Source organism: Streptomyces sp. NPDC007971, assembly GCF_042958635.1.
Lineage (GTDB): Bacteria > Actinomycetota > Actinomycetes > Streptomycetales > Streptomycetaceae > Streptomyces.
In genome coordinates this window covers 308,222-364,632 of the sequence record NZ_JBIBJK010000001.1, presented here as the reverse complement: position 1 = coordinate 364,632, position 56,411 = coordinate 308,222, and the positions used below count along the sequence as shown (strand labels likewise).

The window sequence follows — 56,411 nt, the reverse complement described above, 5'->3', positions numbered from 1 at the left end:
CATCCTCAACCAGCCCCTGTCCGGCGAGCTGCCACAGCTCGACACCGGATACCTGGACCAGAACACCACGTTGGTGACGCTCAGCATCGGCGGCAACGACGCCCGCTTCAGCGACGTCATGAAGAAGTGCATCGACCTGCCCGTGCCGTCGCTGACCACCTGCCCGTACTCGGAGCTGGACAACGAGGACCCCGCGACGGGCAAGTCGACGGGCGGCACGACCGGTGACCTCAAGGACTGGGCGCCGAAGTGGCTGCACGACTCCGTGCGGCCGCAGATCGCCCTGGCGCTGAACGCCATTCACGCCGCGGCACCGTATGCGAAGGTCGTCCTCATGGGCTACCCGCGCCTGGTGGAGAAGGACCACAGCTGCTTCCCCGGCGCCTACGAGACCGTCGAGAACGACTGGGTCCGCACGGTGGCCGACAATCTCGCGACCGAGATGAAGGGCGCCGCCGAGGAGGACGGCGGAACGTGGGCGGTCTTCGCCGACCCACGGGACAACTTCGACGGCAAGGCGGCCTGCGGCAGTCCGGAGACCATCAACGCCCTCGTGGAGAACGGGCGGGAGAAGGCGGACAGCGAGAGTCCGAACCCGTCCATGCAGTCCCTCCACCCCAAGATCGCCGGGGCCCGTATCTACGCGGACACCCTGGAACAGAAGCTCAGGAAGCTGTAGCGGACACCTGAACCGGGGGCCTGAGTATCCGTACTCAGGCCCCCGGCCTTTGCGTACGGAAGGCTGCACGGCATGACCACCCCCCGACCGGAAGCACAGCCCGTCCTGCCGCGCGTACTGGGCGCGGCCGTCACGGGTGCGGTTTTGGCCACCGGCGCCCGGGCCTATCTCTCCTGGGCCACACACCGCAGTGACCGGATCTGCCGGACGACCGACGGCCTCTGCTTCACCGGCTGGAACCTGACAGCCGTCCCGCTCGTCTTCGCGGTCGCCCTGGTCGTGTTGCTCGTCGTCTACAAGCGGCTGGGCATCAGACCGCGGATCGCCGTGGTGCCGCCGACGCTGATGCTGGCGCCGATGCCCCTCGCGGCCGCAGACACGGCGGCCGGCTGGTGGGCTGTCGCCCTCGCGGGCGGAGCATGGTCGTACTCGTTGGCGCTCGCCGCGTGGGACCGCTACCGGATTCCCGCGCTCGCGGCCTCGGCCGCACTGCTGCTCGCCTCCATGGCCGTTCTCTACGGCTGAGGCCGTTCTCTACGGCTGAGGGCGCGCTCTACGGCCGAGGGCGCGCTCTACGGCTGAGGGCGCGCCGCCGACGGTGTTGCGCCCTGAGCGGGCTCGTCCGCGGTGGCCGGTTCCGGTTCCCCGGTGGCCGTGGGCGCCGCCTCGGCCTGTGTCGGGGGCGTGGCCCGTTCTCCGGCCACTTCCAGCGAGTACTGCCGCAGATACCCCACCACCGTGTTGGTCACCGCGACCAGCGGTACGGCCACCACCGCGCCGCCGATACCGGCCACCATGCCGCCGGCCGCGACCGTGAGGACGACCGCCAGCGGGTGGACGCGGACGGCGCGGCCCAGGATGAACGGCTGCAGGATGTGGCCCTCGATCTGCTGGACCGCGAGGACGACCACCAAGGTCATGACAGCGGTGAAGACGCCCTGGGTCACCAGCGCCACGATCACCGCGAGCGCGCCGGAGGCGACCGCGCCGACCAGCGGGATGAACGAGAACAGGAAGATGAACACGGCCAGCGGGACGGCCATCGGCACGTTCAGGAAGTAGATGCCGATGCCGATGAAGATGGCGTCGATCAGGGCGACCAGGACCGTGCCGCGGACGTAGGCGGTCAGGGTGCTCCAGGCGCGCGGACCGGCGCCGGCCACACCCGGGCGGGCCGCGGCGGGCACCAGCTTCAGGAACCACTCCCAGATGCGCTTGCCGTCGTAGAGCAGGAACAGCGTCGAGAAGAACACCAGCAGGATGCCGGTGAGGGTCTCGACGATGACCTGAACGCCCTCCAGGCCCGCGGACGTTATCTGGTCGGCGTTGGCGCCGATCGCCTCGCGGAGGTTCTTGGCGATCTGGTTGATCTGCTTGTCGGTGACGTGGAACGGGCTCTTCAGCAGCCAGTTGCGCAGGTCGTCGATGCCGTTCTGGATCTGGCTGGAGAGCGTGTCGATGTTCTCCATGACCTGCCAGGTCACGAACCAGCCCATGAGCCCTATGACGACGAAGCCGCTGATCGCGGTGAGCGCGGTGGCGGGGCCGCGCGGCACCCCGCGGCGGGTGAGCCGGGCGACGGTGGGCTGCAGCAGTGCGGTGACGAGCAGGGCGATGACGAAGGCGAACACCACCAGCTGGACCGCGCTGATGACCCGCATCAGGACCCAGACGGTGCCGGCGAGGACCAGCAGGCGCCAGCCGGCCTCGGCCGCGACGCGCACCCCCCAGGGCACGGCCTCGGCGGGGTCGGGGCGGGGGCCGGTCTTCGGCGCGGGAGGGGGTGCGGCCGGTGGCGTGTCGACGACGACGGCCGGGGCGGGCGGCTCGGGCGCGGTCTCCTTCTCGACTTCCGCGCGACGCTCGTCCAGGCGCTCGCCCATCTCGGTGAGGCCGGCGCCGACCCGGCCGAGCCACCCTGGCACTCGCGACATGATCCGTCCTCTTCCCCCGCGTCCCCGCGTGCTCGCCACCACTCCCCCCCTGGAGTCGTCCGGGTACGACCGTACAGGGCGAAAGCCCCTCCCCTTAGGACGGGGAGGGGCTGCGCAAGGTTGAGCGGGGACCGGGCGGCCTAGTACCAGTGGTTGGCCTGCCAGAACGACCACGCCTGGCAGGGGCTGTGGTACCGGTCGTTCATGTAGTTGAGGCCCCACTTGATCTGCGTGGCCGGGTTGGTCTGCCAGTCGGCGCCCGCGGAGGCGTACTTACCGGCGGGCAGGGCCTGGAAGAGGCCGTAGGCACCGGAGGACGCGTTGGTCGCCTGGTAGTTCCAGCTGGACTCGTGGTCCACGATGTTGCTGAAGCACTGGAACTGGTCGCCGGCCACCATCTGCCGCGCCATCGCCTGGATCTGCGCGACGCTGTAGCTGGTCTGGACGGGGAAGCTGGAGGAGTCGCGGGTCGAGTCGCGGCTGGCCGCGGACTTCGCCTCGATGCGGTCCTTGGCCTCCTTGGCGGCGGCCTTGGCCGCCTTCTCCGCGGCGGCCTTCTTCGCGACCGCGGTCTCGGCGGCGGCCTTGCGGGCCGCTTCCTCGGCGTCCTTCTTGGCGCTCGAGTCCGCAGCGATGGCCTGTGCGTCGGCCTGCTGCGTCAGGGACGCGGTCTGCACCTGGGCCTGCTGACCCGCGGGTATGTCCGCGAGGAGCGTGGTGTCGGCAGCCGTCGCCTCGGCGTCGTTGTTCTGCGCGGTGCTGCCCGAGGCAACGCCGACGACGCTTCCGACAGCGGTGACCGCGGTGGCCGAGGCCACTGCGAATCCCCGGACCGAAATCCGGCTCACACGGTTTCCTTCCAGCATCGCCCGCTTCGGTGACCCTGGCGGACGCAATCGTGCCCCTGACACTGGCCTCCCAACTGCGGGGTCACGGGAGGCGCGGGCCCGGTGGGCAACTCCCGCGAGGGAGAGGCCGTGTGGTGCTCGGGCGGCATACGACGACTCTATGGAGTTGAAGGTGGTGCTTCTGTGGTGCCGTACCGCTGGGGGTACAGGTGTGTCGTATGCGGGGCCTGACAGGACTGAGACTCTGCCGCACCCCGACACCGGGTGGCAATTCTGTGTTGCGTGTGAAAGCTCACACCTCGTTTGCCCCTCGGGAATTCTGGAAACCCCCGCACGCGACGGCGCCGCCCGGCTAAGCTCTTCGCCTTTGCCGGACGGCGCCAACTGGGCTTGCTCAGATATGACCTTCTTCGAGCATTTCGGTCACAAGGGCCGCGATCTGGGACCTCTCGGACCGGGTCAGGGTGACATGCGCGAAGAGCGGATGGCCCTTCAGCTTCTCCACGACGGCGACCACACCGTCGTAGCGGCCTACGCGCAGATTGTCCCGCTGCGCCACGTCATGGGTCAGAACCACCCGCGAGTTGGCGCCGATTCGGGACAGAACGGTCAGCAGGACGTTCCGTTCGAGTGACTGGGCCTCGTCGACGATCACGAACGCGTCGTGCAGGGAGCGGCCCCGGATGTGCGTGAGCGGCAGCACCTCCAGCATCCCGCGCGCAGTGACCTCCTCGATGACCTCCCGGCTGGTGACCGCGGAGAGCGTGTCGAAGACCGCCTGCGCCCAGGGGCTCATCTTCTCCGCCTCGCTGCCCGGCAGATAGCCCAGTTCCTGCCCGCCCACCGCGTACAGCGGCCGGAAGACCATCACCTTCTGGTGCTGCCTGCGCTCCAGCACCGCCTCCAGGCCCGCACACAGTGCGAGCGCCGACTTGCCGGTGCCGGCCCGGCCGCCCATCGAGACGATGCCGACGTCCGGGTCGAGCAGCAGGTCCAGCGCGACGCGCTGCTCGGCGCTGCGGCCCTTGATGCCGAACACCTCCCGGTCGCCGCGCACCAGACGGACGTTGCCCTCGGCGCTGACGCGGCCGAGCGCCTTGCCGCGCTCGGACTGGATGGTCAGACCGGTGTGCACGGGGAGGCCGGTGACCTCCGGGACGTACACGTGTCCTTCCTCGAAGAGGATGTCCACCTGCTCGCCGGAGAGTGTCAGTTCGGACATTCCGGTCCAGCCGGAGTTCTCCGTGATGGCGAGTTCGGCGCGGTACTCCTCGGCCAGCAGGCCGACGGAGGAGGCCTTGATCCTGAGCGGCAGATCCTTCGAGACGACGGTGACGTCGAACCCCTCGGCCTGCAGATTGCGTGCCACCGCGAGGATGCGGGAGTCGTTGTCCCCCAGGCGGTAGCCGCTGGGCAGCACGCTGGGGTCCGAGTGGTTGAGCTCGACACGGACGGTCCCGCCCAGCTCCCCGATCGGGATGGGGGCATCGAGGCGGCCATGCTTCACCCGGTAGTCGTCCAGCAGACGCAGGGCCTGACGGGCGAAGTAGCCGAGTTCGGGATGGTGCCGCTTGGCCTCCAGTTCCGTGACCACGACGACGGGGAGCACGACCTCGTGCTCGTCGAAGCGGGTCAGGGCGTTCGGGTCGGCCAGCAGGACGCTGGTGTCGAGAACATAAGTGCGCCGGTCTGGCTTGTGGCGCTTTGTGCTGGTCACCACGGAAGGACGTACCCCCTCGGATGAGGTCGGGGAGCGACGAAGTGGAAGCCGGGCCGGGAGGGTGGGAGCAGTGCGACCGGTCCCGGGCCACCGCATACGGCGGGCCGGACACCGGACCTCCGCGGCTGCTTCCGTGCAGTGACGGCACGGTCGGGCTGGTGCAAAGGGCCTCCCGGGCGGACGGCCCCGTGCCGTCCGCTGAGATGCGACGCCCGTGGTTCGGGCGTCGACCTGTTTGGCTTATGCCCTCGAACATGCGCCGCCATGCAGAAGCAGCCAACAGCGCGCCGGTGAACACCTTGTTACATCCGCCCCAACAGGGGTATACGGAGCATCCCGTCGCGGGGGTGGCCGGCGGGGCGTCCGGGGTGGCTCAGCCGCCGTAACGACGGTGGCGTGCGGCGTAGTCGCGCAGTGCACGCAGGAAGTCGACCTTGCGGAAGGCCGGCCAGAAGACCTCGCAGAAGTAGTACTCGGAGTGGGCTGTCTGCCACAGCATGAATCCGGACAACCTCTGCTCGCCGCTGGTGCGGATCACCAGGTCCGGGTCGGGCTGGTCGCCGGTGTAGAGATGACGGCCGATCATGTCGATGTCGACGGACTCGGCGAGGTCCTCCATCGACACACCCCTGCTCTGGGCGTCGAGCAGCATGGAGCGCACGGCGTCGGCGATCTCCTGGCGGCCGCCGTAGCCGATGGCCACGTTGACGACTATGCCGTCGACGTGGGCGGTGGCCTCCTCGGCCTCCTTGAGGGTGCCCTGCATCCCGGACGGCAGCAGATCGGGGGTGCCGACGTGATGCACCCGCCAGCGGCCGTCGGCGGCCAGGGTGCGCACGACGTCCTCGATGATGCCGAGGAGCGGGACCAGCTCCTCCTGCGGGCGGTCGAAGTTGTCCGTGGACAGAAGCCACAGGGTGACGACGCCGACATCGGTCTCGCTGCACCAGCCGAGGAACTCCTCGATCTTCTCGGCGCCGACCCGGTGACCGTGGACCGTGGTGGAGCCGGCGGCCTTCGCCCAGCGGCGGTTGCCGTCCATGATGACGCCGATGTGCTTGGGCACCTGAGCGTGGTCCAGGTGACCTTCCACCCGGCGTGCGTAGAGCCTGACGAGCAGGCTGCGCAGCGTGTCGCGCAGGTTCACGGGACCCTCCGGGGGTTGGGCGGGGGTTTGAGGGTACCCCTGGTGTCGGGGTCGTCGGGGCGTGGGGGTTTGGGGTTCGGACCGGGTGCGGTTTCGGCCCCGGGTGCGGGCACAGGGGGCCGGACCGGCGGTTCCCCGCGTCCCTACCGGTGGGGACGCCCACCCCTTGCTTCGAAGTTCCCGAAGCCCCCCGACAAAAAAACGGGCCGGTCCGTGGGGGGGAGACGGACCGGCCCGAGGGGGGGTTTCCACCATAACCCTTCGTAAGGGCTGATGCGTGCATCGGCGTGCCACAACTACTCTCCGGAGTCATCCGGCGACGCCCCGGTGGGCACGGAACGCTGGATTCAGGGGTGTCTCATGGCCGATTCACAGCGGATTCCCAGGGAATCGGGCCCGATACGGAGAGATCAAGAGGGTTTGGGCCATCCTGGGGACCGGTCGGCGAGTTGTCCGGGGTCCCCCCGACGGGCTACTCCGTCAGCGAACGGTGACTTGACGGTTCCGGTTCGGACCCGCGGAGCATCGCAGCACCGCGCAGCCCCCTCCACTGCGCGGTGCCACCCGCACAGCTTTGCTGGCGTGAATTACCTTGGTCTGAACTTACGGGGCGGATGAGGCTGATGTGAACCGCTCCCGATAACGATGTGGAAACCCTGGGCGAACGACGGGTGAACCAAAGGGCGATTCACCCCGGTTCATCCGATTCGTCAGCGGGTCGGCTTTCGGACGTCGAAGAGCTGCCGGGCGCTGTGCGCGACGAACGGCCCCTCCTTCTCGATCCGCTCGTGCAGGGCACGCAGTTGGGGCTCGTACGCCTCCACGGTGAAGCCCGGGACCATCCAGACCACCTTGCGCAGGAAGTGGACGACGGCGGCGATGTCGCGGAACTCCATCCGCAGCCGCTCCGCCCGCAGGTCCACGACCTCCAGGCCGGCCGCCTCCGCGTCGGCCCGCTCGCCCTCGGGATCCCGGCCGCCGCGCACGGCCTCGGGCTGGGGTCCGAGGAAGTACTCGACCAGCTCGAAGACGCTCGCGGGCCCGACGTGCTGGGCGAAGTAGGTGCCGCCGGACCGCAGCACCCGCGCGATCTCCTCCCAGTGGGGCTTCACCGGATGCCGGCTGAGGACCAGGTCGAAGGCCCCGTCGGCGAACGGCAGCGGCGCGTCGTCCGGCGCGGAGACGACCACGACTCCGCGCTGCCGCAGCAGCCCGGTCGCCCTGGCGACGTTCGGCGGCCACCCCTCCGTGGCCGCGACCAGCAGCGGGCGGTCCGGCTCGGCCCCGCCCAGCGCGAAGTCGAGCACCTCCCCGCCCCCGGTCTGGATGTCCAGCGCGGCCCCGGCCCGGGCCAGCCGCTCCCCCGCCGAGCGGGCATACCCCCACGAGGGCCGTGCCTCGGTCGCCCGTCCCTCGAACCAGGAGAAGTCCCACCCCTCGGTGGGCACGGCGGCGCCCTCGGCCACGAGGTCTTCGAAGGACCGGTTCTCTGCCATGAACGCCATGATCGCAGGACGCCGCCGGCAAGGCCTGCTAGTTTCCGCGCGCATGACGACCTCTGCCGCCGGCCGCAGCGCCGGAGAGAAGGACATCCTGCGATCGAGCCTGGACCGGCACCGGGACGCCGTGATCTGGAAGCTGGAGGGACTGGACGACGAACAGCTGCGCCGGCCGATGACACCGACCGGGACGACCCTGCTCGGCCTGGTCAAGCATCTGGCCTCGGTCGAGTACGGCTGGTTCGTGGAGACGTTCGGGGGCGAGGGGGAAACCCTGTGGTTCGACCCGTACAAGAACGAGGACATGCGGATCGCCCCCGGCGAGACGACGGAACAGATCGTCGCCTTCTACGGCCGTGCCCGCGCCGCCGCCGACCGGATGATCACCGAGCTGCCCCTGGCCGCCCAGGGCCGCCCGGCCTGGCGTGAGCACTCCGTCCCGCTGCGCTGGGTCCTCGTCCACATGATCGAGGAGACGGCACGGCACGCCGGCCACATGGACATCCTGCGCGAGCTGATCGACGGGGCGACCGGCGACCACCGCCCGGCCACCCCAGTACAGAGGAACTGAGCGGCCCGTCCGCCTCCCGGTGCCGACGGGGCGCGAGGAGGACACCCGCCGCCTCCCGGACACCCGAGGCATCGAGCTGCCCCGCGCCCGGGAGGCACCGGGCTACCCGGGCGGCTGCGCAGGGCGGCTGCTCACCGGGCGGTGTCCTCGGGGCGGGCGAGGGCGAAGAGGATGTGCTCGTCCTCGCCGTGCCGGATCGTGCCGGTGCGGGCGAAGCCGTGTCCGGCCAGCAGGCGCACGGAGGCGGCGTTGCCCGAGAACGGGTCGGCGTACAGGGGCCGGACCCGCTCCACGTCCAGGTAGAGGGACAGGGCCCGGGTGCCGACGCCGCGGGCCCAGTACGGCCGCCCGAGCCAGTAGCCGACGAACCGCCGGCCGTCCTGCGTCCAGGAACCGAAGTTGCCGGCCACCTCGCCGTCGGCGATGACCGTCCGCACCAGGCAGTCGGGATCGCCGAGCACGCGCTCCCGCCAGTGCCGCAGGAAGGCCTCCCGCGGCCGGGGCGTGAACCTCGACCGCCGGACGGCTTCCGGATCATGCTCGTAGGAGAGGAAGAACTCCAGGTCCTCCTCGCGGACCGGCCTCAGACTCACATCGCTGTACACGTCCGTCATGGTGGCGAGTGTGACAGGGCCCACTGACAACGCCGGCTGAGCCGGAGCCGACCCCTAGGGCACCAGAGGCCGTACCTCCTGCGCGACGAAGCGCACGAAGCCCTCCGGGTCGGGCTCGTCCGCCGTCGGCTGGAGGACGACGGTGTCGGCGCCGGCCCCGGCCATCCGCCGCACGGCCTCGGCCACGGCCACGGCGTCGCCCGCGACCCCGACGTCCACGGCCTTCTCCAGCCCCTCGGCGGCGAGTTCGGCGCGCACCCGGGCGGCGGCACCGGCCCCGGTGGCGGCCAGGAGATAGACGACGACCTTGTGCGGTGCGGTCCGCCCCGCCTCCCTGCGGCCCTCGTCGATGAGCCGCCGGGCCTGCCGTACGCCGTCCGGCGAGGTGGACGCGGTGAGCAGTGTGCCGTCGGCCTTGGCGCCCGTCAGACGCAGCGTTCGGGGCCCGGTGGCGCCGGCGAACACGTCGAGGGCCCGCTGCGGCGGCCAGTCGAGGCCGACATCGTCCAGCTGGACGTACCGCCCCCGCACACTCAGCCGCTCCCCGCGCAGCAGGGCACGCAGCGCGTCGAGTTGCTCGCCCAGGAGGGTGAGGGGGGAGGCGGCCCGCGTGCCGACCTGTCCCATCCAGTCCTGTACCCCGTGCCCCACCGTCAGGACGGCCCGGCCGGGGAACATGCGCTCCAGCGAGGCGGCCTCCATCGCGGTGACGGCGACGTTCCGCAGCGCCACGGGCAGCAGCCCGATGCCGACCCGCACCCGCTCGGTCCAGGCGAGAGCGGCCGCGGCGGTGGAGACACCACCTTCCAGGAAACAGTCCTCCCACAGCCAGAGCTCCTCCAGCCCCACCTGGTCCGCGACCCGCGCCACTTCGCGAAGCCGCTCGGGCGGGAGCTGAGGTCGGAATACCGCGCCTAGTCCAGTCATGGGGCCTTCCTAGTGCGCGGCGGTGAGCGGGACAACTCCTTTACGCCGAGGGCGGGTCAGGGGTGGGGGCTGTGGGTGCGGTGGTGGGGTGCCGTGGTGGGGTGCCGTGGTGGGTGCGGCCGGCGCGGCGGTGGGTGCGGTAGTGAGTGCGGCCGGCACGTCGGAGTACGCGGCGGTGGGTACCCGTCGGCGCGGCGGAGTGTGCGGCGGAGGGTACGGGGGGCGCGTCGGTGGGTACGGTCGGCTGGTCGGAGTGCGCTGCTGCGCGGAGGGCGAGGTGGGCCGGGCATGGGGCGACGCTGGCAGGACGGGCCGGGGAGGCTGGTCGTGGACCGGGGGGACGGGACACCGCTCGCGCTGCCCCTGGAGATAGCGACCTCGTATCGCGCCCGCACGAAGGGGCTGCTGGGACGGGACTCGGTCGACGGGGCGATGCTGCTCTCCCCGGCGAGCGGGGTGCACACCTTCCGGATGCGGATGCCGATCGACGTCGCCTACCTCGACCGGCGGCTCCGCGTCGTCGCCGTACGGACCATGCTGCCGGGCCGGCTCGGCCGGCCGAGGCTGCGGGCACGGCATGTGCTGGAGGCCCGGGCCGGGGTGATGGCGGGGTGGGGGCTGGTGGCCGGGGTGACCGTCCGCGTCGATCCGGACGCCGACGCCGCGGTGCGCTGAGAGCCGCCGAGCGCGGCCAAGAGTGGCCGAGAGCGACTGGGAGCCGCCGGTTCGGGGGCCTTGTCAGTGCGGCGGCCTAGCATCCGGGGCATGCGAGCATCAGGGACATTCACAGTCGAGGACTTCACCCCCACATCGGTGGAGGTGCCCGGGCCGGTGGTCGAGACGGCGGTGCCCGTCGGGGTGGCGACGATGCGCAAGCGGTACGAGGGGGAGGTCGTCGGGGTGTCGGCGACGCTGTTCACCGCGGCGTACGACCAGTCCACGGCGACCGGCACGTATGTCGCGATGGAGTCCTTCGAGGGGACCCTGCACGACCTGAGCGGCACCTTCAACTTCGCCCACTCGGCCACGACGCTGGGGCAGGGCCGCGAGGCCGAGTTCTTCGTGATCGTGCCGGGCAGCGGGACGGGCGCACTGGCCGGGATCCGGGGGACCGGCGGCCTGGCGATCGACGCGGACGGCACCCATCGGATCCGGTTCGACTACGAGGTGGGTGAGTAGGGGGCCTTCTGCTCACTCCTCACTGCTGCTGGGTGCGCGGGAAGGAGACCTCCACCCGGCGGTTCTTCTTCCTGCCCTCCTCAGTGGAGTTGTCGGCGATCGGGTACTGCTCGCCGTAGCCGCGCACGTCGAAGGTGACGTTCGGATCGTTCAGGTCCTGGTCGAGAACGGCCTGGACGGCGTTGGCGCGCTGCCTGGACAGGATGTCGCCGTGGGCGGAGGAGCCGAGGTTGTCGGTGAAGCCGAAGACGCGGACCTGGGTCGCGTTCTGCTTCTTGACCTCCTCGGCGATCGTCTCGATACGGGCCTTGGCGTCGTCGCCGAGTTTGGCGCTGTCCTTGCTGAACAGCACCTCGGCCTGGAGCGCGAAGGTCACGTCCGCGTTGGTGTCCTCACGACGCTCGTCCCCGCTCTGGTCCTCGACGACCGACTTGATGTCCAGCACCTTGGGCTGCGCCAGGGTGGCGCCTTCGGGCAGCTTCAGATCCGGGTCGGTGGGGTCGATCTTCACCGGGGCACTGGCGGAGGGCGCGGTGCCCGGGGGTTCGCTGGGGTCCGTGTCGTCGGCGTGGGCCAAGGTCAGATTGGCGGCGGCGAGGAGGACGGCGGCCGTGAGGGTGAGACGGGGTGTGGTGGTCACTTTGGCCTCACCCGGAGATTTTGACGGTGGCGGCCGAGAACGTCGGCAGCTGGAATTCCACCTCGGAGACGTTGGCCGGAGGTGCCGGGAACTGCATGAAGACCGCCAGGTTCTCTCCCGCCTTGAGCGTCGAGAACCCCGTGGTGGTCAAGGGGCGTCCATCGGTGTCACGCAGGACGTAGTAGCGCTTCTTCCCCTGCGGATCGACCAACGTGGCACCTCCAAGAGACCTGCCATTTCTGATGATTTCGGTCTCGTTGCCACTCAACGCCGACGGGATGACGATGCTCTTGGCGCCGTCATTCTTCAACATGGCGTTCACGGTGACGAATCCACCGGAGTCGCGTTGAGCGGAGGTGATCTGAAGGAGCAGTCCGTCCGAGCCCTTCACCTCGGCCAGCGGATCGTCCGATTGACCTTCCTGGGTACTCGGGTTCGATCCACGGGACGCGGTGGCGGACGTCTTGCGGTCCGGCTTCTTGCCATCGTCGCCTCCGCCGCTACTGCAGCCGGCCACGCCGAGGGCCAGACCAGCCGCTACGGCCAACGCGACCATCCCCCTGGTGGCCTTCCCAGTGACCCGAATGCTCATCGCTCTGTTTCCTTCTTGACTCGTGGTTCGCTTGTCAGTCGGCCAGATGGACGTCGAAGAGATCTTCGGGTCTCGGGAGGTCCGCGAGGTGGTCGGGGTCCAGATCCCAGTTCCGGTCCTTGCAGATCAGCCGCGGCAGCTTTCCGTGCCCGGCGTCGCCATCCGAGGGCTTGCAGAGCGGCTCGATCACAGCCGCGGCAGAGGCCCTCGCGTACTTGTCCTCGGTACCGGGAACGATGGAGTCTCCGACGGGCTTGTCGGTCTTAACGTCTACCGTGTAGCGGAATACCCCATCCCATTGGCACCCTTTCGCGTCCAGATGGGCTTCATTCTGGGCGGCGAGCTCATTTGCACGCCAGCACGAGTCGAGGCCGCCTTTGCCCTCGAAGATGTCTTGCCACTTCTTCGGATCGAGTACGTCGTCCACCCATTGGCCTGCCAGCTGATCCCTGGTCTTCTGCGCCGCCGCCAGCGCCGCAGCGTCCGCCGCTGTCTGAGCGCCGCTCCGGTTCACCGCCGCCTGCCCGACCGCCAGATAGGCGAGCGCAAGAAAAAGCAGGCCCGCCACCACCGTGATGTAGATGGGGAAGGCCTGCCCAGCGTCGCGATACCGATGAGGGCGGATCAGCCGCCCGTGACTTCGGAGATCTTCTGGGTGATCGCGTCGTAGATCGATTGGCCGATGCTCGTACCCGTGATCGCCAACACGATCGCCACAACCACAGCGATGATCCCTAGATACTCGACCGCGGTCTGCCCTCGGTCGCCGGCGCGGCGGCGTACGGCGTCGACTGTCGTGTTCTTCCAGCCACTCACGCGAACCTTGGCCGCAACGGCCGTCTTCAGCATCAGGTCGCTCACAACGGTCCCCTCCAGATGCGCTTCCGAAGTCGGAAACGTATGCCGGGGCAGCCTGCCCCCCAGAGGGCCCCAGGGCCCATTCCCGGACCCAGTGCCGGCGCCGGGTGGGCATTTCACGCCACCCCCAGCCACTTGGCCGCTGCCTGTGACCTGCTGGTGCTGTGGAGCTTGGCGAAGATGCGGTTGATGTGGTTCTTGACGGTCTTCTCGCTGATGAAGCAGGTGGCGGCGATCTGCTGGTTGGTCATGCCGGACGCGATGAGGTCCATGATCTCCGCCTCCCTCGTGCTGAGTTGGAACCGCGACCGGAACGACTGTCCCACATCGGATTGCAATCGCGAAAGGTTTTGAGGGGGAATTTTGGCTAAAGGAGCGGGGAGTTCCGCTCCTGCATGTGCAGGTGCACTTGGCCGAAGATGGGTCAGTAACGCCTTCGCCGCCCCTGGTGTCACATGCGGCCGTCCCTCGCTCACATCCCGCACCGCCCTCACCAACTGCTCCGTCGTGAACTCCCCGTGCACCAGATAGCCCCCCGCCCCCAGCCGCAGCGCCTCCCGCACCGTCTCCGTCTCATGGCTGTAGGTGAGCATCATGACGGGCGCCAGCCGGACCAGGTGGGGCAATGCCGAGATTCCGTCGACTCCGGGCATGCGGACGTCGAGGAGGATCACATCGGGGCGGTGCCGCAGCGCCGCCTCGTAGGCTTCGCGGCCGTCCGCCGCCTCCGCCACCACCGTGGTGTCCTCGCGGTCGGACAGCAGAGCGGTCAGGCCCGCCCTGATCACGGGATTGTCGTCGGCCACCACGAGGCGGAGCGGGGCCGTGGCAGTGGGCGCGGGAAAGTCCCGGCCGGGGTTCAGATGCTGCATCGGGTGCCTCCTCTCAGGCTTCCTGGGATGGAACATCGCAGGACGGGTCGGGTTTCAGGGCACTCAGCGGCAGGTCCACGACCACGCGTGTGCCGTGTTCGTGCTCGCCCTGCCCCATCCGGATGCCGGCTCCTGCCGCGGCCGCCCGTTCGGCCATGCCCAGCAGCCCGAAGTGGCCGCAGTGGCGGAGGTGTTCGATGGCGGTGCCGGGGGGCAGGCCCCGGCCGTCGTCCTGGATCGTCAGGCGGAGGACGTCGCCGTCCACCTCCGCCGTCAGCTCCACGCGGCTCGCCGACGCGTGGCGGTGGGCGTTGTCCAGCGCCTCTGTGACGATGGCCAGGAGGTGACGGGCCAGGGGTGCGGGGACGGGTGGGAGGGGGGCTTCGCCGGTGTGCCGGAAGGCTGCCCGCATCCCGGTGCGGGCCGTGAAGTCGGCCGTGCGTGCCGTCAGTTCCGTCCAGAGGTCGGTCGGCCTCGCCTCGGCCGGGCCGGCCTCCCTGCGCAGGTCCTCCAGCAGTTCCCGGGACTCCGCCGCCGCCCTGCGGGCCGAGCGGGACACCAGGTCCGCCTGGCGGCGGATGCGGTCCGCATCGGGCGCGTCGGCCGACGCCGTCGCGGCCAGACCGTCGGCCGCCAGGGCCACGCCGTAGAGGGTCTTGGCCACCGAGTCGTGCATCTCGCGGGCGAGGCGGGCCCGTTCGGCGTGCACCGCCTCGGTGGCCGCGAGGCGGGCCTGGACCGCCGTCAGGGCCTGGGTGGCCGCGCCGAAGCGGAGCATCAGGTTGCGCAGGGTCGATCCCATCGCCCCGGCGATGACGCACAGGCCGGGCAGGAGAAGGGCTTCCGCCACGCCCGCCTGACGGTCGGTCTTCAGGGTGACGTGGACGAGCAGCAGGATCAGGCCCTGCAAGGAGGCGAAGAAGGCCGCGCCCCGCCAGCTGTAGACCAGACCTGCCAGCAGCGGGGTGCAGACGCCGACGTAGGCGAGGGTGGTGTCCGGGCCCGCCGAGATCAGCAGGAAGGAGCCGAAGAGGGTGTCGGCGGCGAGCAGGCTGGGGTGGCGCAGGAGGAGCGGCCCGAAGCGTTCCCAGTCGCGGAAGAGGACGTACGACACCATGAAGGTGACGACGACCGCCGCGCCGACCAGGCGGACGCCCAGGCCGGGGGCCGCATTGAGGAGGGCCGCGGGGGCCGCCACGACGATCATCGCCAGCCGGAAGCCGAAGACCTGCCGGCACATCGCCTGCAGCGCTCGTATCTGGATCTTCTCGGAGGGTGGGGGGTGGGGTACGGCCTCCGTGGTCGGATCGGACGCCCCGGCAGCCGGACCGGACGTCCCAGGAGTCGGATCGGACGCCACGGCAGTCGGATCGGACGCGGCAACGGACGGGGTGGACGCAGCAGCCGGAGCGGACACCGTTGCGGCCGGATCGGACGCCGCAGCGGTCGGGGCGGACCCGGCAGCGGCCGTCCCGGGCCCCGCAGCAGCCGGGCCGGACTCCATCCCCCTCGACCCGGGCTTCGCCTCCCTCGCCCCCGGCCCCACCCCGGTCGCCCCGGGCTTCGCCTCCCGCACCCCCGGTCCCACCCCGGTCGACCCGGGCTTCGCCTCCCTCGCCCCGGGCATCGCCGCCGTCGGCTCCGGACTCGCCGCCGTCGTCTCGGGCTCCGCCGCCGTCGGCTCCGGTTTGGCGCGGCTCCTGGTGAGCCTTCTCGGGCGGAGGGACTCGAAGAACGTGAGCCGCCCTCGTGCCGTCTCCCGGAGGGACAGGTGCCTGCCCGGTCCCGTCGCCCCCATCGTCGTCATCCGTCCCTCACTTCCCCGTGAGCGAGCCGAAGTCCACGCCCGAGCCGAGCAGCAGGCCCGCGCCGAGCAGGAGCATGGTCGCCGGGACCATGAACGTGGTGATCATCAGCGTGGCCTTGGGGACCGCGCGGGCGGCCTTGCGGCGGGCGTTCTGGGCGTCCGTGCGGCGCATGTCCTTGGCGAGGGCCACCAGCGTGTCCACGATCGGGGCGCCGAGTTCCTCCCCCTGCTGCAGCGCGGTGACGAACATCGCCACCTGCTCCGAGTCGTTGCGGCGCCGCAGCTCCGCGAAGGCCTGGCGGCGGCTCACGCCGAGGTCCATCTGACGCAGGGTGATCCGCAGTTCGTCCGCCCAGGGACCCTCGTAGCGGGAGGCCACCCGGTCGAGGGCCTGGCGGAAGCCCAGTCCCGCGCTCACCACCACCGCGAGGACGTCCAGGAAGTCGGGCAGTGTCCGCTCGATGACGTCCTTGCGGACCCGGATCGCCGACCAGATGCCGACCTCCGTCCAGAACGCCCCGAACAGGAGGAGGATCAGCGCGACGAACCACTGGCCGCGCAGCAGGAAGACCAGGAAGCCGACGCCGCCGAGGGCGCCGTAGACGGCGCGGCGGGCCGCGTAGCGGTCGATGGTCAGGCCGCCGGGGTTGCCGGCGAGGTCGATCCTGCGGCGGTACTTGGCCACCAGGCGGGGGCCCATGAGGCGCAGCACCGCGGGGGCGTAGCGCATGCCCATCCGGTCGATCACCGAGCCGACCGCGCCGGTGCGGGTGGCGCCGACCTCCAGGGCGAGGGCCAGGTCACCGGGGAGTTTCGTGTCCGCGCGGTACATCCGGATGCCGGCGAAGGCGCCCCAGACGCCGAGGCCCATCAGCAGGGCGAGCGCAATGTCCACCATCAGGCCGGCCCCCTCACACGTCGATCCGGCTCATCCGGCGGATGAGCACGAAGCCGACGGCGTACATCCCGAACGCGACGATCACGCAGGCCTGGCCGACCGGTGAGCCGGTCATCCGGTCCAGGGCGCCGCTCTTGACGCCGTTCATCAGGAACAGCGCGCCGATACCGAGGACGGGGACGGCGTACGAGGTCATGGTCACCTGGGAGAGCTGGGTGCGGATCTCGCGCCGGGTCTCCTTGCGTTCCTCCAGGGTCTCGGTGAGGTTCCGCAGGGCCGACACGACCTGGCCGCCCGCCCGGTTGGAGAGGACCAGGGTGGTGACGAGCACGACCAGCTCGCGGGAGGGGAGGCGGTCGGCCAGTTCACCGAGTGCGTCGTCCAGGGAGTGGCCGATCGCCAGCTGGTCGGCGACCTTGGCCAGTTCCTCGCCGGCCGGCGCCTCCAGCTCCTCGGCCGCCATGCCGATCGCGGTGCGCAGGGCGAGTCCGGCCTGGGTGGCGTTGGCCAGGATGCGGGCGAGTTCGGGGAGCTGGTTGATGAACCGCTCGATGCGCTTCTGCCGCTGCCAGTTGAGGAACTGCACCGCCGCCCAGACGCCCAGCAGGCCGGCGATCGGACCGAAGAACGGGGCGAGGGTGGCCTGGCCGATCAGCCAGAGTGCGGCGACCGCGGCGAGCATGTGGACGAAGAACTCGCCCGGGGTGACGTCCAGGCCGGTGGCCGCCAGCCGCAGCTCCAGTCTGCGGCCCAGCGCCGTACGGCGCAGGCGGCGGTCCAGGTTGCGGAAGCGGCGCCGGCGGCCGGAGGCCGAGACGGCACCCGTCTGCGAGAGGCGGTCGATCAGTTCGGCGCGCTGGGCCCGGCCCGAGGCGTAGGTGTGCGCGCCGACGACGGCCAGGACGCAGGTCAGCAGGGCGACACCGGTGGTGAGCCGGACGATCGTGTGGAGTTCCATGGGGTGGCCTACCTACCTGGCTTCTCGGGTGGTGAGCTGGGCCGCGGAGTGGGCGACGCCGAAGGCCTGCGGAAGGGGCTGGCCCGCCATGTAGAGGCGGTCGGCGGTGCGGCGCGGCAGCGGGAAGTGGTCGTAGGCGCCGTACACCCGGCCGTCGGGGGTCAGGGGCTCGGCGGTGAACCGGGCCACGGTCGCCAGCCGGTACGGCTCGCCGCCGTGGCTGTCGAGCAGTGCGACCTCGGTGATGCGGCGGGCGCCGTCGGCGAACCGGGTGAGCTGGACGATGACGTCGACCGCGCTGTTGATCTGGTCGTGCAGCGCCACGAACGGCACCTCCACGTCGGACATGGAGGCGAGGGTCTGCAGGCGGGTGAGCGCGTCCTCGGCGCTGTTGGCGTGGACGGTGGCGAGGGAGCCGTCGTGGCCCGTGGACATCGCCTGGAGCATGTCGAGGGACTCGCCGCCGCGGACCTCGCCGACCACGATCCGGTCGGGCCGCATGCGCAGGGAGTTGCGGACCAGGTCGCGGATGCTGACCTGCCCCTTGCCCTCGACGTTCGGCGGTCGCGACTCCAGCCGGACCACGTGCGACTGCTGGAGCTGGAGTTCGGCCGAGTCCTCGATGGTGATGATGCGTTCGTGCTCCGGGATCAGGCCGGAGAGGGCGTTGAGCAGGGTCGTCTTCCCGGTGCCCGTCGCCCCGGAGACGATGATGTTGAACTTCGCCTGCACCAGGCCCGCCAGCAGGAACACCATGTGCTCGTCGAGCGAGCCGAAGCCGATGAGTTCCTGGAGGGTGAAGGAGCGCGGGAAGCGGCGGATGGTGAGGGTCGGACCGGTCAGCGACAGCGGCGGGATGATCACGTTGACGCGCTCGCCGGAGGGGAGACGGGCGTCCACCATCGGGTTCGACTCGTCCACGCGGCGGTTGACCGTCGACACGATCCGCTCGATGGTCTGCATGAGCTGGTCGGCCGACGCGAAGCGGAGCGGCAGCTGCTCGACGCGTCCGCCGCGTTCCACGAAGATCGCGTCCGGGCCGTTGACCATGATCTCGGTGATCGACGCGTCCTCCAGGAGCGGTTCCAGGATGCCGAGGCCGAGCGCCTCGTCCACCACCCGGCGGATCAGCTGGGAGCGTTCCACCGTCGAGAGCACCGGGCCCTCGCGGCTGATGATGTGCCCGAGCACCCTCTCCAGCCGGGCCCGGCGCTCGGCGGCGGCCAGCGAACTCATCTCCGCGAGGTCGATCTCCTCCAGCAGCTTGGCCCGGTAGGAGGCGACCAGATGGCCGTCCTCGCCCCGGCTGCCGTGCTCCTCGGGAGCGTTGATCCGTGCCCGCAGGCTCATGGTTCGCTTCTCCTCGGTGAGTGGTCGCGGGGCATGGTGGCGGTCTTGTGGACGTCCCCGAAGCTCCACAGGATCTTGGGGATCGTGACGGAGGCGGTGACGGTGACGGAGTCGCCCCCTCCGCCGGGCTCGCCGCACTGCACCGTGAGCCCGCCGCTGACCGCCTGCGCACACGCCTGCTGAGCCGACTGCCCCAGGGACGCCGCCCGCGCCCCCGCCCGCGCCGCCGTACTGGCCTGCTCGGCCGCGTAGGCGACCGCCCCGATCTGGAATCCGGCCAGCCCGACGATCAGCAGGATCGGCACGAACCCGAGGTACTCGATGGCGACTTGGCCCGCGTCGCGTCTGCGGCGGTACGACATCTCAGTGCTTCGCCTCCTCCACCGCGCCGGCATGGCCGTGCACCGTGACGGGGAAGTCGATCGAGCCGGGGAAGAGGACCGGGACCTTGATGGCCACGTCCGCGGTCACGTACCCGGTCCCGCCGCACTGCTCCACGCTGGCACCCCCTCGCCACGCCCCCGACAGATGCTTCAGTGCCGCCTGCTGACACACGCCGAAACGCTCGCCCGGAGGCACCGCCGTCCCCGCCCGCACCCCCTCGTCCGCAGCATTCCCCGCGAGCGTGTAGGCGTACCCCACGAGCACGACCTGCCACATCAGCACCAGGGTCAGGATGATCAGCGGGGTCATCCCGAGGAACTCGATGCTGACCTGTCCCCGGTCGTCCCCTCGCAGGTGTCTCATCGCCCGCTCGCTCCGCAGGTGTCTCATCGCCCCCTCACTCCTTCCGCCGCCGAAGGCTCACCGACCCGCGGTCGCCGCGCAGCCGGCCGCCCCCGCGATGGGTGCCCTCGGGTGCCTTCGCCAGGCCGAGTTCCCCCGCGAGTGCCCACAGGGCCTGCTTGACCGTGCTCCTGCCGTCGAGTTCGTGCAGGCGTCCGGCGTCCACGACGCCCTGCAGCTCCTTGAAGTTGGCGGGCACGGCCGTACGCGCCAGCGCCGTGCCGGTGATGCGCTGGACGAGCGCGGGCTGGATCTCCGTGCCGCGGGTGTGACGGTTGACGACGACGGTCGTCTCCTCGGCCTTGCGGATCTGCAGCCGGTCCCACATGCGCACGGTCCGCTTGGCGGCCCGTACGGCGACCACGTCGGGCGTGGTGACCAGCAGGGAGGTGTCGGCCATCTCCACCGCCGCCGCGCTCGCCCCGCCGAGCTGGGCGCCGCAGTCCAGGACGACGACCTCGTAGCGGGAGCGCAGGGCGCTGACGATCTGGCGGGCGGCGCGGTCGGTGACCTCCTCGCCGCGTTCGCCCTCGGCGGGGGCGAGGAGCATCGCGAGGCCGGTGTCGTGGCGGAAGACGGCGTCGGCGAGGACGCGCGGGGAGATGTCGGTGATGGCGGCGAGGTCCACGACCGAGCGGCGGAACTGGACGTCCAGGTAGGAGGCGATGTCGCCGGTCTGGAGGTCGAGGTCGACCAGCGCGGTGGACCGGCCGGATGCCTGCGCGGCGAGGGCGAGATGGATCGCCGTCAGGGTCGCGCCGACGCCTCCCTTGGCACCGCTGACCGTGACGACGGTTCCGCCGACGCCGCCGAGGGCGTCGGGGCCGCCGTGTCCGAGGTGGCGGCGTACTCCGGTGGACCACAGGGCGACCGCCTGGACGCGGCTGGCGAGTTCCTCGTACGACAGCGGGAGCGGGACCAGGCCGCGGGCGCCGGAGTCCATGGCGGCGGCGAACAGGCCGGGGCTCGCGTCGGTGGTGACGAGGATGACGCCGACGGCCGGGAAGCGCAGGGCGACCTCGCGGATCAGCTCCAGCGCGGGGACCGGCCCGATGCGTTCGTGGACGACGACCACTTCGGGGAGTTCGTCGACCGACTCGGCGGCCAGGCGGGCGAGGGTGTCGACCAGCTGGGTGGAGTCACCGACGGGCGGCTGCGGTTCGGCGTCGGGGAGCTGGCTGAGCAGCGTGACCAGGGAGCGGACGGCATCCGGGTCCGCACCGGCCGGGAGGATCCTGGTGGGCATGCGGGCCGCCTCTCACTTGTCCGTCGCGAGTTCATAGGTGCGGTCCTTGTCGGGGACGCTGGTCTCGCTGCCGGGGGCCACCAGGGCGAGCCGGACCCGCTGGGCGAAGGACTCGGCGTAGGTGATGCGCTGGGCGTCGAGGGTGGACAGCGCGAAGGTGATGGGGACGGCCTCGGTGGGCTGCTGCTGGTTCTTGCCGGAGTCGGGGTCCAGGGCGGTGATCCGGCCGACGTCGAGGACCCGGGCGTTGGTGACGATGATCTTCGACTGGTCGGGGTCGCCCTCCTTCTTCCCCTGGAAGGTGGCGTAGACGTTGACCCGCGCCCCCGGGGTGATCTTGCCCGCCACGCCCGTCGCCGCGTCGATCATGATGGCGACCTCCTGCTGGCCGGGCTGGAGGGCGGGCTGGTCGACGACCATGTCGGTCTGCAGCAGGGAACCGGCGCGCAGGGTGGTGACGGCGATCTTGCCCTGGATCTGCCGGAGGTCGGTGACGGCGTTGCCGGACAGCCACCGCCTGGGCATCTCGATCTTCTCGAACTGGTCCGTGCCGAGCGTGGTGTACGGCTTCACGTCGGACCTGACCCGATAGGCGGCGACCTCGGGTCCGACCTTGGAATTCGCGTCATGGACGACGGACAGCACGCCGGCGAACGCGCCGAGAGCGCACAGGACCGACAGGATCAGGAGTATCACGCCGCGGCGCTGACGGGAGTTCATGAACCGTGCAACCTCATTGGGGGAATCGGTCGATCGGGCAGGTGAGTCGCGTTCGTGCGGGTCAGGCGGGCGTTCGTTGTTCCAGCGCGCGGGGTGCCGAGGGTTCGGGCACGGGCGGGCCGGCGCAGCAGAAGACGCACCGGTCGCCGATGACGTCGATGCCGCACCAGTGGCAGCGGGACTGCCGGACGGAGGTGACCAGTTGGTAGAGGACGGAGAGGTCGCCGAGGTAGCTGCAGAACTCCACCATCCGGCCCGTACCCCACCAGTGCGGGGACTCGGCGGGCAGCGGGGTCTCGCGCAGTCCGTGCGCGTTCCACGCCTCGGCGAGCTGGGCGACCCATTCGGTCTGCAGCTGTCCCTTGGCGACGAGCATCCAGGTGCTGAACTCGGGCCCCTTGAGGGTGGCGCCGGGTGCGAGCTTGACGAGTTGCGGATCGGGATGGGCGAGAACGGCGAACTGGCTGCCCGGCACCCATGACTTGGCGTGCGCCTTGAGGCCGACGGGAACGCGGTCGAGCCGGGCGACCGATCCGAGCACCGCACCGGCGTGGATGTAGTGGGTGAGCAGCCGCCCGGCGGAGGCGAGCACGCCCGGGCTCAGATCGCAGGAGGCGAGCTGGCGCAGCTGCCGGGCGAGGACGGCTGTGGCGAGCGGGGGCAGCTCGGGCCGGAAGAGGGCGATGCGGTCGCTCTCCAGCAGCGACCGCAGGGTGTACAGCCGCCGTACGACGGGCTTCGGAGTGGCCTCGGAGCACACGACGACCACGTACCCGTACTGCTCGGTCAGGGTGTGCAGTTCGGTGAGGGAGTGCTCCAGCGGGCGCCGGTCGAGGTCGCTCAGCACGACGGCGGGCATGGTCCGTTCGTCCTGCGCCGGCAGTGCCATGTCGGCACTGGTCACGGCAATGACTGTTGGCACGCGCAGCTCCCCGCTCTTCACGCCCTTCGGCCCACCGGTGTAACTCCCGTGCGCCAGGACGACTTCATTGCGTGACTACCTGAGCACTGTATCCACGGCCCAATGACCGGAGAACAGCGTTTGTGTAGCTCGTGTGGAACTCTCTGGTCGCAAGTCCCGCCAAAACCGGACAGGTTGAGCGCGCGACTTTCTGCACCGCGCTCCGGGCGCCCTCCAGTGCGACGCTCCGCGCGCCCACCGGCAAGACGTTCCGGGCAATCGCCCTCCAGGGGAGATTGTTTTGGTCTGGACCTCTTGACAGTGAGATTGGTCTGGACCAACTTGTAGGCCAACGGTGGCCACCGTCCCCCTGCACTACTCCCCCCTCTCCCCCCTCTCCCTCCATCCCCCACCCTCCCCCTCGCTCTTCCCCCTCCCCGCAGACTTCCCTTCCCCACCGGAGGCCCCAGTGGACCGTGCACCAGGCATGCCCAGACCACGCAGACGGCGGATCGCGACGTGGTCCGCCGCAACCGCCCTCGCCCTCTCGGTGGCCGGCCTCGCCGCCACTCCCGCGTCCGCGGCGGACGTGAACAACGTCAAGAACGCGGGCTTCGAGTCGGGCCTGACCAACTGGACCTGTACGGCGGGCAGCGGTACGACCGTCTCGTCCCCGGTCCACGGCGGCTCCTCGGCACTCAAGGCGACCCCGGCCGGGCAGGACAACGCCCAGTGCACCGAGTCGGTGGCGGTGAAGCCCAACTCGACGTACACGCTGAGCGCGTGGGTCCAGGGCGGCTACTCCTACCTGGGCGTGACGGGCACGGGGACGACGGACGTCTCCACGTGGACACCCGACTCGTCGTCGTGGAAGCAGCTGTCGACGACGTTCACCACGGGCGCGTCGACGACGTCCGTCACGGTGTACACGCACGGCTGGTACGGCCAGGCCGCCTACTACGCCGACGACGTCTCGGTCTACGGCCCCGACGGCGGGGGCGGCGGCGACCCGGCCCCCACCGTGCCGGCCACCCCGTCGGGCCTGTCGGTCTCGGGCACGACCTCGTCCTCCGTCTCCCTGTCCTGGTCCGCGGTGTCGGGCGCGACGGGCTACAACGTGTACCGCGACGGCACGAAGGTGTCGGCGGTGACGGGCACGTCGGCGACGGTGACCGGCCTGTCCGCGTCGACGTCGTACTCGTTCCAGGTGGCGGCCACCAACTCGGCCGGTGAGTCGGCGAAGTCGGGGGCGGTGACGGGGACGACGTCCTCCTCCGGGAGCGGAGGGGGAGGCGGCGCCCTCCCGAAGCACGCCGTGACGGGCTACTGGCAGAACTTCAACAACGGCGCGACGGTCCAGAAGCTGTCGGACGTCCCGTCCTCGTACGACATCATCGCCGTCGCCTTCGCGGACGCGGCCTCGACGCCGGGCGCGGTCTCCTTCAACCTGGATTCGGCGGGCCTCGGCGGCTACACGGTCGACCAGTTCAAGGCGGACATCAAGGCCAAGCAGGCGGCCGGCAAGAAGGTCGTCGTCTCCATCGGCGGCCAGAACGGCACGGTGTCGATCAACGACTCCTCGTCGGCGACGAATTTCGCGAACTCGGTCTACTCGCTGATGCAGACGTACGGCTTCGACGGGGTCGACATCGACCTGGAGAACGGCCTGAACGCCACGTACATGACCCAGGCACTGCGCGCGCTGTCCGCGAAGGCGGGCGCGTCGCTCGTCATCACGATGGCCCCGCAGACGATCGACATGCAGTCGACGTCGAACTCCTACTTCCAGACGGCCCTGAACATCAAGGACATCCTCACGGTCGTCAACATGCAGTACTACAACAGCGGTTCCATGCTGGGCTGCGACGGCAAGGTCTACAGCCAGGGCTCGGTGGACTTCCTCACCGCCCTCGCCTGCATCCAGCTGGAGGGCGGCCTGTCCCCGTCCCAGGTGGGCCTCGGCCTGCCGGCGTCGACGAGCGCGGCGGGCAGCGGGTACGTGTCGCCGACGGTCGTGAACAACGCCCTGGACTGCCTGACGAAGGGCACGGGCTGCGGCTCCTTCAAGCCGTCCAGGACGTATCCCGATCTGCGGGGCGCGATGACCTGGTCGACGAACTGGGACGCGGCGTCGGGCAATGCGTGGTCGAACTCGGTGGGGGCGCATGTGCACGGGCTGCCGTAACAGGAGCGGCTTCGGCTCTTCCGGCTTGTCGGCGTGAGGACGCCCGGACCCCATGGCGGGTCCGGGCGTCATCTTTTGCGGCGCACGCACCGCCAGGGGACGGATTCGGCCAAAGGGCGTCGACCGGGTCGGGTACCGCGTTGCACCCGTCAATGCGCCGATGTGATGATCCCGGGCATGGCTCAGAGCGGGGGTGCCGCCGACCAGGCGGGGGAAATACGCAGGTCACGGTTGTCGGAGTACGCGGAGATGGCCCGGGCGGGCGTACCGGAAGTACCCGAGGTACACGTCGTACCCGAGGCACCCGCAGCACCCGCAGCACCCGCAGCACCCGCCGAGATCGTTCCGGAGATGTGCGAGGTTCCACCGGACGTAGCTGAGGTGTCTCCGGAAGTACCCGCCGTTGCCGCGCCCGAACCGGATGACGTGCGGCGAAGGCGCCGGGAGTTCGCGGCGCTGCTGGGCGAGTTCCGCCGTACGGCCGTACTCGTCCCACTCGACGCGGACGAGCTCCCCCTGACAGCCGACCAGGGCGGCATCCGCTGGATCCTGGCCTTCTCCAACGAACCGGCGTTGGCGCGCTTCGCGGTCGCGAGGGGTGAGGGCGACCGGGAGTGGGCGTACCAGCGGGTGCTGGGGGCACGGTTGCTGGACGCCGGGGTCCCGGCCGTCGGGGTGCCGTGCGGGGTGGCTCTGGATGCCGCGAGCGGAGACCAAGGGGTGCTGTTTCCGCCAGTGATGGGGATCGTGCCGGACGCGGTGGCCGTCGACCGGGCCGCCGGGACGAGGGAGGACGTGCCGCGGTGAGCGGAACCGGGGGCAAGGACATCAAGGCCGAGGGCCTGGACGAGATAGCGCAGGGCATCACGCTCACCCTGGCCGAGCTGAAGGACCTGGGCGTCGACAGCCTGGCCGGGGCGGGCCGGGGCTTCTCGAACATGGAACTGTCCGGGATGCAGATGGGGCACGAGGGCTTGACGTCGAAGTTCAAGTCGTTCTGCGAGCGCTGGGAGTGGGGCGTGCGCACGCTGGTGCTGGAGGGCAACGCGTTCGCCCAGGACGTAGGTCTCGCGGCAGGCACGCTGTACGAGACGGACCAGTACGTCGGCGGGGCCATGAAGATCGGTGCGAACTCGCTGTGGGGCAACCCGTATGCCTCCGAGGACGACATCCAGAAGCAGAGCTGGCACAAGCTGGCTCGGAACAGCGCCGATGCCTACGCCAACCCGGACGTCAGCCAGAAGTCCTTCGAGGAGGCGTGGCAGCACACGAAGCAGAGCGCCGAGAACGCCGGGCACGACGTGATGACGGCCAAGGTGGGCCCGACGGGATTCGGCCCCGTGGGCGTGAGCGCGGACGACTTCGAGCACACGGTGGAAAACGCTGAGGGCGGCCGGCAGGACGGGAGCGCCGGCTGATGGGACTCGGTGACCTGACCAACTCGGTCGTGGGCGGGACCGAGGGTCTCATCGACGACGGCAAGAAGCTCGTCGGCAAGGGCATCCACAAGGCCACGGACCTCACCGGTGACGTCCTGGACAAGGTCGGTGCCCACAAGTACGCCGACCTCGTCAGGGCCGGGGGCGACTACATCGCCTCGGACCTCGGCGCCACCCCCGGCGAGAAGCAACTCGGCGAAACAGACCTGGCCTTCGAGCTGGTCCACGGCAACCCGAGGGACATCCAGGCCAGCGCCAAACACCTGAAGGACTTCCGCACCGCCTTCGACAAGGTCGGCCAGGGCATGCGGAAGCTGGACTCCTCGTCCTGGCAGGGTGAGGCGGCCGACGCGTTCCGCAAGAAGTTCGCTCCGCACCCGGTCAAATGGCTCTGGGCCGCGGATGCCTGCCACACGGCGGCGGGTGCGCTGGACAACTACGCCGACACGGTCACCTGGGCGCAGAAGCAGGCCCAGGATGCGATCGACCTCTACAAGAAGGGCGTGACGGCGTCCAAGGACGCGACCGAGGCCTACAACAAGAAGGTCGACGCCTACAACGCCAAGGTCGAGGCGAAGGAGGACCCGGGGCCGAAGCCGGATCCTTTCCACGACCCCGGGACGGCCGACATCAAGGCGGCGGCGGAGAAGCTCGCCGCGGCCCGCAAACAACGCAACACGGCTGCCGGAATCGCATCCGATGCGGTCGACAGGGCACTCGCCCACGCGCCTGCCGAGCCGCCCCCGCTCACCCGTCTCCAGGTGGACGGCACGGACGCCCTGGACGCCTTCAACACCGAGTCCGTCCACTTCGCCGGGGGCGTCGTCAAGGGAGGGGCAGGCCTGATCAACTTCGCCCGCGGCCTCAACCCGACGGACCTCTACAACCTCACCCACCCCGCGGCGTTCCTCCAGAACACGAGCATGACCCTCGCGGGCCTCGTTTCCAGCGCCACGCACCCCGAGCGCACCCTGAAGACGACCTGGGACGAATTCCGCAAGGACCCGAGCGAGTTCACCGGCCGCGCCTTTCCCCAGGCGCTGGGCCTGGACGGACTGGGCTTCGAAGCGGGTGCGGCACGGGAGGCGGCGATGGAGGGGGCCGGGGCCCGGCAGTCAGCGGAAGCGGCGGGGCGGCGCGAGGCGGGGGCGGGGGCCGAGGAGGCGGGTGGGAACTCCGCGGCAGAGACCGCCAGGACCCACCCCGGCGAGCATGACAACCCCAGCCCCGGCGACCAGGTCGAGAAGGACCCGACGGATCCGGTCGATCTCACCACTGGCAAGATGTATCTGCCGCAGACGGACGTGGCGCTGCCCGGCGTGCTGCCGCTCGTCTTCACGCGGCGCGTGGAGTCGGGTTACCGCTTCGGCCGCTGGTTCGGCCCGTCGTGGTCGTCGACGATCGACCAGCGCCTGGAGATCGATTCCGAGGGCGTCGTGTTCGTCACCGAGGACGGCATGCTCCTCGCCTACCCGCATCCTGCACCCGGCCTGCCCACGCTCCCCAGCCACGGCCCCCGCCGGCCCCTGGACCGTGTGGACGGCGGCTACACGATCACCGACCCGGGCACCCGCCGCACCTGGCACTTCGCCGACCGCAGCGAAAACCTGGCGGTCCTGGAGCAGATAGACGACCGCAACGGCAACTGGATCACCTTCGAATACGACACCGAGGGCACCCCTGTCGGCATCGTGTCCAGTGCAGGCCACGGCGTGCGCATATCGACGCAGGCGGACCGGGTCACGGCGCTGCACCTGGCGGCCACCGGCCAGGAACTGAAGCGCTACGGCTACACCGAAGGGAACCTGACGGAGGTCGTCAACTCCTCAGGCCTGCCCCTGCGCTTCACCTACGACGAGGCGGGCCGCGTCACCTCGTGGACGGACACGAACGACCGCGGCTACTCCTACGAGTACGACGAGCTGGACCGCTGCACGGCCGAGGGCGGCACGCACGGCCACATGACCCTGCGGCTGTCCTACGACGACACCGACCCCGAGACCGGCCTGCGCGTCACCACCGCGACCACCGCCGAGGGCCACGCCCGCCGCTACGTGGTCAACGACGACTGCCAGGTGGTCACAGAGATCGACCCGCTCGGCGCGGTCACCCGCTTCGAACGAGACCGCTACCGCCGCCTCCTTGCCCACACCGACCCCCTCGGCCACCGGACCACGTTCCGCTACGACGAGTCCGGCAATCCCACGGCGGTGGTACGCCCGGACGGCCGCGAGTCGAGAGCGGAGTACAACGAACTCGGCCTGCCGGTGAAGGTGGTCAACCCCGACGGCACGGTGGTCCGCCAGAGTTACGACGAGCGCGGCAACCGCACCTCGGTGACGGACCCGGCGGGCCGGACCACGCGCTTCACCTACACGGAGGCCGGCCACCTCACCTCCGTGACCGACCCCCTCGGCAACACGACAACCGTCGTGTGCGACCGCGCGGGCCTCCCGCTGGAGATCACGGACCCACTGGGCGCGACGACCCGCTACGAGCGGGACGCCCTCGGCCGCCCGACCGCGGTCACGGACCCCACCGGCGCGACGACGCTGCTGGAATGGTCGACCGAGGGTCACCTGACCCGCCGTACGGCCCCGGACGGCACATCCGAGTCCTGGACGTACGACGGCGAGGGCAACTGCACCAGCCACACCGACCCCATCGGCGGCGTCTCCCGCTTCGAGTACACCCACTTCGACCTGCTGACGGCACGCACAGGGCCGGACGGGGTCCGCTACGAGTTCGACCACGACATGGAACTGCAGCTGACGAAGGTCACCAACCCGCAGGGCCTGACATGGACGTACGAGTACGACGCGGCGGGCCGTCTGCAGACGGAGACCGACTTCGACGACCGCACCCTGACCTACACCTACGACCCGGCAGGACGTCTGACGTCGCGCAGGAACGTCCTCGGCGAGGTGCTGTCCTTCGAGCGCAACGAACTGGGCCAGGTGACCCGCAAGAACGCGGCCGGCCAGCTCACGACGTACGCCTACGACCTGACCGACCAACTCGCCCAGGCCACAGGCCCGGACGGCACCACCCTCACCCTCCTGCGCGACCGCCACGGCCGCCTGCACTCGGAGACGGTCGACGGCCGCACACTGCGCTACACGTACGACGAACTGGGCCGCCGCACCGGACGCACCACCCCCACCGGAGCTGAGACCACCTGGTCGTACGACGCCACCGGCCGCCGCACAGGCATGGTGGCCTCGGGCCGCGCCATCGACTTCACCTACGACGAGGCGGGCCGCGAACTGTCCCGTCACATCGGCGGAACGATCACCCTGGAGCACGCCTTCGACGCGCTGGGCCGCCTGACGACCCAGTCGGTGAGCGGGGCGGAGGGCCGCGCGGTGCAACACCGGGCCTACACCTACCGCGCCGACGGCAACCTCATCGGCATCGAGGATCAGCTCTCCGGCTCCCGCCGATTCGACCTCGATGCGGCCGGCCGGGTGACGGCGGTCCACGCGGCGAACTGGACGGAACGGTACGCATACGACGAGGCAGGCAACCAGACCCAGGCATCGTGGCCGACGGACCACCCGGGCCAGGAGGCGGTGGGCACCCGCGAGTACACCGGTACGCGCATCACACGCGCCGGAAACGTCCGCTACGAACACGATGCGCTGGGCCGCATCACCCTCCGCCAGAAGACCCGCCTGTCCCGCAAGCCCGACACCTGGCGCTACGAATGGAATGCCGAGGACCGCCTGACCTCGGTGACGACTCCGGACGGCACGCGCTGGCGTTACACCTATGACGCCCTGGGCCGCCGCACAGCCAAACTCCGCCTCGCGGCAGACGGCGAGACGGTCGTGGAGCGGATCGGCTTCACCTGGGACGGCACCACTCTCTGCGAACAGACCACGACATCCGCCGACCTCCCCAACCCGGTCACCCTCACCTGGGACCACCAGGGCCTACGCCCCCTGGCCCAAACGGAACGCATCACAGCGGCCGACGCCCCCCAGAACGAGATCGACTCCCGCTTCTTCGCGATTGTCACCGACCTCGTCGGCACACCCAGCGAACTCATTGACGAGCACGGCGACATCGCCTGGCACACGCGTAGCACTCTGTGGGGAACAACGGCGTGGGCGGCCAACAGCACGGCGTACACGCCGCTGCGCTTCCCGGGCCAGTACTACGACCCCGAAACCGGCCTCCACTACAACTACTTCCGCCACTACGACCCCGAAACCGCCCGATACGTCAGCCCCGACCCTCTTGGGCTCGCCCCTGCCCCCAACCCCGCCACGTACGTCCACAACCCCAGGGTCTCGACAGATCACCTGGGGCTCGCTCCTGATGACTGCCCCGATAAAATAGCCAAGGCCGGAAAGGATGCCAACGAAAACTTCATATCAGGGTCAGCGGACGGGCAGCGACTAGCACATGACTTGCGATTTGAATCAGCAAACTCCCTATTCAATGAGAACGGATGGCTAACCCCCGAGGCTATCGCGGAGTCGCGACTCGTCATCCCCGGCGACAGACTCGGCAATGAGGAGGTTCGCAATCTCATGGTGTCCGATGGCAGTAATCTCAGCGATTGGGGAAAGTATTCAACGAGAACGCATCAATCACCTTACGGTGATTTCCAAGTGCACTACTACTATAATCCCGTGACAGGTAGGATACTGAACTACGACTACAAAGTCGTCATGAACAGGAGGTAATAGAAATGCGGGTTCGATTCATGGCTCAGCAAGCCGCGAAAATTGAGAAGTTGCATGGCATCGATGCCCTCAGGGAAGGTCATGACTATACAGTTCTCGAAGTGTTTGTACCACACGATAAGTGCGCATTGTTTCGAATGGAATTCATCAAAGGTGATGATCCTGCACTATTCGACAGCAGAGCATTTGAGGTGACCTCTTCTTTCATCCCACCCTCCTGGCGTTACCTTCAACTCAAAAACGGCTCGTTTTCTCTTTGTCCAGAGCCGTGGGGACAGCCCGGCTTCTGGGAAGCCTTTTATGATCGCGCCCCAGAAGCCCGCGGCGTCTACGAGTCGGAGAAAAGGGAAATCTTGACCTCAGAGCAGTCGGGATAGGTTGCGTCCGCGGAAGTGCTGCACGGAGTTGATGTACTTGACGCCAAGCTATCAAACTCGAGAGATCACTCGACTCGACGCGATTAAGTCTGCAGACTTTTTGCAGACTCGCGGCATCGATCCAGCACAAGGAACTATATTTCTATTGAACAGCGGCGATGGTTACGTTCGAGCAGCTGATTGCCAGTGGAACGAAGACAACGGAAATCACCACACGCCGTCGAGATTCGGACCACTGCACGGTACCGAATAGCAATGGAGCGCAAAAGAGGACCGCAATAGATGCAAGTCGTGGCAGGACTTCTCAGCTAGCTAAACCGCCGAACGTTGTCTCGACTTCGACGAAGAGGAGTTCGGTGACTGGCACCAAGACATGGAGGAGGCCCATTGGATCTTGATGTAGGACCCCTGGCAGACCCTGGCTCAACATTCCCTTCCGGTAGAGGACCACAGCGGGCAGCCATGTCGTGGACGTCTTTCGTGGTCAACCCCGAGGGCATCACCCGCATCTTTCAGAACGCCCCGCCGAGCCTGTCCGGCGTTCGCTTGCACGAGGTGGTGTTGCACAAGGAGGGGCCCCAGATGAGGGTGCGTCTGGACCTGCCGGCCTATCCCGCACAGCCTCCGCGGCAGTGGGCCGCGCAGGGTTTCAACACCGTGCAGATCGAGCTTGCCTTCAGCGGACTTCGCTCGATCACCCTGGACGGCTTCGGCACCGACGTGACGGCGGACATCTCCATCGCACGAGGCGACACCATCTCCGTCGACATCGTGGCGCCCGGGACCCGTATTCGCGCCGTCGCCGACAGCGTCTCCGTCGCCGCCCTGTCCGGGTACGTCGACGGCGACGGCAGACCGTGAGTGACGAGGAAGCTGAACTCGCGGGCGGCCTGGCCTCAGCGGGTCTGAAGTGCGTGGCGTGACCGGCTCTTCCGCCCCCTGCTTCCTCCGCACCTCGCATCCTTTGCGAACTCGACCGTCGCCGAGGGGCAGGAGTGGACGGCGAGCGGCGAGCGCGATGCGCCCGAGTCTCAGCAGACCGCGACTCGGGCGCGGGCGGTGGCCTCGGCCCGTCCAGGTGGCATGCCGTGCCGCCTCCATGCACGGCATGCCAGGTCACCCGAGCGCGTCCGCGCTTCGCGCCTAGGGTGATGCCCGGAGGTGGCGGATGCGAGTGGGGTTGCATGCGCTCGGGATCGGTGACGGTGTCCGACCGGAGGTCGTCCGAGCAGTGGCCACGGCCGCGGAGACGCACGGCTTCGCGAGGCTCTGGTGCGGCGAGCAGGTGGTCCTCGTGGACGCGCCCGCCTCCCGTTACCCCTAACGTCCCCTCGCGCGTCGCCGTCCTCGCCGACGAGTGCGCCCGGCAGGGTCGCTCCATCGACGAGCTCACGATTGCCGTCGCGCTGAGCGACGGCACTCCGGAGCACCTGCCCGCCCTCGCCGCGGCGGGCATCACGGAACTCGTGGTCGTCGGCGCGCCCCCGCCCGTTCCCGACGCGGCGGCCACGTGGGTCGCGGAACTCGCCCGGACGTGATTCACCGGATGGAGTGACCGGGGCGGGCGGGGCAACACCGAGAAGCGGGTGGCCCCCCGTTCTGCTTTCTTACTCCTCGACGAACAGCTCCGCCGCGTCCGTCGCGTGCACCGCCCGCTGGGCCCAGACCTCAAGCCGGGCCAGGTCCGTGCATGACTCCACCTGCTCGCGGACCTCGTCGGTCACCTGAATGCCGCGCCACCCCAGGATGTGGAGGATCATTTCGGCCTTCGCCTCGGTCCGGCCCTGCTCCCGCCCCTCCTCGCGCACCTGCTCTGCCAGCGGGTGTCGCCAGAAGTACTGGATCGCCGTCATCAGGTCCCTCCACATCTGCTTCGCCTGGGGATCGGCCAGGCATGAGTCGACGAACTGCACGAAGACCGCGGCACTGTCGGGGTCGATGGTCCGCAGGGCGGACGCCAGCGATTCCAGTATGGCCGGGGCCTGCGGACCACGCCCGTGTGTCATCGCCGAGAGCACCGCAAGAGGTACGTCCCGTTCGGCCTGCCGCTCGTCCGCGATCACCGGCACGTTGTCCGGGCCCAGGACCAGGGGACGTACCGTCAGCGAATCCCAGCCCGGGAATCCGAACCGGATGGGCCGCGACGCCCATCGCGCCGTAGCGCTGTTCTGCGTGATCACGATCAGCACCGGCTCGCAGCGGTACTTCTCGTACAGGTACGACAGGTAGTACGGCCAGCTGCCCCGCTTGCGGTCGTCCGCCTTACCCTGCGACTCCACCACCAGCAGGTATGTGCCCTCGGCCGTCTCCGCCCGCAGCAGCGTGTCCACCCGCCGCTCGACCGGCTCGATCTCCGTCAGGTCCACGTTCAGCGCCGCAATCTCCCGCGGTTCCGGGAACGGGACGTGCAGCACCTTCTGTAACGCCCTCGTCAGCAGCGCCGGGTCCTTCTGGAAGATCCTGTGCAGCGCCTCGTGCGACTGGCCCACCATCACGCCGCCCCCGTCAGTTCGCACCACACGTACTTGCCCCGGTTCCCGAACCGCGCCGACGGCTGCCACCCCCAGTAATCCGCACAGGCCACCACCAGCCCCAGTCCCCGCCCGGCCTCCTCCAACTCGCCCGCCGATGCCAACGGCACCGGCGGCTCCGGCGGCGCCGGATCCGTGTCCCACGCCCCGATCCACACCACCCCCTCCGCCGTACGGCGAACCCTCAGTGCAGCGGGCCCCTTCGTGTGGCGTACGGCGTTGGAGACCAGCTCCGCCGCCAGCAGCTCCGCCGTGTCCACCAGACCGGTCAACCCGTGCAGGGTAAGAATCAGGCGCAGGGTGCGGCGGCAGACCGTCACCGCTCTGAGGTCGTTGGGGATGTAGAGGGTGTAGTCCCAGTCCAGGGTTTCGGGCATACGTCATCAACTCCGCTGAGATGAAGGGGATTTAGCGTGCGGTGGCCTTGCCGCAGCCGTCATGGCAGGACGAAGCGGTGCACTTCCGCCACGTGTCCGTCTCGTCACTGACGGTAGAGCAAAAATTTTTCCTCACATAGCCAGTCGCGTAATCTGTCCCCCGAACGAGGCACGCCAGCAGGGTGGTTGAAGGCCGGGAGGGCACATGGCACCAAGGAGCCAACCCACGGCACGGCAGGTGCGGCTGGGCACCGAGCTGCGCAGGCTGCGAGAAGCAGCCGGCCTGAAAGCGCGTGAGGTGGCGGGGCTGCTCAGCTCCACCTCGGCCCAGATGAGCCAGGTCGAGGCGGGTCTCGCGGGCGTCAGCGAGGAACGGGTACGACGCCTCGCCGCCCACTACGCCTGCGCCGACGAAGCATTGATCGAAGCCCTTGTCGCGATGGTGACCGACCGCACGCAGGGGTGGTGGAACGAGTACCGCGGAGTACTCCCACCGGTGTTCCTGGATGTCGCCGAGACCGAGCATCACGGCACGTTCCTCCGCGAGGTCGTCACCAGCCACGTGCCAGGACTCCTCCAGACCCCGGACTACGCACGCGCCGTCTTCGGCTACATGATCCCCGAGCTGCCGAAGAGCGAGCTGCAACCCCGCGTCGAGCATCGGATGAGGCGCCGGTCCGTGCTGGAACGTGACGTCCCGATCCCCTACGAGACGATCATCCACGAGGCGGCGCTGCGCATCCTCGTCTCGGATCGTCGTACCGCTCGTGCACAGTTGCTGGAAGTGCTGCGCGCGATCGAGGACGGGCGGGCAGCGGTGCGGGTCATCCCATTGGCGAGGGAGGGGTTCGCCGGGGCCGGGATCGAGATGATGTACGTGGGTGGTCCACTGCCACAGCTGGACACCGTGCTGCGCGACGCTCCGCACGGAACCGCCTTCATCGATGCCGAATCTCAGCTGGCGCGCTTCCGGGCCATGCTCAATAAGGTGGGAAAGGCAGCACTACAGCCCGTGGAATCACGGGACTTCATCCACCACCTGACGAAGGAAGTCTGAGGCCCTCACATGACCCAGGCCGTCCGCTGGCAGAAGTCGTCGTACTCCGGCGGAGGCGACGGCAACACATGCGTCGAAGTCGCGGATCTGGACACCCACATATCCGTCCGCGACTCGAAGGCCCCGGCCAGAGCCGTCCTCACCTTCCCCGCCGCATCCTTCGTCCCCTTCGTCGAAGCCCTGAAGGAGAGTCGCCCCACGGGGCTGTGAGCCGAAGACGGGCACGTAAGGGGACCGCAAGCGTGTCCACGTCACGCGCCTGGTGCGTGCGCTTCTAAGATCACGGCCATGGACATACTCGGTTTCGCCGCTCTCGCCCTGGCCGTGGTCGGCCTCACCCTCAGCACCGTGAGCCGGTTCGCGCGGGCCGACGAGCGTCTCGCGCGCGTCGAGCGCAAGCTCGACCTGGTCATCAAGCACCTGGACCTGCGAGAGGAGCTCCCGCGCATGGACGAGGTGAACGCGCTCGTACGCGAGGGGAAGAAGATCCAGGCGATCAAGGTGTACCGGGAGGCCACCGGCGCCGGTCTGAAGGAGGCCAAGGAAGCCGTCGAACGCCTCGGCTAGAGCAAGCACCTGTCCGGTCGATCGACCTGGGCTCGCTCTTCGGCAATCCGTACCGTCAAAGTGGTGTGGAGCCAACCCCGTCGGATCGGACGGCGATCGGCTTGCGGTAGCGGACGTACTCGTTCTGGCGCCGGAAGCCCACGCTCTCGTAGAGGTCGTAGGACCGGTGCGGATTCGCGGTCCCGGTGTACAACCTGGCAGTCTCTGCGCCGTGCTCGCGAAGACATCGCACCCCGTCCAGTAGCAGGGCCCGTCCAAGGCCCAGACGCCTCGACTGTGCCCGGACACTCAGTTCTTCGACTTCGCCCACAGTCGGGTCGTGGCGACGGATGGAGCACAGGGCGACCCCGGCGATGTTTTCCGCGTCCCAAGCAGCCCGCCAGCAGGTCGGGTCGGCAGTGGCGAGGAAGCTTTCGAGGGTCCACTTCTGAGTGAAGGCAGCATTTGCGTACGAATCGACGACCGTCTTCCAGGCCGCGTGGTAGTTGCTCGGATCGACCGCACCGATGCGGATGCCGGCCGGCAACGGCCCTTCGGCGGGGAGATGTCGGAGATCGGAAAGCTCCAGCTCCACCAGGCTGAAGACACGCCGGTATCCGGTTTCGAGCAGGAGCGCCGTTGCCTCCTGCTCGGAGGCCATGGCATTCGCGCCGATCACGGCTGTGGGTGCGGTTCCGTGCTGCTGCACGAGCTGACGGATACGGCCTTCTGCCCAGTCGAGCATGGCCGAGCCGATGCCCTGGCCGCGGTGCTCGGGCAGCAGGTAGCCGCGGTGCAGGTACAGCCACGTCCCGTCCCGCTCCTGCCACCACGTGATCGTCGAGTAGCCGACGACGTCACCGTCGTGCTCCACCAAGACCTGGTTCCGGAACGGGTCGTCGAGCTTGGCGGAGGCTTCGGCGATCTCGGCTGCCGTCGGAAGTCCGTCCAGAACCGAGTGGGCGTCGGTCCGATCCCGTTGTGCACAGCCCAGCCGCACGGCGGCCATCGCGTCATGGTCGTTGTGGCCGCGATACAGCCGGAGATCGTAGCCGGGCAACCGTTCCAACGGTGCAAGGCCGCTGCCGCTGCCGCTGCTCACGTCCACATCAAGTCCCCCGCTACGTTGGATATGCGGTGTCAACGGTCACGGAAGCGTAGGCCGTGCTGATCAGACGGCGGAACTCGTTTTCCGCAGAATGGCCGATCGCGGGAACTCGACGGACGAGGCGTGGGACCGGCTGCGGCCGTTCTTGCCGGCCAGCTTCGCACGCGGACGGCTCACCGGCCCTCGTCCGCTTCGGACACAGACGGCTCGTCGTCCTCGCGCCCCTCGCGCGCGGACGGGTCGTGGAACATCCCCGAAAGATCGTCCGCCTGCTCTGGCAAGCTCCTAAGCTTCCCTGGTGATCAATCCGGTGGAACTCGTCATATTCGACTGCGACGGCGTCCTCGTCGACAGCGAACGCATCGCCGCCCGCGTCCAGGTCTCCCTCGGCGCGGAGCTGGGCTGGCCCCTCACCCAGGAGGAGGTCGTCGAGCGCTTCATCGGGCGGTCGCACGCCGCCATCCGTGAGCAGGTCGCCGCCAGGCTCGGGGAGGAGACCGCCGCGATCTGGTCGGCGCGGTTCGAACAGCTCCACCGTGAGGCCGTGGACGCCGATCTCGCCCCCGTCGACGGGCTTCCCGAGGCGCTCGATGCGATATCCCTGCCGACCTGCGTGGCCTCCAGCGGCTCCCACGACAAGATGCGGCACACGCTCGGCCGCACCGGGCTCCACGACCGTTTCGCGGGCCGCATCTTCAGTGCATCCGAAGTCGCCCACGGCAAGCCCGCCCCGGATCTGTTCCTGCATGCCGCCCGGCGGATGGGGGTCGACCCCGCTGCCTGCGTGGTGGTCGAGGACAGCCGGCCCGGCGTCCTGGCCGCCCGCGCTGCCGGTATGCGCGCCTTCGGGTACGCCGGTGGCCTCACCCCGGCCGAACGCCTCGAAGGCCCCGGCACCACCGTCTTCCACGACATGCGCAAACTGCCTGCCCTCATCGCCGGGCAGTAGCCGGTTCCCGCTCCCAGCCCGTGTGCCGGACCCTCCACCGACAGGGTGCCCTCGAACAGGGCCCCCTTCGTACGGGTCCGGCGGAAACGGCGGCTACGGCGTGTACACCTGCTCCAGGCTGTGGATCGCGCCGTCGTCACCCGTCCCGTACTTGAACACCAGGCCGGAGTCGGGGTGCGCCTTGATCCAGTCGATCAGTTCCTGGACGCCGATGCGCTGGTTCTTGCTGCTCGCGACGACGGGGTTGGTGGCGGTGACGTACGCGGCCTGGTCGAGGGCCCAGCGGGCGTCCTCGCCGGTGACGACGAACGGCTTGCCGTCGGTGTCCTTGCCTGGGCATCCCCACGCCCCGTGCTGGATGACGAGGTTCACCTTCCCCGTGCTCGCGGGGAGTTCCTCGACGCGGTAGACGGCGATCTCGTCGGGGTCGACATGGTCCGGGTCCGGCGCCTTGGTGGCGCAGCCGGTGGCCGGTGCCGTGGTCTTGGCCGAACCGGCGGGCTTGGAGGCCGGCTTCGCCGCGGGCGTTCCGGCACCACCGGCCGCACCCGGCGATGCGGGAGCAGTGGCCCCCGAGCCTCCCGTGCCTCCGGTGCCTCCGGTGCTCCCCGTGTCCCCGCCCTTGCCCCCGTCGGTGCCCGGCGCCTTGCTCGCCGTGGTGGCAACAGCGCTCGGCGAGCCGTCGGCTCCAGCGGCCGAGTCGTCTCCCTGGCATCCGGTGAGCACCGCGGCCAGTGCGGCGGCAGCGAGCGCAATGGCGGCGGGTCTGAGGCGATGAGCATTCATGTCGGGACGTCCCCCCTGTGCAGGGCGGCCCTGTCGGCCGCACACCGGTCGGGACCGTAACAACGCCTCGGCTCGCACCGCACTATCGGAACGTCCTGTGTCACGAACTCCGGACAATGCCGTCACGCTGCACGGATCATGTGACGCAAAACGTAAAGCGCGAGACTCGAGACGGACGACGGAAGACGGAAGACGGACCATGCCTCCCCACCTGCGACAGACCCTGGCCGCCATAGACGCGTACGAAGGTCCCGGCGCCCACGACGGGTTCCTCTCCGCCCTCGGCGGTTCACTGGACAGGCTTCCCGTGCTGATCACGCACGCCGAGGTCGCCCTCGACGTGTCGGCCCTCGACGCCGACCAGCTGAGAGACGCCCTGCGCACCGCCGTCGCGGACGTGGGGCAGGACGTCTGGGCGGCCTGGCCGGCTGAGCGCACGGCGGTGCGCGCCGGCTACCGGGCCGTACTCGAACGGATCGACGACCTCTGGTACCCGAGCTCGGACGACCTCGTGATCGTCGACGGTGACGAGCAGGTCCTCGTCCTGGATCACGAGGAACGGCTCTTCCTCACCCGGGCCGACGCAAGGTGCAGAGGACCCCGCCATCACTGCTGTCGTGGACACACCACCCCGCTGAATCCGCCGCCACCGCGTTCCATAACATGACCACACAAGCCAAGTTGCCTCAGTCGGCCATAAGTTGAAAAGGGCAAACATGTCGTTCGGTCCCCCACCCGCAGGGTTCGGGCCTGCGACGCCGCCCCCTTCGAATCCGCCGGGATCGACCCCACCCCCTTCGAACCCGCCAGCCTCCGCCCCACCCCCGTCGGCCCCGCCCGCCCCGGCTCCCCCCGCCTGGACCGCGCCGAGCTCCGTCGAAGAGGCCCTCTACGAGGCCAAGTCCCGCGAGGACTGGGCAGCCTACTTCGGCATTCTCGCGGACAGCCGTCTGTACTTCGAGATACGGCGCGACGGGGCGGATGCCGAACCGAGCAGGACGATTCCCGTCTTCGGGCACGATCCCCGGGTCGCCGGCGGACGGATCTGGGCCGTTTACACGGAGGGCATGCTGCCCGTGCCGGACCCGCACCGGGTGCTCAGCTGGCAGCGCCTCGGCTGGTTCGCCCGGGTGTGGGAGCCGAGCGATCCGCCCATGATCGTGGTCAATCCGGGCAGTCCGTGCGAGGCATTCCTGCCTTCCGCTCCACCGCACTCCGCCGCGTGGGCGCAGTACGAGGCGCAGGGTCCGCTGAACCGCGCAAGGGTGCGCACGCTCCGGTTCGGCGGGCCGCTCAAGGGGCAGGTCGCTCAGGGGCTGGCCTGCGGTGCGCTGCTGGTCGTGCGGTACGGGTTTCCCTGGAACGCCATGGCGTATCACGGCAACGGCTATCGGGGGGAGCGCGAGACCCTTCAGGAGTGGTGGGGCGTCACCAGCCGCGAGGAGTGGCAGGAGCAGCAGACCGCCCTGCTCGATCCCGACGGCGCCAACCCCGTCTGGGAGTTCGCCCTCGGGCTGCGCCGCACCATCGCCCGGGACTTCGGCGGCCATGTCGACACCGCCTACTGGCGTGACGCGGTCGCCCGGGTGCTGCGGGCCCGTTCGGGCGGCGAGACCGTCATCACCCCGGACGGGGTCACCACCACTCCCGGCGCCCCGGAGGCGGAGACCGAGGCGCGGATCAAGGGCGTGCAGCATCTCGTCGGGCGCATCACCCGGTACGAGGCGCGCTTCCGGGCCGACGGGATCCTGGAGGGGAACCGGTTCGTCAGTTCCGTGGACGCCTGGAACTTCGGGCGGGCCTCCGGGATGGCCCGCTGGGGGCTGGGCTCGCGGTACTGCTCGCTGAAGGAGGCCGAGTCGGCCGTCGTCCAGGCGGGCCGGGCCTCCGCGCGGTCGTACAAGTCCTGGCAGGACTTCGCCGCCGGGTACATCCTCGGGCGGTGTCTGCACTTCGACGACGAGGAGTTCGGGGAGTGGTACACGGACATGGTCGACCTGCACGGGATCCTGATGTCCGATCCCGAAAGCCCCTGGCTCACCGTTCCCTTCAAGTGAGGCGCGGTCATGTGCATCTCGACGGGTGAGGCCCGGTTCTCCGGCACGATCCTCTACTGCGGGCGGCAGCACCACCCCGAGCACGGCCTCATCCATGTCGTGGGGTACCAGAACACCGCCGTCAATCTGGCCGACGGTCCGAACGCCATGCTGCTGCATCTGCCCACACGGCAGCTCGGTCACGGGCAGTTCGTCTCCGCCGGGCGCAGCGGTGACCTCCTGCAGCGCATGGTCGCCGCGGTCGGGGCCGCCGACGCCGAGGACGACGGCATCGCCTGGATGGGGGCGGATCCGCAGCCCGTCCAGGTCTTCGAGCACGACGTCTACACCGTGCTCCTCGCCTCCGATCCCACTCTCGTCCCCGCCGCGCTGCACCGGGTGCCGCCCCATCGGCGCCCCGCTCTCGACCCGGATCTGCTGCGCTTCTACGCCGAGGAGTTCCCCGACCACACCATCGCCCTCTGCTGCTTCGACAACGCCGATGCGCAGCGCGCCAGGCCCCTGCTGGTCTGGTACCCGCCCCTGGACCCCGACCGGCTGGTCCTGCCCGCGCTGGACAGTCACACGGGAGGTCCGCCGGACCTGGACGCGGACGTCCCCGTCGATCACTGGGTCCTGTTCTCCACCGACGAGGGTCCGTCCGGATGGGGCGTCCCCGTCGATCACCCCCGGTCCATGCGCCACAGCCTGCGGGCGTTTCTTCCCGACGCCGTCGTGGGCCGGCACTACCCCCCGGGGCGAACCCTGCCCAACGGGGACTTCGCGATCAGCCACGAGGACCTGCTCTCCGCCGACCTCGACCGCATCGAGCGGCTTCGGCCCACCCGTCGCCGATAGCCGGCCGAAAGGCGAGCAGCCGCGGCCATTTCCCGACGGTGCCCCTTGACACATCCTTGACCCGGTCATGCCAAGGCTTCACCATGGGCACCCATCCGCACCGTCGCACTGAAACACCCCCCAGCTCCCCCAGCTCCACTCCCCACGTCCGGGCGAGCCCTCGGCGACCCCGGAATTCCTGGAGACCCAAGGAGAATTCATGCGACTTCGCATCCGCGGCTCCGGCGCGCGCGGCGGCAGACGTACCGCAGCCCTCGGCGCGCTGCTGGCCCTCGCGCTCGCCGCCCCCGTATCGGCCACCGCCACCCACGCCACCGCCGACAGTGCCCGCAAGGGCCCCTCCTCCGGCGAGGACATCCGGCAGTACGAGATCCAGCGGAGCACCACTCCCGTGACCCGCACGGCCCTTCAGCGAGCCGGCGTCACCGTCGACGAGGCCGACGAGGAGACCGTCGTCGTCTCCGGGCGGGCCGAGCAGATACGCGCACTGCGCCGCCTCGGCTACGACGTCACGCCCCTCGGGGCGGTGCCCGGACGGTCGTCCCGCGACCTCGGTGACCTGCGGCTGTACGACTTCCCCAGCGCCGACTCGAAGTACCACAACTACGCCGAGATGAACGCCGAGATCGACCAGCGGCTGGCCGCCTACCCGAACATCATGAGCAAGCGGGTGATCGGCAAGTCGTACCAGGGGCGGGACATCGTCGCCATCAAGATCAGCGACAACGTGGGCACCGACGAGGACGAGCCCGAGGTGCTCTTCACCGCGCACCAGCACGCCCGTGAGCATCTGACCGTCGAGATGGCGCTGTATCTGCTGCGGGAGCTGGGCGCCGGGTACGGGAAGGACTCCCGGATCACCGACATCGTCAACAGCCGGGAGATATGGATCGTCCCCGATCTGAATCCGGACGGGGGCGAGTACGACATCGCCACCGGGTCGTATCGGTCGTGGCGCAAGAACCGGCAGCCCAACTCAGGGTCCTCGGCCGTCGGGACCGACCTCAACCGGAACTGGGACTACAAGTGGGGCTGCTGCGGCGGCTCGTCGGGATCCAAGTCCTCGGAGACCTACCGTGGGTCGGCCGCCGAGTCCGCGCCCGAGGTGAAGGTCGTCGCCGACTTCGCGCGCAGCCGGGTCGTCGGGGGCAAGCAGCAGATCAGGGCCGGGATCGACTTCCACACCTACAGCGAGCTGGTGCTCTGGCCGTTCGGGTGGACGTACGCGGACACGGCGCCCGGGATGAGCGCGGACGACGCCGCCGCGTTCAAGGCCGTGGGGCAGAAGATGGCCGCGAGCAACGGGTACACGCCCGAGCAGTCCAGCGACCTGTACATCACCGACGGGTCGATCGACGACTATCTGTGGGGCACACAGAAGATCTTCGACTACACCTTCGAGATGTACCCGACGTCCAGCTGGGACGGCGGGTTCTACCCGCCCGATGAAGTCATCGAGCGGGAGACGTCCCGGAACAAGGATGCGGTGCTGCAGCTGCTGGAGAACGCGGACTGCATGTACCGGGCGATCGGGAAGGCCGCCCAGTACTGCAGCTAGGCCTCCTCGAAGTAGGAGTCCAGCACGGCGTCCAGCTGCTCCTCCCACTCCTTGAAGCGCGCCCTGGCCGCCGCCTCGATCTCGATCGGGTACCAGCGGCGGTCAGGGGTGTGCACCGTGATGGTGAAACGCTTGCCGAAGCGGGGGGACTCCGTCTCGACCGCCGCGATCTCGTCCCAGCGGAACTCGCAGTTCTCCTCGTCCAGGCTGAGACGGACCCCGCGGTGGTCGGCGACGAACTTCGCCCGGCGGTCGGCGGCCTCGAAGACGGGGCCGCCCTCGGGCGCCTCGTCCTCGTCCTCGGCCTCCGGCTCTGCCGGTGCCGCGGCCGCCGCTGCCTCCGGCTCCTCGGCAGGCTCCGGCTGCTCCTCGGACTCCGCCGCCGGCTTCGCATCCTCCGGCTCGGCCCGCAGGGGCGCGGTGAGCCCCGGGATGAAGGCCGGGTCGAATCCTGCGCCCGTGACGGGCTCGCCCTCGACGGGCTTGCTGCTCGATCCTATGCGCTGCTCCACGGCGGCAGTATGGACGACATTGCTGTGCCAGAACCAGTCGGACCGCCCGACACTCGGGTTGACCCTGGTCACTCGTCCATGAAGACGATGCGGCGGGTCCGGCCCCCGTCGCCCGGTACCGGGGTCACCGCCGCCCGGCCCGCCGGGACCGCGCGCTCGCGGCCCCAGGCACGGATCTCCTCGATCTGCTCGGGGTTGCTGACGCTGAGCGGGCGCACCTGGGCGAAGGTGTCCATGACGTACGAGTCCTTCAACCGGTCGAAGCCGCCGCGGCGCACCGCCTCCTCGCCCACGTCGTGCAGCGCGGCCTCCAGGTCGGAACCGGCGAAGCCCTCGGAGAGGTCGACCAGGCGGTCGAGCTGGTCGGGGGTGGGGTCGGCCTGGAGGTAGCGGTGGTGGTAGATGCGGATGATGTCCTTGCGGTCCTGGGCGTCGGGCAGGTCCACGAAGAAGAGTTCGTCGAAGCGGCCCTTGCGCAGCAGCTCGGGCGGCAGGCTGCGGATGTCGTTGGCCGTCGCCACGACGAACGCGCGGGACTGGGACTCCTGGAGCCAGTACAGGAACTGGCCGATGATGCGCTGCGGTACGCCGGACATGTCGTCGCGGCCGGCCAGGCCCTTCTCGATCTCGTCGATCCACAGGACGCACGGGGCGACCCGGTCGGCCATGGCGAGCGCCTCGCGGAAGCGGCCCTCGGACTCACCGAGGTACTTGCCGTGGATGCTCGCCATGTCGAGGCGGTAGAGGGGCAGTTGCCAGTCGTGGGCGATCGCCTTGGCCGACAGCGACTTTCCGCAGCCGGGGACGCCGACCAGGAGGACGCCCCGCGGCGGGCGCAGGGCGGTGTGGCGCAGGTCGCGGGAGATCATGTCGTGCTTGCGTTCCAGCCAGGTCCTGAGGCCGGTCAGGCCGCCGATGGCGTAGTCGCTCTGCTTGAGGTGGACCCGTTCCAGGCCGGTGAGGTCGCTGAAGATGCGGTCCTTGGCCTGGGCCAGGCCAAGGACGTCCTCGCGGCGGATGGCGCCCTTGGCGGCGATGGTCGCCATCAGGTTGACGCACTCGGCCTCGGTGACACCGCTCAGGAACTCGGCCGCGCGGCGGGCGTCCTCCTCGGTCCACTCGATGGGGATGTGACCGTGGTGGTCGCCGAGGAATCCGCTGAGGATGCCGTACATCTCCTCGGAGTCGGGCAGGTCCAGGCGCAGGCTCATGCCGAGGCGCTGCAGGCCGCTCCAGATGGGGGTGTCCGTGATCAGGACGATGCTGCCCATGTTGCTGTCGGCGAGGCGGGCCAGCTCGGCGAAGTGGCGGGTGACCGGGGTGTCCGATTCGAGTTCGTCGGGGTCGACGAAGACGACGGTGGCATTCGCGCGGCTGCCGAACTGCGCGGCGGCGAAGTCCATCGCCCCGGCCAGCGAACGGTCGTCCTGCACGGCGGCGTTGCTGCGCAGGTCGCGCAGGCCGGTCGCCCGGGTGTAGATCCAGAACGGCATGCTGCTGCGCCGGGACTGGGTGGCCGCCTCGCGCAGCAGGCGCAGGGCGCGCTGCTGTTCGATCGTGCGCATCGCGATGACCGGGACACGGGCGGAGATGTAGCTGTCGAGGTGGCTGAGGCTCTCGGCGTAGTTCGACATTCGGGGTTCGGGCCTTCTGCGAGGGTGGGGTGCGGGCGGCGGGGGCGGCAGCGAGGCGCTCCTCGAACGGTCGCCTCGGGAACGCTCCCCGGTCGGTCGCCGAGGGAACATTCCTCGGTGGGTCGCCTCGGGAGCGCTCCTGGTCGGCCGCCTCAGCCGGGCACGATGCGCCGTCTCGGCGGGGCCGCCGGATCGTACGACCAGGCGCCGGAGGACGGGGTACCGCCGGGGGACGGGGGGCCGCCGGAGGACGGGGGGCCGCCGGGGTACGGCATGCCGGGCGGCGGTCCGGCGAGCGTCGCGGTCAGCGCGTTGTCCCGCAGGGTGCGGCGGCGGCGCTCCACGAGGCGGGGGTCGGCGCCGCGCCGGGCCTCGTCGTCCAGGCTCTGCTCCAGCTGGCCCTGCACCTGCGTGATCTGCCCGTCGACGATCTCGGTGAGCGCCGTGCGCAGGTCCTCCGGGAGACCGGGGTGGGCGGCCAGGGCACGGATCGTGTGCAGGCCGGTGCGGGCCTGGGCGAGTTCACGGCCGTAGGAGAACTCGTCGCGGGCCACGCTCAGGGCGCGCACCAGATGGTCGGCCCAGGTGGTGAGCCGGGTGCCCAGGGCGGCGCCGAGGTGCTCGCCCAGCCGTGCCCAGGTGTCGCCGTCCCACTGCTCCTCGGGGAGGGCGGGCAGGCTCGCCGGGTCGACCGGTTCCATGGCCGCCCAGCGGCGCAGGAAGGCGACCCAGGCCTGGTAGGGGCCGCCGTCGCCCCACAGGCCGGTCATGCGGTGCTGCCGGGCCGGCGTACGAGGGTCTCGCCCGGCGGCAGCGGCTCCCAGTCGGGCAGCCCCTCCACGACCTTGCGGAGCCTGCTGGTGATCCGTTCCTGCTGCGGGCGGCGCTGGGCGGCCCACGGCGAGGACTGGGCGCGGCCCGCATCGGCGGAGGCGGCCCAGGGGGACGCGGCGGCCTGCGGGGCGGTGCCGGCGAGCGGCTGGACGGTGCCGGCGGGCTGCTGGGCGGCGGCGCCGGCGGCGGGCTGCGGGGCGGCTGCCCAGGGGGACGGGGCGGTGGCGCCGGGCTGCGGGGCGGGTGCCCAGGGGGACGGGGCGGTTCCCTGGACGGGCTGCGCGGTCCCGGGCTGCCCGGACGCGGCGGCCCAGGAGCGCTGGGAAGCGGGCTCCGACGACGTCGGGCCGGGCTGGTGGGCGGGCGGCGGTGGTGTGCTCATCGGGCGCTGTCCTCCTGGGGCTCGGGCGAGGTCTCCTTCGACAGGGGCACGGTCCCCTCGGGCACGGTCCCCGTCGGCCGGGGCGCGGTCTCCTTCGCGTCGGAGGGGGTCTCCGCCACGTCGGAGGGGGTCGCCTTCGCCTCGAACGGGGGCTCCATGGCCTCGGACGGGGTCGCCTTTGTCGCGAACGGGGGCTCCGTGGCCTCGGACGGGGTCGCCTTGGTCTCGGACGGGGTCGCCTTGGTCTCGGGCGCGGCCTCGGTCGCGGGGCGGGGCGCGGGCACCGCCTGCCAGGCCGCCTGCGGCTCGGACGCGGGACGGTCCCCGGGCTTCGGGGCGGCCGCGGCCTCCTTGCGGACCGTGCGGCCCTCGAACGGGGACGCGCCGCCGCCCGCCGTGGGCAGCGTGGCGATCAGCTCCCGCACCTTGGCCTCCACCCGGTCGGCGGCGGTGAACTTCTCGTACCAGTCCGTGAGTTCGGCGGAGGCGCCGCGCAGCTGGTGGAGCGACTCCGTCCGGGCCCGCTCCAGCAGTTCGCGGGCCGCTGCCTGGGCGCGGGCCGCCGTCTGGGCCTGGTTGCGCAGGATCAGGCCCCAGACGAGGGCGACGATCGCCGCGGCGCCGATCGCGAAGACCGGCCAGCTGCCCACCAGGAAGAGCAGGATGGCCGCGACGACGCCCGCCAGCGGGGCCACCTTCTTCAGCCACGGGAAGGCGAGCGCGTCCACGAACGGGCGGGTGTAGTGGTCCCAGTGGTCGCTCAGCGACTTCTCCAGGGACGCCAGCGGCTGGGTGAACGAGCCGACCCAGGTGGGCAGCTGGAAGAGCTGCGAGCCGACCGTCTGCGTGGTGGCGAACTGAGCCTGGACGTCCTGGGGCACGGCGCCCCGGTAGTCCCGGGTGTGGGCGGCGTGCGCCTGCTGGAACCACTCGTGGCAGGCCGCCACGGACAGCCGCTGGGTGGCCGGCGAGGTGCCGATGGCCTGCGGGTTGAGCGCGGCCGTGGTCTGCACGGTCAGGTAGTCGAGGGTCTCCTCGTACGACGCGGAGTCCGCGTCGGCGGACCTGCGGGCGGCGGTGAGGTCGCCGTCGTGGTCGACCACCGCCTGGTTGAAGGCGAGGTCGCGGCGGTACGGCAGTTCCTCGTTGTCGTACTCGGAGACGAGCCGGTCGAGGATGTCGTCGACGGCGTCCTCGATGCGTTCGGACGGCTGGAACTCGCGGTCCATGACCGCCTTGTACTTGTCCAGCACGGGCTGCTGGCCGCGCGCGGAGGAGAGCACGCCGTCGAGGGTGACCCACTGCGGGGACAGGGCGGCCAGCCGCGGGAACTCGGTGGCCTGGGACGGTCCACGCAGGGACTCCAGCTCGTCGCGCCAGCGCCGGACCTGCTTGGCCTGGGCGTCGGCGCGGTCCATCAGCTGGGCGCGCCACTCGGCCAGGGTGCGGTCCAGCAGCTCACGGCCGACCGGCCCGAACGCGCCCTGGGCGATGGCCTCCAGGATGATCGCGAACTCGCGGCCGAGCGCCGCCGGGTCCTGGGCGAGGAGGTAGTGCCGCAGCCAGCGCACCGCCGCCTCGGGCCGGCCCTGGCGCCGCAGGACGAGTGCGAAGAACAGGGAGGTCCGGTCGGGCGAGCGGCGGAACGCCTCGTCGACGGCGCGCTCGCACAGGGTGCGGTCGTCCGCGGACCAGGAGGCGAGGGCGACCAGGGCGGGAGCGAGCCAGTAGCGCGGGGTCTGGATCATCAGCTGGTCGCTGACCATCCGGACGTTCTCCTCCGAGACCAGGCCGACGTCGAAGGCCTGGAGCATGCCGACCGCGGTGCGGCGGACCGTCTTGTGGTGGCCGAACTCGTGGTCGATCTTGTCCTCGATGACCCCGATGCGGGTCTCGGCGCGCTGCACGTTGGCGGTGGCCTCGGCCTGCCGGACGAAGGCGAGGAACTCGTCGCGCAGCTGCTGGAGTTCGGTGCGGGTCTGGTGCTGGTTGGCCTCGACGGTGGAGACCTGGCCGGAGACGGAGCCGACCTGTTCGCCGAGTCTGATGACGAGGTTGCTGACTTCCTGCACCTTGCGGTGCAGCGCGAGGTCGACCTCGGACATGCGGAACTCCGTTCGAGTGCTGCGGGGTGAGCGGGCAGGGATCGGGGATCAGGGGCGGACGACGGTGCCGTCGTCCAGGACGGGGAGGATCAGGCCGTCGTCGTAGACCTCGACGTAGGCGTAGCCGCCGGAGCGGGCGAGCATGCGGGCGGCCGAGAACGGCTCGGGCATCGGCTCGGCGGCCGAGAAGTGCCGGACGATGACGCCGAGGAGGCTGAGCTGGTGGTCGACGTAGGGCGGGCCCAGGTAACAGCGGGCGACGTAGCCGAGCGGGACCGAGCCGTACGCCGTCGTGTACTGGTCGCGGAGCCACTCGGCCAGGGACCGGCAGGCCTGGTCGTCGAGCCCGGCGTCGAGCCGGCCGACCGCGTCCAGCAGCTTGCGGGAGCGCGGTGTGAGCAGCTCGCGGCGGACCACGCCGGGACCCGGGTTCGCGGGCGCGGAGACCCGCCGGCCGCCCGGCCCCGGCTGCGCGCCAGGACCCTGCGCGCCAGGACCCGGCTGCGCGCCCAGGCTCTGCGGTGCGCCCAGTCCCTGCTGGGCCGGCCGCACGATGCGACGTGGTCGTTCGGTGTTCCCCATGTGTCCCCCGAGAGTCATGGGTGGTGAGCGGTTGTGCGATGCACGGAAGGCGAAGGTTAGTGACGTCACGTCAAGAGTGCATCTCCGTACGTCGTATTGACCCCCGTGCGCCCCTGGCAAACTCTCCTTCATGAGCTCGATCAAGGCCCTCCTGGTGGGCATCGACGACTATCCGGCCTCCGTGGCGAGCACGCTCGGCGGCTGTGTGAACGACATCGCCGAGGCGCACCGGCTGCTGACGGAGTCGGCCGGCGAACGGGCCGACATCGCCGTCCTGATGAACGGCGAGGCGACCGTGGACGCCGTGACCGACGCGGTGCTCGGGCACCTGGGCTCGGCCGGTCCCGGGGACACCGCGCTGCTCTGGTTCTCCGGGCACGGCACGCAGGAGGCCGCCGCCGGCGCCGATCTGCTGATCGAGGCGACGGGCATGAACCAGGCGCTGGTGTGCGTGGACGGGCCGCTGCCCGACAAGCGCCTCGGCGCGCTGCTGGACCGGGTCGCGGCGGGCGGCGCGCAGGTCACGGCGGTGCTGGACTGCTGCCACTCGGGAGGTGCGACCCGGGAGGCGGAGCTGACCGAGCGGTACGCGCCGCCCCGGCCCGGCTGGGACCTGGCCGGGCAGGAGACGAGGGGGCCCGGCGGACCGCCCCGGCATGTGCTGCTGGCGGCGAGCCGGCTGGACGAGCCGTCGTACGAGGGCTGGTTCGAGGGGCACAAGCACGGGGCGTTCACGCATGCGCTGCTCGGCGCGGTGCGGGCGGCCGGGCCCGGCGCCACCTGCCGGGAGCTGCTGGCGGGGGCCGCGGCGCGGGTGCAGCGGGCGGGCAGCACCCAGCATCCGGTGCTCTTCCCCGATGCTCCGGGCGGCCCGGCCGACCGGCCGCTGCTGGGCGGCGCGGTCCAGTCGGCGAGCCCGCATCTGCTGCGGTACGGCGCCGACGGCTGGGAGGTGGACTGCGGTGCCGTGCACGGGCTGCGGGAGGGCGCTGCACAGGCGCAGGACACCCGGTTCGCGGCGCTGGACGAGGGGCCGGGCCGGGGTGTGGTGCGGGCGGTGGAGGTGTCGGCCGCCCGGACGCTGGTGACGCCGGTGGACTGGGAGCCGGAGCCGGAGCGGGTGTATCCGGTCGCGCTGTCGCAGGTCGCGCTGCCGGCGGCCAGCGTGACGGTGGACGGATCCGCACAGGACGAGGAGTGGCTGGCCGGCGAACTCGGCGCAATGGTCAGGCTGGTGGAGGGTCCCGAGGACGCGCACGGGCTGCACTTCCGGGTGCGGGTGCAGGACGGACGGGCCCGCCTCCTGCGGCGGGACGGCACCGAGTTCACCGCGCCCCTGCCGTTCAGGGGCCCGGGGGACGCCGGGCGGGTCGCGGACTGCCTGGGCCACCTCGCCCGCTGGCACCAGCTGCGCGATCTGGCCCCGCGGCCCTCGCTGCTGGACGGGCTGGTGGAGCTGGAGATCGTCCCGTGGGGCTCGGACGAGCCGCTGCGTACGGACGCGTCCGGGGAGCTGGTCTGCCCGTACCTCCCGGGCCCGGCCGGCCCGCGCCCGCCGTGGGTGTCGATCCGGCTGCACAACCGTTCCCCCGACCGCACCCTGTGGTGCGTGCTGCTGGACCTGACCGACGCCTACGCCTGCGATCCGGTGCTGTATCCGGGGCACTTCATCGGACCGGGGCACACGGGGCATGCGCTGGACGGCGACCCCGTGCAGCTGTCGTTGCCCGCCTCCCGGGCGGCGGTGCCGGGCGCCGAGAGCCGGGACTGGCTCAAACTGATCGTCGCGGACCGGGAGTTGAGCACGGTGCCGTTCCAGTTGCCCCCGTGGGACACGGCCACCGGCGGCCGCGTCCTGGGGCCCGTGCTGGGGGCGGCGGGACGCTGGACGGCGGTGACCGTGCCGCTGCGCACGCTGGTGCCGGACACGCCGTAGGGGTCAGTGCCCCAGGTGGGTGAAGCCGGCCCAGGCGCTCAGGTCGTGCGGGTCGGTGCGGCGGGCCCGGTCGGCGAGGAACTCCGGCAGACCCGGCGGTAGTTCACGATCGGGGTTGAGCATCCACAGCTGGGCCCGGCGCAGGGCCCGGGCCGGGGGCTCGCCGTCGGTGCGCAGGAAGTGGTGGGTGAGGAACATCAGGACCGAGGTCGCCTCGTCCGGGACCGGCCACAGCGAGCCGACGACCGAGCGGGCGCCCGCCGCGAGGAAGGCGGTGGCGAGGCTGTAGGCCTCGTTGTGGCCGCGGCCCGAGACATGGCTGCGGCAGGCGGCCAGCAGGACGAGGCCGAGCCGTTCGCCGCCCGCCCCGGTGATCTCCTCGGCCGCCAGCTGCCCGTCGTGCAGCGAGAGATAGGCGCTGCGACGGGCGTTCTCGGCGACGGACGCATGGCAGGCCAGGTGCAGCACGCCGCCGTCCTGCGGTGTCTCGCGCAGCCAGCGCAGCACCTCGCCCGGGCTGCCCGGGCCGTCGGTGGGGCCGGTGGTGCGGCGGCCCAGGAAGCGGGCGCCGGGGTAGAAGGCCCGCTGGACGGCGTCGGCCTCCTCGCCCGCGTGCCGCAGATCGCCGGTGGGGTTGCCGACGATCAGGGCGGCGCCGGTGTGCTCGGCGGCGGGCCGGGCGGCCACCTGGCAGAACAGGCGGGCCGAGGCGGCGTAGGAGATCTCGGCGGCCTGCAGCGCGTACTGCCGCCCGCGCGGCCCGCCCGCCTGCCAGGCCGCGTGCCAGGGCACCAGCCCCAGCCTGCCCATGGGCACCAGCACCAGGCGGGGCATCCGCCCGGCCGGCATCTCGAAGGCTTCCAGCAGGGGCTTCATCGCCGCGTACCAGGCCCAGCCGCTCAGCCGGTCGAGCTGGGCGCGCAGGGAGGGCGGCGCGGTGGGACGCAGCCCGGGCACGGGACCGAGATCGCGCGGCTCGCCCTCGCGGGGATGGCCCGGACCGGGGACGCCGTCACCACGGCCGACTTCACGACGCCCGACCTCGCGGGGGCCGCCTTCGCGGAGGTCGCCCTGGCCGGGGACGTCGCCGCCGCGGCCGTCCTCGCCGCGGTGGTCCCTACGGGGGCCGTCCGTACGGGAGCCGGCCTCTCGGTGGCGGTCGTCGTGGCGGACGTCCTCGCCGCGGCCGTCCGTGCGGGGTCCGGGCTCGCGGGGTCCGGGCTCGCGGGACAGTCCCTGGGCCGGGCCGTACTCCTTCAGCGGGGCCGCGTCCTCCGTCAGGGTCGGCAGGGGCACGGCGTGCACCGCGCCCCGCGACGTGACGACGAGGGCGGTGCCCGGCGTGTCCTCCGTGGCCGGCACCAGGTAGACGAGGGCGTCCTTGGCGAGGGCGCGCAGGGCCTCGGCGATCTCGTCGGGGGCCGGCGGGTCGAGGAGCCGGGCCTGGTGGGGGGCGTCGGTGCCGGTGAGCGCGGCCAGCACGCGGCGGCGCAGGGTGCTGGGGACGGTGAGGGGGGTCCGGGTGGCGGTGAGCGGGTCGGTGGCCTGCTCGCCCGCGTCGGCTCCGGCGGCCCGCCACTCGTCCGCCAGGTCCGTGTGGCCGGTGGCGGTGAGCAGGTCGGGGACGGTCGCGGAGGTGAGGGCCGCGTGCAGGACCAGGCCCCGGCAGGCGTCCAGGGCCCTGAGGGCCTGCTCGGGCCGGTCGTCGCGCAGGCACCAGCCGGCCACCTCCAGCGCGGCCCGGGTAGCCTGCGCGGCGGCGACCGTCGCATGGTCGGTGCCGGACTGCAGCAGCGCGGCCCAGGCGTGGCCGCGCAGCGACTCCAGGCCCGTGGCGCGGGCGCCGTCGCGGTCGCGGCGGTGCAGGTCGTCGCGGGCACGCAGGGCCCGGGCGAGCGCGAGGCCGGTGTCGGCATGGAGGCGGTGCTCGGGGCCGCCGGTCTCCGCGAAGGCGCCCTCCAGCAGGGCGATGCCCTTGGCCAGGCGTTCCCTGCGGCGCACCCGGTCGATCTCCAGCTCGGACAGCGCGCAGTGGGCGATGCCCAGGCCGTTGGCGTAGCGCAGGCGGCTGTCGCTGCCCGGTTCGCACAGCTCGTGGGCCTCCCGGAGCAGGCCGGTGGCGGCCATGATGCCCGGCCCGTCGTGCTGGGCGGCGGCGTGCACGAACCGGGTCATGCCGTTGTCGCCGAGCACCCAGGCACGGTGGTCGCGGGGCAACCGCTGTGCCTGGCGGCGCAGTTCGGCCGCGCTCGGGCGGGCCGCGAGCGCGGGCAGCGGGGGGACGCCGAGGTGACCGGCGAGGTTGTCGCGCCCGGCGCGGGCGTTCTCCAGGTGGGTGAGGATCTCGATGCGGGAGGGGTCCTCGTCGCTGAGCGTGGCATGGCCCTCGGTGAGCGCGGCGATGTGCCGGTCGGCGTCGGGCAGGTCGCCGCGCCGGATGGCGGCGTGCGCGTCGAAGCCCGCCTGCTGGAGGTCCATCAGGGTGCGCAGATGGGCGGGCAGGCCGGGGTCGGAGCGCAGCCGGCGCCAGGTGGCGGCGCCGGCCTCCATGTCGTCGTCGGCGCCGCCGGTCTGGCCGCGCTGTGTCTGGGCCAGGAAGCGGGCGAGGGCGAGGGCGTGGCCGGACTTGTCGCCGAGGCCTCCGTCGGCCTCCGCCCGGTCGAAGTGGGCGAGCACCTCGTCGAGCCCGGCGCCGGAGCCGCTGCTCATCTCCTCGTGCAGCCGGGCGACGCCCGTGATGGCGTTCGCCGGCCCGCGCCAGGCCGGGTCCAGTTCGGCCCGTTCCAGGACCGCCCCGGTCAGCTCCCGCCGGTGCTCGGCGGTGACGTGGGTGCCCTCGGGGTCGACGAGGGTGAGGTTGTTCAGCATCAGCGAGGCGAGGTGGGCGCGGGCGGGGCTGCCCGGTTCGAGGGAGCGCAGCCGGGCGAGGGCCTGCTCGAAGCCCCGGATGCGGCGGTGGGACCCGACGACGTCCCGTTCGAGGCCCCGCAGGAACTCCTCCTCGCCGAAGTCGAAGAAGGTGCGGCCCTCGCGGATGTCGTCGAGCAGTGCGTCCCAGGTCTCCTTCAGCCGTTCCGCGTCGAGGCCCTCCGGCTGTCCGTCGACCTCGGGCAGTTCCCCGTGGTCGACGAGGGTGAAGCGGGCCCAGGCGTCGAGCATGCGGGCGCACTGGAGCAGGTCGTGGTTGCCGCTTTCCGAGTCCAGGACGAGTCCGGCGGCCCGCAGCACGTCCTGGGCACGGTCCGGACGGGGGTCGTCGTGGTGCCGGGACTGCTGGAAGAGGGCGAGGAAGAGTGCGGTGGCGCCGATGTCGCCGTCCCGCTGCGGACGCCAGGTGTCGAGGGCCCGGCGGACGAGGGCGATGCCGCGGTCCCTGCCCTCGGCGTCGTCGCGGGCGGCGGCCCGCTCGTACAGCAGCCGTCCGAACATGTCGAGGTACTGCGGCAGCAGTTGTTCCTCGGCGCCGGGCCGCTCCAGCAGGCGCCGCAGCTCGACCTCGGCGGCCAGGCTGTGGCCGACGTCCTTCCAGGTGGCCCAGATCATGGCGCGTACGAGGAGGGCGTTGGCCTCGGCCTCGAACGCCCAGTGGGGTTCGGGTCCGCCCGCCCGCCGGGCGTCGGTGAGCGCGGTGTCGAAGGCGTCCCGGGCGGCCTCCAGTTCCTCCCGGTCGATCCGCACCCGGCCGCGCACCAGCATCGCGAGGCCCAGGCTGTAGCGCAGGTGAGGGAGTTCGGCGGGCGGGGCGGTGCCGAGCAGGGCGCGGTAGTGGCGGGCCGAGGTGTCGGCGGCGCCGAGGTCGCCGCTCAGCAGGGCCAGCTGCAGGGACAGGTATCCGGCGCCGGCGCGCAGGTCGGACTCCTCCTCGCTGCCCGGCTCCGCGCCGTCGAGGGCGTCGTCGTGCCGGCGCAGGGCCTCCTCGAGCAGTTCGGCGGAGTCGGGGTCGGCGAGGCAGCGGACCTTGGCGCACACGGCGAGCACGTGGGTGCCCCACGCCCGCTCCCAGGCGAACCCGGGGTCCCCCTCGGGCAGCCCCTCCACCCCTGCCCGCAGCAACGCGAAGGCCTCGTCCAGGAGTTGGCGCTCGCCACCGTCCTCGTACTGCACCCCCCGCAGATGTCCGAAACGGACCCGCCAGGCCGACCAGAGCGGTTCGGGCCCGGGGGTGCTAAAGGCGTGCTCGAACGCCTCGACGGCCAGGGCGAGTTCCTCGTCCCGGCCGTCGTCGTCGCGCAGCAGGTACAGCCGGTGGCTCAGCTCCCCGGCGTACCCGCACAGCTCGGCGGTCGCCGGATCACCGGCACGGAGTCCGGCCAACTCGTCGAGGACGGCGTCGCGTTCCGCGGTGAGGGCACCGACGGGTTCGGACGGCCGGGAGGCTGATGAGGTCACGTACCCATACTGCCTACACGAACAGACTCACCACCCCCGCCACCGCGAACCCCGCCACCGACAGCACCGACTCCAGCACCGTCCAGGTCCGCAGTGTCTGGCGTTCGCTGATGCCGAAGTACTTGGCGACCATCCAGAAGCCGCCGTCGTTCACGTGGGACGCGAAGATGGAGCCGGCCGAGATGGCCATGATGACCAGGGCGGCGAAGGCCTGCGAGTGGTGGTCCTCGGTGAGCAGGGGGGCCACGATTCCCGCCGTCGTCACGATCGCGACCGTGGCCGAGCCCTGGGCCACCCGCAGCACCAGCGAGATCAGGTACGACAGCACGATCACCGGCAGGCCGACGCCGTGGAAGGTGTCGGAGAGGGCCTGCGCGACCCCGCTGGCCTTGAGGATCGCGCCGAACACCCCGCCCGCGCCGACCACCAGCAGGATGTTGCCGACCGGCTTGAGGGAGGAGGTCGACACGGCTTCCAGGGACTTGCGGGACCAGCCGCGCCGGATGCCGAGGAGGTAGTAGGCGAGCAGCAGCGCGAGGGTGAGGGCGACGAAGGGGCTGCCGAAGAACTCCAGGACCGAGCGGCCGGTGGAGGGGTCGAGGGCGATCGAGGAGAAGGTGGCGGCGAGGATGAGGACGAGCGGCGTACCGATGACGGCGAGGACCGTGCCGAGCGGCACCGGCCTCTCCTGCGGTTCCACGCCCTGGGCGCGCTGCTCGGCGACGACGGCCCGCTTCGCCTCCTCGGCCGCCTCGGCCATGTCCTGGGGCACGGCGACGAAGATCCGCCT

53 protein-coding genes (2 of these 53 running past the window's edge) are annotated in these 56,411 nt (G+C 70.7%); 20 read left to right on the top strand and 33 right to left on the bottom strand.

The features are described from left to right. Together ACFZCP_RS01635 and ACFZCP_RS01630 are read left to right on the top strand one after the other, a co-directional pair. On the top strand, positions 1-679 hold the 3' end of the coding sequence (locus ACFZCP_RS01635) for a hypothetical protein (RefSeq protein ID WP_391423096.1). It extends 3,308 nt beyond the left edge of the window; 679 of the gene's 3,987 nt are visible here — the last part of the coding sequence; its start codon lies off the left edge, out of view; the stop codon is at positions 677-679. Between the two features lie 72 nt (positions 680-751). Beyond that, positions 752-1,204, top strand: a complete 453-nt coding sequence (locus ACFZCP_RS01630; protein WP_391423094.1) for a hypothetical protein — start codon at positions 752-754, stop codon at positions 1,202-1,204. 47 nt (positions 1,205-1,251) lie between these two features. Here ACFZCP_RS01630 and ACFZCP_RS01625 read toward each other — a convergent pair whose 3' ends face one another. The 5 genes from ACFZCP_RS01625 to ACFZCP_RS01605 all read right to left on the bottom strand — a co-directional run bounded on the left by ACFZCP_RS01625 (position 1,252) and on the right by ACFZCP_RS01605 (position 7,824). Beyond that, entirely contained in the window at positions 1,252-2,613 is a 1,362-nt protein-coding gene (locus ACFZCP_RS01625) for an AI-2E family transporter (RefSeq protein WP_391423092.1), read from the bottom strand. 140 nt (positions 2,614-2,753) lie between these two features. Further along, the gene (locus ACFZCP_RS01620; RefSeq protein ID WP_391423091.1) at positions 2,754-3,461 is read right to left on the bottom strand and encodes a lytic transglycosylase domain-containing protein; all 708 of its coding nucleotides are present in this window, start codon (positions 3,459-3,461) and stop codon (positions 2,754-2,756) included. 394 nt (positions 3,462-3,855) lie between these two features. Beyond that, a complete protein-coding gene (locus ACFZCP_RS01615) occupies positions 3,856-5,181 on the bottom strand; it encodes a PhoH family protein (protein WP_391423090.1) in 1,326 nt (441 codons plus the stop codon). Between the two features lie 373 nt (positions 5,182-5,554). Continuing rightward, positions 5,555-6,328 carry an isoprenyl transferase gene (locus ACFZCP_RS01610; protein WP_391423088.1) on the bottom strand — a complete coding sequence of 258 codons (774 nt, stop codon included), beginning with the start codon at positions 6,326-6,328 and terminating at the stop codon, positions 5,555-5,557. A 710-nt stretch (positions 6,329-7,038) separates the two neighbouring features. Then, a complete protein-coding gene (locus ACFZCP_RS01605) occupies positions 7,039-7,824 on the bottom strand; it encodes a methyltransferase domain-containing protein (protein WP_391423086.1) in 786 nt (261 codons plus the stop codon). A 52-nt stretch (positions 7,825-7,876) separates the two neighbouring features. Between ACFZCP_RS01605 and ACFZCP_RS01600 the strand changes: the two genes are divergently transcribed. Continuing rightward, on the top strand, positions 7,877-8,398 hold the full coding sequence (locus ACFZCP_RS01600) for a DinB family protein (RefSeq protein WP_391423084.1): 522 nt from the start codon (positions 7,877-7,879) through the stop codon (positions 8,396-8,398). A 131-nt stretch (positions 8,399-8,529) separates the two neighbouring features. Here ACFZCP_RS01600 and ACFZCP_RS01595 read toward each other — a convergent pair whose 3' ends face one another. Then, positions 8,530-9,012 carry a GNAT family protein gene (locus tag ACFZCP_RS01595; RefSeq protein WP_362688197.1) on the bottom strand — a complete coding sequence of 161 codons (483 nt, stop codon included), beginning with the start codon at positions 9,010-9,012 and terminating at the stop codon, positions 8,530-8,532. A 54-nt stretch (positions 9,013-9,066) separates the two neighbouring features. Continuing rightward, positions 9,067-9,939 (bottom strand): LLM class flavin-dependent oxidoreductase, encoded by an 873-nt coding sequence (locus tag ACFZCP_RS01590; protein ID WP_391423082.1) that lies wholly within the window; start codon positions 9,937-9,939, stop codon positions 9,067-9,069. Positions 9,940-10,227: 288 nt separating this feature from the next. Between ACFZCP_RS01590 and ACFZCP_RS01585 the strand changes: the two genes are divergently transcribed. Continuing rightward, the gene (locus ACFZCP_RS01585) at positions 10,228-10,614 is read left to right on the top strand and encodes a DUF192 domain-containing protein (RefSeq protein WP_391423080.1); all 387 of its coding nucleotides are present in this window, start codon (positions 10,228-10,230) and stop codon (positions 10,612-10,614) included. A 90-nt stretch (positions 10,615-10,704) separates the two neighbouring features. Then, positions 10,705-11,118 (top strand): DUF3224 domain-containing protein, encoded by a 414-nt coding sequence (locus tag ACFZCP_RS01580; RefSeq protein ID WP_391423078.1) that lies wholly within the window; start codon positions 10,705-10,707, stop codon positions 11,116-11,118. 19 nt (positions 11,119-11,137) lie between these two features. On the opposite strand, the gene ACFZCP_RS01575 is transcribed toward ACFZCP_RS01580, so the two are convergent. From ACFZCP_RS01575 to ACFZCP_RS01510, 14 genes are all read right to left on the bottom strand, one after another. Next, a complete protein-coding gene (locus ACFZCP_RS01575) occupies positions 11,138-11,758 on the bottom strand; it encodes an OmpA family protein (RefSeq protein ID WP_391423076.1) in 621 nt (206 codons plus the stop codon). Positions 11,759-11,765: 7 nt separating this feature from the next. Next, positions 11,766-12,350: a hypothetical protein gene (locus ACFZCP_RS01570; protein WP_391423074.1), complete on the bottom strand. Its 585-nt coding sequence runs from the start codon at positions 12,348-12,350 to the stop codon at positions 11,766-11,768. A gap of 34 nt (positions 12,351-12,384) precedes the next feature. After that, positions 12,385-12,975: a pilus assembly protein TadG-related protein gene (locus tag ACFZCP_RS01565; protein WP_391423686.1), complete on the bottom strand. Its 591-nt coding sequence runs from the start codon at positions 12,973-12,975 to the stop codon at positions 12,385-12,387. After that, the gene (locus tag ACFZCP_RS01560; protein WP_391423072.1) at positions 12,975-13,211 is read right to left on the bottom strand and encodes a Flp family type IVb pilin; all 237 of its coding nucleotides are present in this window, start codon (positions 13,209-13,211) and stop codon (positions 12,975-12,977) included. The genes ACFZCP_RS01565 and ACFZCP_RS01560 overlap by 1 nt, the downstream gene beginning before the upstream one ends. A gap of 113 nt (positions 13,212-13,324) precedes the next feature. Beyond that, positions 13,325-14,080 (bottom strand): response regulator, encoded by a 756-nt coding sequence (locus ACFZCP_RS01555; protein ID WP_391423071.1) that lies wholly within the window; start codon positions 14,078-14,080, stop codon positions 13,325-13,327. A gap of 13 nt (positions 14,081-14,093) precedes the next feature. Beyond that, positions 14,094-15,584, bottom strand: coding sequence for a histidine kinase (locus tag ACFZCP_RS01550; RefSeq protein WP_391423066.1), 1,491 nt, complete (start codon positions 15,582-15,584; stop codon positions 14,094-14,096). Positions 15,585-15,894: 310 nt separating this feature from the next. Then, a complete protein-coding gene (locus ACFZCP_RS01545; RefSeq protein WP_391423684.1) occupies positions 15,895-16,782 on the bottom strand; it encodes a DUF5936 domain-containing protein in 888 nt (295 codons plus the stop codon). A 16-nt stretch (positions 16,783-16,798) separates the two neighbouring features. Continuing rightward, a complete protein-coding gene (locus ACFZCP_RS01540) occupies positions 16,799-17,743 on the bottom strand; it encodes a type II secretion system F family protein (RefSeq protein ID WP_391423064.1) in 945 nt (314 codons plus the stop codon). Between the two features lie 12 nt (positions 17,744-17,755). After that, positions 17,756-19,093 carry an ATPase, T2SS/T4P/T4SS family gene (locus ACFZCP_RS01535; RefSeq protein ID WP_391423062.1) on the bottom strand — a complete coding sequence of 446 codons (1,338 nt, stop codon included), beginning with the start codon at positions 19,091-19,093 and terminating at the stop codon, positions 17,756-17,758. Continuing rightward, positions 19,090-19,455 carry a TadE/TadG family type IV pilus assembly protein gene (locus ACFZCP_RS01530; RefSeq protein WP_391423060.1) on the bottom strand — a complete coding sequence of 122 codons (366 nt, stop codon included), beginning with the start codon at positions 19,453-19,455 and terminating at the stop codon, positions 19,090-19,092. Before ACFZCP_RS01530 ends, ACFZCP_RS01535 begins: the two co-directional genes overlap by 4 nt. A gap of 1 nt (position 19,456) precedes the next feature. Beyond that, positions 19,457-19,840, bottom strand: coding sequence for a TadE/TadG family type IV pilus assembly protein (locus ACFZCP_RS01525; RefSeq protein ID WP_391423682.1), 384 nt, complete (start codon positions 19,838-19,840; stop codon positions 19,457-19,459). A 34-nt stretch (positions 19,841-19,874) separates the two neighbouring features. Then, the gene (locus ACFZCP_RS01520) at positions 19,875-21,125 is read right to left on the bottom strand and encodes an AAA family ATPase (RefSeq protein WP_391423058.1); all 1,251 of its coding nucleotides are present in this window, start codon (positions 21,123-21,125) and stop codon (positions 19,875-19,877) included. Between the two features lie 12 nt (positions 21,126-21,137). Beyond that, entirely contained in the window at positions 21,138-21,845 is a 708-nt protein-coding gene (gene cpaB / locus ACFZCP_RS01515; RefSeq protein WP_391423056.1) for a Flp pilus assembly protein CpaB, read from the bottom strand. A gap of 61 nt (positions 21,846-21,906) precedes the next feature. Continuing rightward, positions 21,907-22,749 carry a hypothetical protein gene (locus ACFZCP_RS01510; RefSeq protein WP_391423055.1) on the bottom strand — a complete coding sequence of 281 codons (843 nt, stop codon included), beginning with the start codon at positions 22,747-22,749 and terminating at the stop codon, positions 21,907-21,909. Between the two features lie 484 nt (positions 22,750-23,233). Between ACFZCP_RS01510 and ACFZCP_RS01505 the strand changes: the two genes are divergently transcribed. From ACFZCP_RS01505 to ACFZCP_RS01480, 6 genes are all read left to right on the top strand, one after another. Continuing rightward, positions 23,234-24,931, top strand: coding sequence for a glycosyl hydrolase family 18 protein (locus ACFZCP_RS01505; protein WP_391423054.1), 1,698 nt, complete (start codon positions 23,234-23,236; stop codon positions 24,929-24,931). A gap of 351 nt (positions 24,932-25,282) precedes the next feature. Next, positions 25,283-25,738, top strand: a complete 456-nt coding sequence (locus ACFZCP_RS01500) for a hypothetical protein (protein WP_391423681.1) — start codon at positions 25,283-25,285, stop codon at positions 25,736-25,738. Beyond that, on the top strand, positions 25,735-26,349 hold the full coding sequence (locus ACFZCP_RS01495) for a hypothetical protein (RefSeq protein WP_391423053.1): 615 nt from the start codon (positions 25,735-25,737) through the stop codon (positions 26,347-26,349). The genes ACFZCP_RS01500 and ACFZCP_RS01495 overlap by 4 nt, the downstream gene beginning before the upstream one ends. Then, positions 26,349-31,064: a putative T7SS-secreted protein gene (locus ACFZCP_RS01490; protein WP_391423052.1), complete on the top strand. Its 4,716-nt coding sequence runs from the start codon at positions 26,349-26,351 to the stop codon at positions 31,062-31,064. Before ACFZCP_RS01495 ends, ACFZCP_RS01490 begins: the two co-directional genes overlap by 1 nt. 20 nt (positions 31,065-31,084) lie before the next feature. Beyond that, positions 31,085-31,441, top strand: coding sequence for a hypothetical protein (locus tag ACFZCP_RS01485; protein ID WP_391423051.1), 357 nt, complete (start codon positions 31,085-31,087; stop codon positions 31,439-31,441). 462 nt (positions 31,442-31,903) lie between these two features. Next, entirely contained in the window at positions 31,904-32,302 is a 399-nt protein-coding gene (locus tag ACFZCP_RS01480; protein ID WP_391423049.1) for an Imm50 family immunity protein, read from the top strand. A gap of 746 nt (positions 32,303-33,048) precedes the next feature. Here the strand turns inward: ACFZCP_RS01480 and ACFZCP_RS01475 are convergent. Continuing rightward, entirely contained in the window at positions 33,049-33,933 is an 885-nt protein-coding gene (locus ACFZCP_RS01475; protein WP_391423680.1) for a hypothetical protein, read from the bottom strand. Continuing rightward, complete coding sequence (locus tag ACFZCP_RS01470; protein WP_391423047.1) at positions 33,933-34,349, bottom strand: ATP-binding protein; 417 nt, start codon at positions 34,347-34,349, stop codon at positions 33,933-33,935. Before ACFZCP_RS01470 ends, ACFZCP_RS01475 begins: the two co-directional genes overlap by 1 nt. Before the next feature lie 205 nt (positions 34,350-34,554). Here ACFZCP_RS01470 and ACFZCP_RS01465 point away from each other — a divergent pair, with 205 nt between their 5' ends. From ACFZCP_RS01465 to ACFZCP_RS01455, 3 genes are all read left to right on the top strand, one after another. Further along, on the top strand, positions 34,555-35,406 hold the full coding sequence (locus ACFZCP_RS01465) for a Scr1 family TA system antitoxin-like transcriptional regulator (protein WP_391423045.1): 852 nt from the start codon (positions 34,555-34,557) through the stop codon (positions 35,404-35,406). A gap of 9 nt (positions 35,407-35,415) precedes the next feature. After that, entirely contained in the window at positions 35,416-35,616 is a 201-nt protein-coding gene (locus ACFZCP_RS01460; RefSeq protein WP_391423043.1) for a DUF397 domain-containing protein, read from the top strand. A 78-nt stretch (positions 35,617-35,694) separates the two neighbouring features. Continuing rightward, positions 35,695-35,973, top strand: a complete 279-nt coding sequence (locus ACFZCP_RS01455) for a ribosomal protein L7/L12 (protein WP_391423041.1) — start codon at positions 35,695-35,697, stop codon at positions 35,971-35,973. 55 nt (positions 35,974-36,028) lie between these two features. Here ACFZCP_RS01455 and ACFZCP_RS01450 read toward each other — a convergent pair whose 3' ends face one another. Then, complete coding sequence (locus ACFZCP_RS01450; RefSeq protein WP_391423039.1) at positions 36,029-37,054, bottom strand: GNAT family N-acetyltransferase; 1,026 nt, start codon at positions 37,052-37,054, stop codon at positions 36,029-36,031. 304 nt (positions 37,055-37,358) lie between these two features. Between ACFZCP_RS01450 and ACFZCP_RS01445 the strand changes: the two genes are divergently transcribed. Beyond that, positions 37,359-38,009, top strand: a complete 651-nt coding sequence (locus ACFZCP_RS01445; protein WP_391423037.1) for an HAD-IA family hydrolase — start codon at positions 37,359-37,361, stop codon at positions 38,007-38,009. Between the two features lie 93 nt (positions 38,010-38,102). Here ACFZCP_RS01445 and ACFZCP_RS01440 read toward each other — a convergent pair whose 3' ends face one another. Next, complete coding sequence (locus ACFZCP_RS01440) at positions 38,103-38,795, bottom strand: hypothetical protein (RefSeq protein WP_391423035.1); 693 nt, start codon at positions 38,793-38,795, stop codon at positions 38,103-38,105. A gap of 199 nt (positions 38,796-38,994) precedes the next feature. Here ACFZCP_RS01440 and ACFZCP_RS01435 point away from each other — a divergent pair, with 199 nt between their 5' ends. From ACFZCP_RS01435 to ACFZCP_RS01420, 4 genes are all read left to right on the top strand, one after another. Beyond that, positions 38,995-39,462 carry a hypothetical protein gene (locus ACFZCP_RS01435; protein WP_391423033.1) on the top strand — a complete coding sequence of 156 codons (468 nt, stop codon included), beginning with the start codon at positions 38,995-38,997 and terminating at the stop codon, positions 39,460-39,462. A 400-nt stretch (positions 39,463-39,862) separates the two neighbouring features. Next, on the top strand, positions 39,863-40,852 hold the full coding sequence (locus ACFZCP_RS01430; protein WP_391423031.1) for a DUF1266 domain-containing protein: 990 nt from the start codon (positions 39,863-39,865) through the stop codon (positions 40,850-40,852). 9 nt (positions 40,853-40,861) lie between these two features. Further along, entirely contained in the window at positions 40,862-41,689 is an 828-nt protein-coding gene (locus tag ACFZCP_RS01425; RefSeq protein ID WP_391423029.1) for a hypothetical protein, read from the top strand. 199 nt (positions 41,690-41,888) lie between these two features. After that, positions 41,889-43,247 (top strand): M14 family zinc carboxypeptidase, encoded by a 1,359-nt coding sequence (locus tag ACFZCP_RS01420; protein ID WP_391423027.1) that lies wholly within the window; start codon positions 41,889-41,891, stop codon positions 43,245-43,247. Here ACFZCP_RS01420 and ACFZCP_RS01415 read toward each other — a convergent pair. From ACFZCP_RS01415 to ACFZCP_RS01390, 6 genes are all read right to left on the bottom strand, one after another. Beyond that, positions 43,244-43,759: a hypothetical protein gene (locus ACFZCP_RS01415; protein ID WP_391423025.1), complete on the bottom strand. Its 516-nt coding sequence runs from the start codon at positions 43,757-43,759 to the stop codon at positions 43,244-43,246. The genes ACFZCP_RS01420 and ACFZCP_RS01415 overlap by 4 nt on opposite strands. Positions 43,760-43,827: 68 nt before the next feature. After that, positions 43,828-45,393: an AAA family ATPase gene (locus ACFZCP_RS01410; RefSeq protein WP_391423023.1), complete on the bottom strand. Its 1,566-nt coding sequence runs from the start codon at positions 45,391-45,393 to the stop codon at positions 43,828-43,830. Between the two features lie 152 nt (positions 45,394-45,545). Next, positions 45,546-46,163 (bottom strand): hypothetical protein, encoded by a 618-nt coding sequence (locus ACFZCP_RS01405; RefSeq protein WP_391423021.1) that lies wholly within the window; start codon positions 46,161-46,163, stop codon positions 45,546-45,548. Next, complete coding sequence (locus ACFZCP_RS01400) at positions 46,160-46,609, bottom strand: hypothetical protein (RefSeq protein ID WP_391423019.1); 450 nt, start codon at positions 46,607-46,609, stop codon at positions 46,160-46,162. Before ACFZCP_RS01400 ends, ACFZCP_RS01405 begins: the two co-directional genes overlap by 4 nt. Continuing rightward, entirely contained in the window at positions 46,606-48,714 is a 2,109-nt protein-coding gene (locus tag ACFZCP_RS01395; RefSeq protein WP_391423017.1) for a hypothetical protein, read from the bottom strand. The genes ACFZCP_RS01400 and ACFZCP_RS01395 overlap by 4 nt, the downstream gene beginning before the upstream one ends. 48 nt (positions 48,715-48,762) lie before the next feature. After that, positions 48,763-49,296, bottom strand: a complete 534-nt coding sequence (locus ACFZCP_RS01390; RefSeq protein WP_391423015.1) for a hypothetical protein — start codon at positions 49,294-49,296, stop codon at positions 48,763-48,765. 130 nt (positions 49,297-49,426) lie between these two features. Here ACFZCP_RS01390 and ACFZCP_RS01385 point away from each other — a divergent pair, with 130 nt between their 5' ends. Then, positions 49,427-51,232, top strand: coding sequence for a caspase family protein (locus ACFZCP_RS01385; RefSeq protein WP_391423013.1), 1,806 nt, complete (start codon positions 49,427-49,429; stop codon positions 51,230-51,232). A gap of 3 nt (positions 51,233-51,235) precedes the next feature. Here ACFZCP_RS01385 and ACFZCP_RS01380 read toward each other — a convergent pair whose 3' ends face one another. Further along, the gene (locus ACFZCP_RS01380; protein ID WP_391423011.1) at positions 51,236-55,621 is read right to left on the bottom strand and encodes a CHAT domain-containing protein; all 4,386 of its coding nucleotides are present in this window, start codon (positions 55,619-55,621) and stop codon (positions 51,236-51,238) included. A gap of 13 nt (positions 55,622-55,634) precedes the next feature. Next, positions 55,635-56,411, bottom strand: partial view of a gluconate:H+ symporter gene (locus tag ACFZCP_RS01375; RefSeq protein ID WP_391423009.1) — the 3' portion only. 738 nt of this gene lie beyond the right edge of the window; 777 of the gene's 1,515 nt are visible here — the last part of the coding sequence; its start codon lies beyond the right edge, outside the window; it ends in the stop codon at positions 55,635-55,637.

Bases quoted from the DNA above. Each gene is read 5' to 3' on its own strand.
- ACFZCP_RS01630 (WP_391423094.1), top strand. From the start codon at position 752: ATGACCACCCCCCGACCGGAAGCACAGCCCGTCCTGCCGCGCGTACTG.
- ACFZCP_RS01625 (WP_391423092.1), bottom strand. From the start codon at position 2,613: ATGTCGCGAGTGCCAGGGTGGCTCGGCCGGGTCGGCGCCGGCCTCACC.
- ACFZCP_RS01605 (WP_391423086.1), bottom strand. From the start codon at position 7,824: ATGGCAGAGAACCGGTCCTTCGAAGACCTCGTGGCCGAGGGCGCCGCC.
- ACFZCP_RS01600 (WP_391423084.1), top strand. From the start codon at position 7,877: ATGACGACCTCTGCCGCCGGCCGCAGCGCCGGAGAGAAGGACATCCTG.
- ACFZCP_RS01595 (WP_362688197.1), bottom strand. From the start codon at position 9,012: ATGACGGACGTGTACAGCGATGTGAGTCTGAGGCCGGTCCGCGAGGAG.
- ACFZCP_RS01590 (WP_391423082.1), bottom strand. From the start codon at position 9,939: ATGACTGGACTAGGCGCGGTATTCCGACCTCAGCTCCCGCCCGAGCGG.
- ACFZCP_RS01585 (WP_391423080.1), top strand. From the start codon at position 10,228: ATGGGGCGACGCTGGCAGGACGGGCCGGGGAGGCTGGTCGTGGACCGG.
- ACFZCP_RS01580 (WP_391423078.1), top strand. From the start codon at position 10,705: ATGCGAGCATCAGGGACATTCACAGTCGAGGACTTCACCCCCACATCG.
- ACFZCP_RS01570 (WP_391423074.1), bottom strand. From the start codon at position 12,350: ATGAGCATTCGGGTCACTGGGAAGGCCACCAGGGGGATGGTCGCGTTG.
- ACFZCP_RS01555 (WP_391423071.1), bottom strand. From the start codon at position 14,080: ATGCAGCATCTGAACCCCGGCCGGGACTTTCCCGCGCCCACTGCCACG.
- ACFZCP_RS01550 (WP_391423066.1), bottom strand. From the start codon at position 15,584: ATGGAGTCCGGCCCGGCTGCTGCGGGGCCCGGGACGGCCGCTGCCGGG.
- ACFZCP_RS01540 (WP_391423064.1), bottom strand. From the start codon at position 17,743: ATGGAACTCCACACGATCGTCCGGCTCACCACCGGTGTCGCCCTGCTG.
- ACFZCP_RS01535 (WP_391423062.1), bottom strand. From the start codon at position 19,093: ATGAGCCTGCGGGCACGGATCAACGCTCCCGAGGAGCACGGCAGCCGG.
- ACFZCP_RS01530 (WP_391423060.1), bottom strand. From the start codon at position 19,455: ATGTCGTACCGCCGCAGACGCGACGCGGGCCAAGTCGCCATCGAGTAC.
- ACFZCP_RS01525 (WP_391423682.1), bottom strand. From the start codon at position 19,840: ATGAGACACCTGCGAGGGGACGACCGGGGACAGGTCAGCATCGAGTTC.
- ACFZCP_RS01520 (WP_391423058.1), bottom strand. From the start codon at position 21,125: ATGCCCACCAGGATCCTCCCGGCCGGTGCGGACCCGGATGCCGTCCGC.
- cpaB (WP_391423056.1), bottom strand. From the start codon at position 21,845: ATGAACTCCCGTCAGCGCCGCGGCGTGATACTCCTGATCCTGTCGGTC.
- ACFZCP_RS01505 (WP_391423054.1), top strand. From the start codon at position 23,234: ATGCCCAGACCACGCAGACGGCGGATCGCGACGTGGTCCGCCGCAACC.
- ACFZCP_RS01500 (WP_391423681.1), top strand. From the start codon at position 25,283: ATGTGCGAGGTTCCACCGGACGTAGCTGAGGTGTCTCCGGAAGTACCC.
- ACFZCP_RS01490 (WP_391423052.1), top strand. From the start codon at position 26,349: ATGGGACTCGGTGACCTGACCAACTCGGTCGTGGGCGGGACCGAGGGT.
- ACFZCP_RS01485 (WP_391423051.1), top strand. From the start codon at position 31,085: ATGGCTCAGCAAGCCGCGAAAATTGAGAAGTTGCATGGCATCGATGCC.
- ACFZCP_RS01480 (WP_391423049.1), top strand. From the start codon at position 31,904: ATGTCGTGGACGTCTTTCGTGGTCAACCCCGAGGGCATCACCCGCATC.
- ACFZCP_RS01475 (WP_391423680.1), bottom strand. From the start codon at position 33,933: ATGGTGGGCCAGTCGCACGAGGCGCTGCACAGGATCTTCCAGAAGGAC.
- ACFZCP_RS01470 (WP_391423047.1), bottom strand. From the start codon at position 34,349: ATGCCCGAAACCCTGGACTGGGACTACACCCTCTACATCCCCAACGAC.
- ACFZCP_RS01465 (WP_391423045.1), top strand. From the start codon at position 34,555: ATGGCACCAAGGAGCCAACCCACGGCACGGCAGGTGCGGCTGGGCACC.
- ACFZCP_RS01460 (WP_391423043.1), top strand. From the start codon at position 35,416: ATGACCCAGGCCGTCCGCTGGCAGAAGTCGTCGTACTCCGGCGGAGGC.
- ACFZCP_RS01455 (WP_391423041.1), top strand. From the start codon at position 35,695: ATGGACATACTCGGTTTCGCCGCTCTCGCCCTGGCCGTGGTCGGCCTC.
- ACFZCP_RS01440 (WP_391423035.1), bottom strand. From the start codon at position 38,795: ATGAATGCTCATCGCCTCAGACCCGCCGCCATTGCGCTCGCTGCCGCC.
- ACFZCP_RS01435 (WP_391423033.1), top strand. From the start codon at position 38,995: ATGCCTCCCCACCTGCGACAGACCCTGGCCGCCATAGACGCGTACGAA.
- ACFZCP_RS01430 (WP_391423031.1), top strand. From the start codon at position 39,863: ATGCTGCCCGTGCCGGACCCGCACCGGGTGCTCAGCTGGCAGCGCCTC.
- ACFZCP_RS01425 (WP_391423029.1), top strand. From the start codon at position 40,862: ATGTGCATCTCGACGGGTGAGGCCCGGTTCTCCGGCACGATCCTCTAC.
- ACFZCP_RS01420 (WP_391423027.1), top strand. From the start codon at position 41,889: ATGCGACTTCGCATCCGCGGCTCCGGCGCGCGCGGCGGCAGACGTACC.
- ACFZCP_RS01410 (WP_391423023.1), bottom strand. From the start codon at position 45,393: ATGTCGAACTACGCCGAGAGCCTCAGCCACCTCGACAGCTACATCTCC.
- ACFZCP_RS01405 (WP_391423021.1), bottom strand. From the start codon at position 46,163: ATGACCGGCCTGTGGGGCGACGGCGGCCCCTACCAGGCCTGGGTCGCC.
- ACFZCP_RS01400 (WP_391423019.1), bottom strand. From the start codon at position 46,609: ATGAGCACACCACCGCCGCCCGCCCACCAGCCCGGCCCGACGTCGTCG.
- ACFZCP_RS01395 (WP_391423017.1), bottom strand. From the start codon at position 48,714: ATGTCCGAGGTCGACCTCGCGCTGCACCGCAAGGTGCAGGAAGTCAGC.
- ACFZCP_RS01390 (WP_391423015.1), bottom strand. From the start codon at position 49,296: ATGGGGAACACCGAACGACCACGTCGCATCGTGCGGCCGGCCCAGCAG.
- ACFZCP_RS01385 (WP_391423013.1), top strand. From the start codon at position 49,427: ATGAGCTCGATCAAGGCCCTCCTGGTGGGCATCGACGACTATCCGGCC.